Source organism: Tamlana sp. I1, assembly GCF_015355625.1.
Lineage (GTDB): Bacteria > Bacteroidota > Bacteroidia > Flavobacteriales > Flavobacteriaceae > Pseudotamlana.
The window spans coordinates 115,343-173,013 of sequence record NZ_JACLAF010000008.1 but is presented as its reverse complement, the minus strand read 5'-3'; the positions used below and the strand labels follow the sequence as shown (position 1 = coordinate 173,013).

At 35.4% G+C, this 57,671-nt stretch carries 55 protein-coding genes, 1 pseudogene and 1 riboswitch (1 of these 57 cut by a window edge); of the genes and pseudogenes, 24 read left to right on the top strand and 32 right to left on the bottom strand.

From position 1 onward, the window contains the following. Window positions 1–69: 69 nt before the first annotated feature. The 15 genes from H6X70_RS09030 to H6X70_RS08960 form a co-directional block, all read right to left on the bottom strand. Window positions 70–1,191 carry a diphosphomevalonate/mevalonate 3,5-bisphosphate decarboxylase family protein gene (locus H6X70_RS09030; RefSeq protein WP_194767348.1) on the bottom strand — a complete coding sequence of 374 codons (1,122 nt, stop codon included), beginning with the start codon at window positions 1,189–1,191 and terminating at the stop codon, window positions 70–72. 74 nt (window positions 1,192–1,265) lie between these two features. After that, window positions 1,266–1,814 (bottom strand): DUF1697 domain-containing protein, encoded by a 549-nt coding sequence (locus H6X70_RS09025; protein WP_194767347.1) that lies wholly within the window; start codon window positions 1,812–1,814, stop codon window positions 1,266–1,268. A 259-nt stretch (window positions 1,815–2,073) separates the two neighbouring features. Beyond that, window positions 2,074–2,319, bottom strand: coding sequence for a hypothetical protein (locus tag H6X70_RS09020; protein WP_194767346.1), 246 nt, complete (start codon window positions 2,317–2,319; stop codon window positions 2,074–2,076). 66 nt (window positions 2,320–2,385) lie between these two features. Continuing rightward, on the bottom strand, window positions 2,386–3,603 hold the full coding sequence (locus H6X70_RS09015; protein ID WP_194767345.1) for an NAD(P)/FAD-dependent oxidoreductase: 1,218 nt from the start codon (window positions 3,601–3,603) through the stop codon (window positions 2,386–2,388). Beyond that, window positions 3,600–4,286: a glycerophosphodiester phosphodiesterase gene (locus H6X70_RS09010; RefSeq protein ID WP_194767344.1), complete on the bottom strand. Its 687-nt coding sequence runs from the start codon at window positions 4,284–4,286 to the stop codon at window positions 3,600–3,602. Before H6X70_RS09010 ends, H6X70_RS09015 begins: the two co-directional genes overlap by 4 nt. Further along, a complete protein-coding gene (locus H6X70_RS09005) occupies window positions 4,283–5,152 on the bottom strand; it encodes an acyl-CoA thioesterase (protein WP_194767343.1) in 870 nt (289 codons plus the stop codon). Before H6X70_RS09005 ends, H6X70_RS09010 begins: the two co-directional genes overlap by 4 nt. Before the next feature lie 155 nt (window positions 5,153–5,307). Beyond that, on the bottom strand, window positions 5,308–6,249 hold the full coding sequence (locus H6X70_RS09000; RefSeq protein ID WP_317171464.1) for an aldo/keto reductase: 942 nt from the start codon (window positions 6,247–6,249) through the stop codon (window positions 5,308–5,310). 36 nt (window positions 6,250–6,285) lie between these two features. Next, the gene (locus tag H6X70_RS08995; protein ID WP_194767342.1) at window positions 6,286–6,801 is read right to left on the bottom strand and encodes a peptide-methionine (S)-S-oxide reductase; all 516 of its coding nucleotides are present in this window, start codon (window positions 6,799–6,801) and stop codon (window positions 6,286–6,288) included. A gap of 1 nt (window position 6,802) precedes the next feature. Continuing rightward, window positions 6,803–8,365, bottom strand: coding sequence for a protein adenylyltransferase SelO (locus H6X70_RS08990; protein ID WP_194767341.1), 1,563 nt, complete (start codon window positions 8,363–8,365; stop codon window positions 6,803–6,805). Beyond that, window positions 8,362–8,898 (bottom strand): peptide-methionine (S)-S-oxide reductase MsrA, encoded by a 537-nt coding sequence (gene msrA, locus H6X70_RS08985; protein ID WP_194767340.1) that lies wholly within the window; start codon window positions 8,896–8,898, stop codon window positions 8,362–8,364. The genes H6X70_RS08990 and msrA overlap by 4 nt, the downstream gene beginning before the upstream one ends. Then, window positions 8,895–9,347, bottom strand: coding sequence for a peptide-methionine (R)-S-oxide reductase MsrB (msrB, locus tag H6X70_RS08980; RefSeq protein WP_194767339.1), 453 nt, complete (start codon window positions 9,345–9,347; stop codon window positions 8,895–8,897). The genes msrA and msrB overlap by 4 nt, the downstream gene beginning before the upstream one ends. A gap of 240 nt (window positions 9,348–9,587) precedes the next feature. Further along, on the bottom strand, window positions 9,588–10,241 hold the full coding sequence (fsa, locus tag H6X70_RS08975; protein WP_067147140.1) for a fructose-6-phosphate aldolase: 654 nt from the start codon (window positions 10,239–10,241) through the stop codon (window positions 9,588–9,590). A gap of 2 nt (window positions 10,242–10,243) precedes the next feature. Continuing rightward, a complete protein-coding gene (locus tag H6X70_RS08970; protein ID WP_194767338.1) occupies window positions 10,244–12,289 on the bottom strand; it encodes a transketolase family protein in 2,046 nt (681 codons plus the stop codon). A gap of 563 nt (window positions 12,290–12,852) precedes the next feature. Further along, window positions 12,853–13,812: an OmpA family protein gene (locus H6X70_RS08965; protein ID WP_194767337.1), complete on the bottom strand. Its 960-nt coding sequence runs from the start codon at window positions 13,810–13,812 to the stop codon at window positions 12,853–12,855. A gap of 25 nt (window positions 13,813–13,837) precedes the next feature. Then, window positions 13,838–14,599, bottom strand: coding sequence for an exodeoxyribonuclease III (locus H6X70_RS08960; RefSeq protein WP_194767336.1), 762 nt, complete (start codon window positions 14,597–14,599; stop codon window positions 13,838–13,840). Between the two features lie 178 nt (window positions 14,600–14,777). Between H6X70_RS08960 and H6X70_RS08955 the strand changes: the two genes are divergently transcribed. Then, window positions 14,778–18,200, top strand: a complete 3,423-nt coding sequence (locus H6X70_RS08955) for a hypothetical protein (protein ID WP_194767335.1) — start codon at window positions 14,778–14,780, stop codon at window positions 18,198–18,200. A 73-nt stretch (window positions 18,201–18,273) separates the two neighbouring features. Here the strand turns inward: H6X70_RS08955 and H6X70_RS08950 are convergent, their stop codons facing one another. From H6X70_RS08950 to H6X70_RS08930, 5 genes are all read right to left on the bottom strand, one after another. Beyond that, a complete protein-coding gene (locus tag H6X70_RS08950; RefSeq protein WP_194767334.1) occupies window positions 18,274–19,017 on the bottom strand; it encodes a succinate dehydrogenase/fumarate reductase iron-sulfur subunit in 744 nt (247 codons plus the stop codon). Window positions 19,018–19,188: 171 nt separating this feature from the next. Continuing rightward, window positions 19,189–19,707 carry a lipocalin family protein gene (locus tag H6X70_RS08945; RefSeq protein ID WP_194767333.1) on the bottom strand — a complete coding sequence of 173 codons (519 nt, stop codon included), beginning with the start codon at window positions 19,705–19,707 and terminating at the stop codon, window positions 19,189–19,191. Window positions 19,708–19,745: 38 nt separating this feature from the next. Next, entirely contained in the window at window positions 19,746–21,758 is a 2,013-nt protein-coding gene (locus tag H6X70_RS08940; protein ID WP_068601353.1) for a fumarate reductase/succinate dehydrogenase flavoprotein subunit, read from the bottom strand. Between the two features lie 11 nt (window positions 21,759–21,769). Then, complete coding sequence (locus H6X70_RS08935) at window positions 21,770–22,450, bottom strand: succinate dehydrogenase cytochrome b subunit (RefSeq protein WP_194767332.1); 681 nt, start codon at window positions 22,448–22,450, stop codon at window positions 21,770–21,772. A 158-nt stretch (window positions 22,451–22,608) separates the two neighbouring features. Then, complete coding sequence (locus H6X70_RS08930) at window positions 22,609–24,459, bottom strand: zinc-dependent metalloprotease (protein WP_194767331.1); 1,851 nt, start codon at window positions 24,457–24,459, stop codon at window positions 22,609–22,611. Between the two features lie 110 nt (window positions 24,460–24,569). On the opposite strand from H6X70_RS08930, the gene H6X70_RS08925 reads away from it, so the two are divergent. Next, a complete protein-coding gene (locus H6X70_RS08925) occupies window positions 24,570–25,862 on the top strand; it encodes an aminopeptidase P family protein (RefSeq protein WP_194767330.1) in 1,293 nt (430 codons plus the stop codon). A 94-nt stretch (window positions 25,863–25,956) separates the two neighbouring features. Here the strand turns inward: H6X70_RS08925 and H6X70_RS08920 are convergent, their stop codons facing one another. Then, window positions 25,957–27,279: an aspartate kinase gene (locus H6X70_RS08920; protein ID WP_194767329.1), complete on the bottom strand. Its 1,323-nt coding sequence runs from the start codon at window positions 27,277–27,279 to the stop codon at window positions 25,957–25,959. Between the two features lie 110 nt (window positions 27,280–27,389). Here H6X70_RS08920 and H6X70_RS08915 point away from each other — a divergent pair, with 110 nt between their 5' ends. Further along, complete coding sequence (locus H6X70_RS08915) at window positions 27,390–28,046, top strand: hypothetical protein (RefSeq protein WP_194767328.1); 657 nt, start codon at window positions 27,390–27,392, stop codon at window positions 28,044–28,046. Between the two features lie 17 nt (window positions 28,047–28,063). Here the strand turns inward: H6X70_RS08915 and H6X70_RS08910 are convergent, their stop codons facing one another. Then, window positions 28,064–29,746 (bottom strand): FAD-dependent oxidoreductase, encoded by a 1,683-nt coding sequence (locus H6X70_RS08910; protein ID WP_194767327.1) that lies wholly within the window; start codon window positions 29,744–29,746, stop codon window positions 28,064–28,066. A gap of 354 nt (window positions 29,747–30,100) precedes the next feature. Between H6X70_RS08910 and H6X70_RS08905 the strand changes: the two genes are divergently transcribed. Together H6X70_RS08905 and H6X70_RS08900 are read left to right on the top strand one after the other, a co-directional pair. Continuing rightward, window positions 30,101–30,880, top strand: a complete 780-nt coding sequence (locus H6X70_RS08905; RefSeq protein WP_194767326.1) for an alpha/beta fold hydrolase — start codon at window positions 30,101–30,103, stop codon at window positions 30,878–30,880. Window positions 30,881–30,936: 56 nt separating this feature from the next. Beyond that, the gene (locus H6X70_RS08900; protein WP_194767325.1) at window positions 30,937–31,218 is read left to right on the top strand and encodes a hypothetical protein; all 282 of its coding nucleotides are present in this window, start codon (window positions 30,937–30,939) and stop codon (window positions 31,216–31,218) included. Between the two features lie 45 nt (window positions 31,219–31,263). Here H6X70_RS08900 and thiL read toward each other — a convergent pair whose 3' ends face one another. Beyond that, on the bottom strand, window positions 31,264–32,310 hold the full coding sequence (gene thiL / locus H6X70_RS08895) for a thiamine-phosphate kinase (RefSeq protein ID WP_194767324.1): 1,047 nt from the start codon (window positions 32,308–32,310) through the stop codon (window positions 31,264–31,266). 82 nt (window positions 32,311–32,392) lie between these two features. Between thiL and H6X70_RS08890 the strand changes: the two genes are divergently transcribed. The 17 genes from H6X70_RS08890 (at window position 32,393) to H6X70_RS08810 (ending at window position 46,839) form a co-directional block, all read left to right on the top strand. After that, window positions 32,393–33,748: a choice-of-anchor B family protein gene (locus H6X70_RS08890; protein WP_194767323.1), complete on the top strand. Its 1,356-nt coding sequence runs from the start codon at window positions 32,393–32,395 to the stop codon at window positions 33,746–33,748. Window positions 33,749–33,759: 11 nt separating this feature from the next. Beyond that, a complete protein-coding gene (locus H6X70_RS08885) occupies window positions 33,760–35,097 on the top strand; it encodes a hypothetical protein (RefSeq protein ID WP_194767322.1) in 1,338 nt (445 codons plus the stop codon). Window positions 35,098–35,105: 8 nt separating this feature from the next. After that, window positions 35,106–35,873: an MbnP family protein gene (locus H6X70_RS08880; protein WP_194767321.1), complete on the top strand. Its 768-nt coding sequence runs from the start codon at window positions 35,106–35,108 to the stop codon at window positions 35,871–35,873. Between the two features lie 6 nt (window positions 35,874–35,879). Then, window positions 35,880–36,944 (top strand): cytochrome-c peroxidase, encoded by a 1,065-nt coding sequence (locus H6X70_RS08875; protein WP_410529860.1) that lies wholly within the window; start codon window positions 35,880–35,882, stop codon window positions 36,942–36,944. Between the two features lie 198 nt (window positions 36,945–37,142). Further along, complete coding sequence (locus H6X70_RS08870; protein WP_194767320.1) at window positions 37,143–37,472, top strand: HesB/IscA family protein; 330 nt, start codon at window positions 37,143–37,145, stop codon at window positions 37,470–37,472. Window positions 37,473–37,505: 33 nt separating this feature from the next. Beyond that, the gene (locus H6X70_RS08865; RefSeq protein WP_194767319.1) at window positions 37,506–37,877 is read left to right on the top strand and encodes a four helix bundle protein; all 372 of its coding nucleotides are present in this window, start codon (window positions 37,506–37,508) and stop codon (window positions 37,875–37,877) included. 29 nt (window positions 37,878–37,906) lie between these two features. Then, window positions 37,907–39,355 (top strand): Fe-S cluster assembly protein SufB, encoded by a 1,449-nt coding sequence (gene sufB / locus H6X70_RS08860; protein ID WP_194767318.1) that lies wholly within the window; start codon window positions 37,907–37,909, stop codon window positions 39,353–39,355. Between the two features lie 53 nt (window positions 39,356–39,408). Next, a complete protein-coding gene (locus tag H6X70_RS08855) occupies window positions 39,409–39,819 on the top strand; it encodes a hypothetical protein (protein WP_194767317.1) in 411 nt (136 codons plus the stop codon). Window position 39,820: 1 nt separating this feature from the next. After that, window positions 39,821–40,573, top strand: coding sequence for a Fe-S cluster assembly ATPase SufC (gene sufC, locus H6X70_RS08850; protein ID WP_194767316.1), 753 nt, complete (start codon window positions 39,821–39,823; stop codon window positions 40,571–40,573). 38 nt (window positions 40,574–40,611) lie between these two features. Beyond that, a complete protein-coding gene (locus H6X70_RS08845) occupies window positions 40,612–41,001 on the top strand; it encodes a four helix bundle protein (protein WP_194767315.1) in 390 nt (129 codons plus the stop codon). A gap of 59 nt (window positions 41,002–41,060) precedes the next feature. Beyond that, entirely contained in the window at window positions 41,061–42,374 is a 1,314-nt protein-coding gene (sufD, locus tag H6X70_RS08840; RefSeq protein WP_194767406.1) for a Fe-S cluster assembly protein SufD, read from the top strand. Between the two features lie 89 nt (window positions 42,375–42,463). Beyond that, window positions 42,464–43,678 (top strand): aminotransferase class V-fold PLP-dependent enzyme, encoded by a 1,215-nt coding sequence (locus H6X70_RS08835; protein ID WP_194767405.1) that lies wholly within the window; start codon window positions 42,464–42,466, stop codon window positions 43,676–43,678. A 154-nt stretch (window positions 43,679–43,832) separates the two neighbouring features. Further along, the gene (locus tag H6X70_RS08830) at window positions 43,833–44,297 is read left to right on the top strand and encodes a hypothetical protein (protein ID WP_194767314.1); all 465 of its coding nucleotides are present in this window, start codon (window positions 43,833–43,835) and stop codon (window positions 44,295–44,297) included. A 39-nt stretch (window positions 44,298–44,336) separates the two neighbouring features. Then, a complete protein-coding gene (locus tag H6X70_RS08825; protein ID WP_194767313.1) occupies window positions 44,337–44,759 on the top strand; it encodes a SufE family protein in 423 nt (140 codons plus the stop codon). A gap of 75 nt (window positions 44,760–44,834) precedes the next feature. Continuing rightward, on the top strand, window positions 44,835–45,158 hold the full coding sequence (locus H6X70_RS08820; protein WP_194767312.1) for an SUF system Fe-S cluster assembly protein: 324 nt from the start codon (window positions 44,835–44,837) through the stop codon (window positions 45,156–45,158). 172 nt (window positions 45,159–45,330) lie between these two features. Further along, entirely contained in the window at window positions 45,331–45,837 is a 507-nt protein-coding gene (locus H6X70_RS08815) for a DUF2480 family protein (RefSeq protein ID WP_194767311.1), read from the top strand. A gap of 75 nt (window positions 45,838–45,912) precedes the next feature. Beyond that, window positions 45,913–46,839, top strand: coding sequence for a DUF3078 domain-containing protein (locus tag H6X70_RS08810; protein WP_194767310.1), 927 nt, complete (start codon window positions 45,913–45,915; stop codon window positions 46,837–46,839). 188 nt (window positions 46,840–47,027) lie between these two features. On the opposite strand, the gene H6X70_RS08805 is transcribed toward H6X70_RS08810, so the two are convergent. Both H6X70_RS08805 and hflX read right to left on the bottom strand, forming a co-directional pair. After that, complete coding sequence (locus tag H6X70_RS08805; protein ID WP_194767309.1) at window positions 47,028–49,280, bottom strand: transglycosylase domain-containing protein; 2,253 nt, start codon at window positions 49,278–49,280, stop codon at window positions 47,028–47,030. A 17-nt stretch (window positions 49,281–49,297) separates the two neighbouring features. Beyond that, window positions 49,298–50,509: a GTPase HflX gene (gene hflX, locus H6X70_RS08800; RefSeq protein ID WP_194767308.1), complete on the bottom strand. Its 1,212-nt coding sequence runs from the start codon at window positions 50,507–50,509 to the stop codon at window positions 49,298–49,300. A gap of 176 nt (window positions 50,510–50,685) precedes the next feature. On the opposite strand from hflX, the gene H6X70_RS08795 reads away from it, so the two are divergent. Then, the gene (locus H6X70_RS08795) at window positions 50,686–51,654 is read left to right on the top strand and encodes an endonuclease/exonuclease/phosphatase family protein (RefSeq protein WP_194767307.1); all 969 of its coding nucleotides are present in this window, start codon (window positions 50,686–50,688) and stop codon (window positions 51,652–51,654) included. A 159-nt stretch (window positions 51,655–51,813) separates the two neighbouring features. Here H6X70_RS08795 and H6X70_RS08790 read toward each other — a convergent pair whose 3' ends face one another. Beyond that, window positions 51,814–52,587 carry a hypothetical protein gene (locus H6X70_RS08790; protein WP_194767306.1) on the bottom strand — a complete coding sequence of 258 codons (774 nt, stop codon included), beginning with the start codon at window positions 52,585–52,587 and terminating at the stop codon, window positions 51,814–51,816. Window positions 52,588–52,685: 98 nt separating this feature from the next. Beyond that, on the bottom strand, window positions 52,686–52,844 hold the full coding sequence (locus H6X70_RS17060; protein WP_410529863.1) for a DNA-binding protein: 159 nt from the start codon (window positions 52,842–52,844) through the stop codon (window positions 52,686–52,688). A 120-nt stretch (window positions 52,845–52,964) separates the two neighbouring features. Here H6X70_RS17060 and H6X70_RS17055 point away from each other — a divergent pair. After that, a pseudogene (locus H6X70_RS17055) lies at window positions 52,965–53,057 on the top strand (hypothetical protein); the annotation flags it as partial. A gap of 19 nt (window positions 53,058–53,076) precedes the next feature. Here the strand turns inward: H6X70_RS17055 and nrdD are convergent. The 5 genes from nrdD to H6X70_RS08765 form a co-directional block, all read right to left on the bottom strand. After that, window positions 53,077–54,870 (bottom strand): anaerobic ribonucleoside-triphosphate reductase, encoded by a 1,794-nt coding sequence (gene nrdD, locus H6X70_RS08785; protein WP_194767305.1) that lies wholly within the window; start codon window positions 54,868–54,870, stop codon window positions 53,077–53,079. A 4-nt stretch (window positions 54,871–54,874) separates the two neighbouring features. After that, window positions 54,875–55,327 (bottom strand): anaerobic ribonucleoside-triphosphate reductase activating protein, encoded by a 453-nt coding sequence (nrdG, locus tag H6X70_RS08780; RefSeq protein ID WP_194767304.1) that lies wholly within the window; start codon window positions 55,325–55,327, stop codon window positions 54,875–54,877. A 117-nt stretch (window positions 55,328–55,444) separates the two neighbouring features. Then, window positions 55,445–55,634: riboswitch (cobalamin riboswitch) on the bottom strand. Between the two features lie 130 nt (window positions 55,635–55,764). Beyond that, complete coding sequence (locus H6X70_RS08775; RefSeq protein ID WP_194767303.1) at window positions 55,765–56,049, bottom strand: addiction module antidote protein; 285 nt, start codon at window positions 56,047–56,049, stop codon at window positions 55,765–55,767. 191 nt (window positions 56,050–56,240) lie between these two features. Then, window positions 56,241–56,618, bottom strand: a complete 378-nt coding sequence (locus tag H6X70_RS08770; protein WP_194767302.1) for a hypothetical protein — start codon at window positions 56,616–56,618, stop codon at window positions 56,241–56,243. 32 nt (window positions 56,619–56,650) lie between these two features. Next, a protein-coding gene (locus tag H6X70_RS08765; protein WP_194767301.1) for a DUF5689 domain-containing protein crosses the window boundary here: on the bottom strand, window positions 56,651–57,671 show its 3' portion. The gene runs 425 nt beyond the window's last position; 1,021 of the gene's 1,446 nt are visible here — the last part of the coding sequence; the start codon falls outside the window, past its right edge; it ends in the stop codon at window positions 56,651–56,653.

Genomic DNA, 57,671 nt, shown 5'->3' with positions numbered 1-57,671 from the left:
TGATTATTTCTTTACCTGAATCTACATTTGTAGTATTATAAATATCAAAACAAACTTAATTGCTAATTGTTATTTGTAAATTGATAATTCTTGAGCTCCAAAACCAATTTTATCGACGATGTACTGACCTTTCTGACAAAACGCAACTAATTCATCTTTAATGAAGTTCAAAACGAGATTGGTTTCATTTTCAGGATATAACACATGAACGTTTGCGCCTGCATCTAGTGTAAAACACACTTTAGAACCGGTTTCTTTTCTAAACGCCCATATTTTATTGATGATTTCTAAAGTATTAGGTTTCATTAAAATGAAATACGGCATACTGGTCATCATCATAGCATGAAGCGTTAAGGCTTCACTTTCCACCAGAGCAATAAACGCATCCAAATCACCCGATTTTAAAATTTCGGTAATCGTTTTTAAATTTTTATCGGCTTGCTTAAAACGTTCCTGTGCAAAAGGGTGTCCGTGCATCAAATTATGTCCAACCGTGCTACTCACCACTTTTTCACCTTTATCCACCAACAAAATGGTGTCTTGGTAATTTTTAAACACCTCATGGACTTGGTGTGGAAACTTTACTCCAAACAAATCTGAGCTGCCTTCAATTGCTTCACTTTTACCCCAAACTACCAAATCACCTTCCAGACTTCTGCATGCAGACCCAGAACCCAAACGGGCTAAAAATGAGGCTTTTTGAATGAAATAAGTTTCCGCTTGAGATTCCTCGACTACGCTCGGAATGACAGAACCACCTAGTAATGCCTTTTCAACACTCATTAAACACAAGGCCAAAGCACTCATTCCTGAAGCTGAAGACGCAATTCCTGAACTATGAGGAAAAGTATTAGACGTTTCAATTTTAAAATGATAGGCTTTTAAAAATGGTAAATACACCTCAACACGATTAAAAAAAGTTTCTATTTTAGATTTAAAACTCTCTTTTTTTTCACCATCCAAATACACCTCAAATGAAAACGCTTCCTTATCTGTTTTTTTTGAAAAACTTAAAGTCGTAGTCGTTTTACAGTTATTTAAAGTAAAACTAATAGATGGGTTTTCTGGGATTTGATCCTTCTTTTTACCCCAATATTTTACCAATGCAATGTTACTGGGTGACGACCATGTATAGCGGCCTTGTTGAATTGAATTGGTATAGGGTTTTGGAATAAAATTTTGCTCTGTCATTTCTTAAATTTCAACAAATAAAGCCTTTTACCCAACTTTAAATTGTTTAATACGATTGCAAAAATAAGAAATATCTATTGGTCTTTTTTATAAGCTTCAGACAAATCTAAAAGCTTGACCATGGTTTTATAATTTCGTGCTGTTGCAGTTGTTTTCAGCTTTCGTTCGAAAAAATTATTACTGCACTTTGCGCGCCCGTAACCAACACTACTATAGAAATAAATGCAGTTTTTAGTGATTACAAATTCTTCGTTGGGATAGCTTGTTTTTGAAAGTTCGTCAACAATTTCTGGATTTGGCACTGCATATAAAAATGTGAAATAACTGTTCTGTTTTTTTTCTTCGGAAAACGGACAACTATCAAAAATATCCCGAAGCATTTGGGGTGTTTTCACCAAAACAGGCACATCAAAACCAAAATGTGATTTAATAGCTTGATGTATTTTTAATTCTAATTTTTGAAGATTTTCTTCGGAAGATTGCAACAATACATTCCCACTTTGAATATAGGTTTGAACGCTTTCTAATCCACTACCAGAAAGCAACTCACGAAGTTCTGCCATAGGGATTTTCTTTTGTCCGCTTACATTAATGCCTCTTAAAAGCGCGATATAGGTTTTCATTTAAAAATCTTGTTTTTGGTTGAGAAAACTCAATATTCGTACTTCATCATCAACCACCACATAATGAAATGAATAATTGAATTTTTCAAACAGATGGATTCTAATGTTTTTGTAACGAACCTGTCTTGTTAAAGGATGTTTTTCCAAAAATGTTATTTGCTCACTGAGCTCCTTCAAAAACGAATCTTCAATGTTTTTCGTTTTAAAATAACAAACTGCTAAATCAATTTCCCTAAAAGCTTCTGGGGTAATAATCAATTTATAAACCATACTTTTTCTTAACAGCGTCCATTGATATGAAATTTATTTCATTCTTCTCCATCTTATCTAACATATCATCCATCATCGCCTTATAGGCTTCGGAAGGCTCACTAAAACGCACAGCTTGTTCTTCTAAAGTATATTCAATATAGTTTTTTAACGAGCGCTTTTCGAGTTTGGCTTGTTTTTCTAGAATTTCAATGGCTTTATCGTCTAATTCGATAAGTTTTTTTGTTTTTCCCATGATATAGATTATATATACTAAATATATAAAAAATATATCAATCCTAGCTTATTTTTAAATAGATCTTTAAAACGACTTCGCTATATCTCGAGCTGCAATAAAAGCCCCAGTCCAGGCATTTTGGAAATTAAAACCACCTGTAATAGCATCAATATTTAATACTTCGCCGGCAAAATATAGGTTTTTAATACGTTTACTTTCAAAGGTTTTAAAGTTGATTTCTTTAAGATTTACTCCGCCAGCCGTTACAAATTCTTCCTTAAACGTGCTTTTCCCTTCAACGTTAAAAATTGCTTTTGTTAACTGAGAAGCCAAAGCTTCTAATTGTGCTTTATTTAAATCGGCCCAACGGGTTTCTTCTACCATATTTGAAGCTAAAACCAATTTATGCCATAGGCGTTTTGGTAAATCAAATTGCGTGGATTTAAACACTGTTTTTTTAGCTAATTCTTTTTTTAAGGCTTTTAAAACCTCCAAACAATCCTCAAAAGATTGTTTTATAAAATTGATTTCTATTTGAAATTTATAATCGCGTTTAGCCAATTCTAAGGCTCCAAAAGCCGATAATTTTAAAATGGAAGGCGCACTCATGCCCCAATGCGTAATTAGCAACGGGCCTTCGCTCCATAAATCGGTGCCTAGAACTTTTACCTCTACATGCGATGCCACAACGCCAGGAATATCCTGAATGCGTTCGTCTTTAATATTAAATGTGAATAACGAAGGTACGGGTTGCGAAACGGTGTGTCCTAAGTTTTCTAAAAGCTTCCAGATTTTAGGATTACTGCCTGTTGCTATTAAAATTTTATTTGAAGAAAAAGAACCTTCAGAAGTTTCTATATGAAATTCATCATCCTGATTTTCAATAGATTTTACAGCATAATTATAAAAAACATCAACCTGATGCTTTTCAGCTTCACTTAAAAAACAATCAATTATAGTTTGGGATGAATTTGAAACCGGAAACATGCGGCCGTCGTCTTCAATTTTTAGCTCAACACCGCGTTCTTCAAACCATGCGATGGTATCGCCCGTCATAAATTGATGAAAAGGCCCTAATAATTCCTTTTCGCCACGCGGATAATTCTGCACCAATTCCGAAGGAGTAAATTCGGCATGCGTAACATTACAGCGACCGCCGCCAGAGACTTTTACTTTAGCTAAACCTGCTTTGGCACGTTCTAAAATCGCCACCTTCAAATCTGGGTTTTGCTCTGCAATATTTATAGCTGCAAAAAAACCAGCTGCTCCACCACCAACAATAATGACGTCTTTTTTTATCATATTCTATCTGGATAATCTGAAATAATCCCATCAACACCATACTCTATCATACGTTCAATAGGTTTCAAATTATTTACAGTATAGGCAATAACTTTGTACTCGCGTTGTAATTCTAATACATTTTCAGGGGTAAGCATGGTATAATTAGGATGAATAGACACCGCTTCAACACGTTTTGCAAATGCTACGGCTTCATCCAAATGCGTATTGGTAAGCACACCAATAGGAATATTTTTATTGATGTTATAGACTTCCTCTAATAAGTTAAATTGAAAACTCGACACGATAATATTATCATACGACCAGCCCTTTTTTTCAACAAAAAAATCGATAAGTCTACACGCTTCCTTTACGGTATCACGTCCTTTTAACTCAATATTCAACAAACATTTGTTGTCTATAAAAGCTAAAACCTGCGATAAGGTTGGGATTTGATAACGGCCTTTAACTTTAACTTTTTTCAAGTTATTAAGGGTATGTGCAGAAATTTCACCCTCACCATCGGTCACGCGGTTTAAAGTAAAATCGTGAAATACCACCAATTCTCCAGATGCACACCTGTGAATATCTATTTCAATACCATCCACACCAATATCCATTCCTTTTTTAATGGATTCTAATGTGTTTTCTGCTAAGTGGCCTTTGGCACCGCGATGCCCTATTTTTAAAATTTTGTTTGTCATTTTTTTTCAATTGGACGCATTAAACCTTCTTGAGCTACCGATGCGATTAATTCGCCGTTTCGTGTGTAAATATTTCCTCTAGCAAATCCTCTGGCGCTTGATGCACTAGGTGATTCCATAGAAAACAGCAACCAATCGTTAAAATCGAAATCTCTAAAAAACCACATAGAATGGTCTAAACTTGCTGTTTGCGTATTTCCCCAATGTGCTTTACTAGCATGCGGGTTAAGCGCAGAAACTAAAATGTTATAATCTGAAATATAAGTTAGAATTTGTTGTTTTGTTGCCAAATCTAAATTTTTAGCATCACCTTTTAGCTTAAACCAAACATCTGTAAACGGTGGTAAATCTTTTCGCTCTAACGGATTTACAATTTCGGTTGGTTTAAATTCTATGGGGCGATCTACTTCAAAAAAAGATTTTAATCCTTTTGGCAAATAATCACCAAATTGATGTAAAATATCGGTCCAACTTAATAATTCTTCAGGCTGTTTTAAACCTGATTTCATTTCTATTTGATGATTATAACCGGTTTCTTCTTTATGAAAAGATGCTGCTAAAATAAATATGGTGTTTTCATTTTGATAGGCCGTTACACGACGCACCGAAAAACTGCCTCCATCTCTAACTATAGCAACATTATAAGTAATTGGCGAATCTAGATTTCCTGCCTCTAAAAAATAGGCATGCATGGAATGTAAAATTCTTTGATTTGAAACGGTTCTGCGTGCAGCATTAATGGCCTGGGCTAAAACTTGCCCCCCGAAAACAATCGGGCTTCCTATAGTTTTACTTATACCATTGAAAACGTAGTCATTTACCTTTTCTAAAACCAAGAGTTTTAATAAATCGTCAACCGTAGTCATTGCTATTCCTTCTTTTTACGCTGTAAATCTATTAAATAATGCACGGCTACGAGAATATTTTATCAATTGTTTGATAAATTTAATTTTAAATTAACCCGTAATCGTTTTATTTTGATTAAAAATACAATAAATGTTGAAGGCTCTAAAAAAATAAGTTAATTCCAAGCCAGTTCACTACGCTCGTTCCAATAAAATTCGGGTTTGGTTTGAATAGACTTTAACACATTGATTTCTTCTTCGGATAAGTTAAAATCAAGTGCTTTTAAATTGGCTTTTAATTGCTGAACATTTGAAGCGCCGCTTAACACATAAGCAGGCTGCAAGACATCGATAACAAAACGCAAAGCAATAGCATCGGCACCAACTTTGTGTTTTTCAGATAATTGCTTCAATACTTTGTAAGCTGCTTGATATTTCGGGAAGTTTTCACTTTCAAAAACACGTCCGTTAGCCAGAGCTTCCTTAATAATTACCGTTTTTCCGCTTTTAATAAGCGTGCATAAAACTTCAAATGTAGATTGTTCAAACACATTAAAAGACACTTGAAAGCTATCAAATAAAAGATTGCCATTCACTTCAATTTTTAAAGCTTCAGAAATGACCTCTTTTTGATTTTCACCACTTGTAGTTATTCCAATATGTAACCCTGTAGTTTCTTTAATACGATGTAGTTCCGCTAAAACAGCTTGATTTTCTAAAATACCACTATCAAATGTTGCCGAATGTACTTGGTAATATTTTAAGTTAGGAAGCATGTGTTTAGAAACCTCCCATTGCTCCAATAATTTCCCTAAAGAATGCTCTTTAATTTCATGCTTCCCCGCGTAGTCAAGCTGCCAATTTGCGACATAGGTATACCCCCATTTGGTTCCTAAAACAACATCGTTATGATTATTTTTCAGATTCCATTCCTGCAGAAAAGCTTCACCTTTTCCATACGATGGTGCCGTATCAAAATATCTAACACCCAATTTATAGGCTTCATTTAAAACCGAAAATGTCGTGTTTTTAAAGGCTGTTTCCGATTTATCAATATCGTGATTTGTTCTAATATTTATATATTCTGGTCTGCCCAAAGCTGCTAAGCCTAACCCTATTTTTGTGACTGATGTTTTGATAATACTAAAGGATTTTTAAGATTTTAAATGATTTAATTGAGCCGTTTTCGTATAGTCTGAAAACCGCTGTAATAAAAGCTCTAATTTCGGATTTATAAATTGTTTGCAAAAGGGTTTCTGCGGATTTGTGTAATAGTAATTTTGAATGGCTGCTCGCGAAGCTTCAAAAACCTTAAACGTAAGCACCTGTGTGATTAGTTTGTTTTCAAATTGCTTTTGAAAACCTTCTAAAATTTTTAAAACCTGCTGATACTGTTCTTCTGAAAACACATAAACAGCCGAACGATATGTGTTTCGCCTACTATGATTTGAGGTGCTTTTATGCGTATGTAAATGAATTTCAATTAATGTTTGAAGCGGAATGACCTCATCATTAAAATGCACAATCACCGCTTCGGAAAATGAGGCATTAACATCTACAGAAGCCACATAACCTTGTTCTACTTTTTCAACCCCAATAAGTGATTGAAACACGGCTTCGGTGCACCAATGGCAACCTCCGCCCAAAGCTATTTTCTGTAAAATTTTCATTTTAAGAGCTACAAGACAACATGGAACAGCCTACTTTATTACGTGCCCATTCTGGACGTTTGGCAAACCATTTTTCGTTTTCGGGTTGCTCGGCATAAGGTTCCTTTAAAAGCTGAAATAATTCGTCAATTAATTTATAATCACCTTTATCGGCATCATCAATAGCTAATTGTGCCATGTAATTTCGTAATACGTATTTCGGATTCACGCCATTCATTTTTTCTTTCCTTTCGGAAGCAGAAACAGACTCCAATTTTAAACGCTCGACATAACTTTCAAACCATTGATTCCATCGGGATTTAATAGCTTCAGAAATAGAATCAGGCGTATAAAAGGCTTCTGAAATTACGTTGAAACCTTCATCAGCTTTTTCAGCATTAAAATTGGCTAACAATCGGAAGAAAATCGTCATATCGGTTTCCGTGAGGTGCAACACATCTTCTAAATCTTGAATCAATGCAAGATCGGAATTAGACTCTTCTAACAATCCTAATTTTGAGCGCATCATCTTTAAGGACTCCCCTTCAAAATTCGTTTGGTACGTGTTTAATATCGCTTCTAGAGCCGGAACATCTTCAATTAACGGATAAAGCGCATTAGCTAATTGCAATAAATTCCAAAGTCCCATGTTGGGTTGATTACCAAAACGGTAACGTTTATGTTGTCTGTCGGTGGTGTTAGGGGTCCACCCAAAATCGAAGCCCTCTAACCAGCCGTAAGGCCCGTAATCTATGGTTAGCCCTAGAATAGACATGTTATCAGTATTCATTACGCCGTGCACAAAACCAACACGCTGCCAGTGAATTATCATGTCAAGCGTACGCCGAGTCACTTCATTAAAAAATGCTAAATAAGTATCTTTCGACGGATTTCCTAAATGAGAAAAATGATGCTTTATAGTATAATCGACTAAAATTTTAAGTGTTTTATGGTCTTGTCTTGCAGCGAATATTTGATAGTTTCCAAAACGTAAAAAAGACTCGGCGGTGCGACAAACTATAGCGCCTTTTTCGTATTCGGGATTGCCATTATACAACACATCGCGCAACACTTGATCGCCAGATAAGGCCAAAGACAAAGCGCGGGTTGTTGGCACTCCCAAATGAAACATGGCTTCACTACATAAATACTCACGAATAGACGAGCGTAATACCGCCAAACCATCGGCCGTTCTTGAATAAGGTGTTTCCCCTGATCCTTTTAATTGTAACGCCCAGTTTTTATTATCATGCGTTACTTCGCATAAATTTATAGCACGACCATCACCCAATTGCCCAGCCCAATTTCCAAACTGATAGCCGCCATAACACATAGCATAAGGTGTTGTGTTTGGCAAAACGTCATTCCCAGTAAATACCTTTAAAAAAGCTTCCGATTTACTGTCTTCTTTTGAAAGTCCGAGATTGGCAAGCATTTCAGGAGACACATGAAGCATTTCCGGCAGTGCTGTTTTTTTAGGTGTCACATAGGAAAAACAGGCTTTTTCAACCTGTCTTCTGCTGTTTTCCAGAATAGGGTCTGCAGGTAATTCTTTGGTGAATTTGTCGTTTATATTTAGTTTCATGCTTTTAATTTATCCGAATGTAATTTTCGGAGTTTCATCAGTTTTGGTGTGATTACAAAACTACAATAACCCTGCGTGGGATGTGTGCGGTAATAATTTTGATGTTCAGCTTCAGCTTCATAAAAAACATCTAGAGGTGAAATTTCAGTCACAATAGGATTTTCGTAATAGGTGCTTATTTCGGCAATCACATTTTTCGCAATTTGCTCTTGTTTATCATCGTGAAAATAAATCACCGAACGGTATTGCGTTCCACGATCGGCTCCTTGCTGATTTAAAGTGGTAGGATCGTGGGTGGTCATAAAAATGATTAAAATATCTTGATACGAAATCACATCAGCATCAAAAGTAATTTGAATCACTTCGGCGTGTCCTGTTAATCCGGAACAAATCTCCCGATAGGTAGGATGCCCAGGCACAGTTCCTCCCGAATAACCTGAAACCACTTTTTCTACCCCTTTTACTTCCTGAAAAACCGCTTCGGTACACCAAAAACAGCCGCCACCTAAAGTTGCTACTTGTATATTGCTCATACTTTTTCTTTTTCTAAAACCATAGACTCCGAATTGATGCAATAACGCAATCCGCTAGGTTCTGGTCCGTCAGGAAAAACATGTCCTAAGTGTGCATCGCACACATTACACATCACCTCCACGCGCACCATTCCATAAGTGGTGTCTTTTTCGTATTTAATGGCATTCTCGGCAATAGGCTGTGTAAAACTTGGCCAACCGGTTCCTGAACTAAATTTTATAGTAGAATCGAACAGGGGTACATCGCAACACACACAATTATATTTGCCCTCATCGTACGCGGTACACAAATCGCCACTATGCGCACGCTCAGTGCCTTTTTGCCTTGTAATTCTATATTGTTCTGGCGTTAGTTGTTCTAGCCATTCGGCTTCGCTTTTTTCAACGCGTTTATTAGGAACGGGATTACCATTCACTGCAAAATGCATAATATCTTTCCATGTTAACATATAAGTGCTCGTTTCATTAGAATTTATTAGTTTCAAAGGTGATAATAGTCGTAAATAAGGCTAAAAACTTTCTTTAAGACGCCAAAACCACATTTCAAATAGACTATAAATTTACAAACAAAAACTGTGAATCTGTTATTCTGTCAATGGCGGTCATAAAAATCTTAAAAAGAAAAAGCTTCCCTTTTCAAGAACATATCCTGAAAAGAGAAGCTTTAAAAAATTTATACTTTTAAAGGACTAGTTTCCTTTTTTGTAATCTTCTAAGAATTTCGCTAAACCGATATCGGTTAAAGGGTGTTTTAATAAGCCTTTAATAGACGATAATGGTCCTGTCATTACATCAGATCCTAATTTTGCACAATCAATAACGTGCATTGTGTGACGTACTGAAGCTGCTAAAATTTGAGTTTCGAAACCGTAGTTATCGTAAATCTGTCTGATTTCTGCAATAAGGTTTAAACCGTCTGTAGAAATATCATCTAATCTTCCAATAAAAGGAGACACATAAGTAGCACCTGCTTTTGCAGCCAATAAAGCTTGGCCAGCAGAGAATACTAAAGTTACGTTCGTTCTAATCCCTTTATCTGAAAAATATTTACAAGCTTTAATACCATCGGCAATTAAAGGAAGTTTTACCACGATTTGTGGGTGTAAAGCAGCAAGGGCTTCACCTTCTTTTACCATACCTTCAAAATCGGTTGAAATGACCTCGGCACTTACATCACCATCAACAATATCACAGATTTTTGTATAGTGTGCTAAAATATTTTCAGCACCTGTAATACCTTCTTTCGCCATTAAAGACGGGTTTGTTGTTACCCCATCTAAAACACCTAAAGCCTGTGCTTCAGCGATATCATCAAGGTTTGCTGTATCAATAAAAAATTTCATAATTATGCAGTTTTATATGCTGTTTTTAAATATTCTAATACTTCGTTACTTACTTTTTCGCCGGTGAATCCGAATTTCTCGTCCAATACACCTGCAGGAGCAGAGTAACCGAAATGATCGACTCCAAACACTTTTCCGTTAGCACCAACAAGACCTTCTAAGTTCACCGGTAAACCAGCTGTCAAACCAAATAATGGTTTGTCTTGTGGGATAACGCTGTTTTGATATGCTTTAGATTGTAATCTGAAAACACCTTCAGAAATTACAGAAGCGATGTTTACTTTTAATCCTTTTTCAGCTTCTAAAATTTCAGCAGCAGCGATTAAAGTTGCCACCTCAGAACCGTTTGCGATAAGCACCACATCTGGGTTTTCAACTTCTTTCACTAAATACCCACCTTTTTCGGCAGCTAAAGCCTCTTGGTATCTTGATGCGCCTTGAGGAGCCACATCTTTAATACCTTGTCTAGAAAGTATTAAACCTGTAGGTGTATTTTTATTTTCTAGCGCCATTTTCCAAGCCACGTTTGTTTCTGCTGAATCGGCAGGACGTAAAGCTAAGAAACTTGGGTTTCCGCTGTGGTTTTTTAATTTTTCAAGTAAACGAATTTGCGCTTCTTGCTCGATTGGTTGGTGTGTTGGACCATCTTCACCTACTCTAAAGGCATCGTGAGTCCATACATATTTAACACCCAATTCTTGAATACCACTTAAACGAATGGCTGGTTTCATATAATCTGAAAACACGAAGAATGTTGCTACAACTGGAATGATACCACCGTGTAAAGCCAATCCGTTTGCGATACAAGCCATAGTTAACTCAGCAACACCAGCTTGTAAAAAGGCTCCTGAAAAATCACCTTTTTTCATCGCGTGAGTTTTCTTTAAGAAACCATCCGTTTTATCTGAATTTGATAAATCAGCAGAAGACACAATCATGTTTTCTACATTTTCAGCAAGGTATCCTAAAACCGCTGAAGACGCTGCTCTAGTTGCTAAACCTTCTTTTTGAGGAATGTTAAAATCTAATTCTGGTAATTCTCCAGAGAAGAAGAAGTCTAATTTCTCTGCTAATACAGGATTAGCTTCTCTCCACGTATTAATTTCTGCTTTCTTTTCAGCAGCTTTGGCTGTTTTTTCAGCAATGATATTTTTATAGAAATCGGCTACTTCAGGATAAATCTCAAATGGATTATTAACGTCTGCACCTAAATTTTCTAATGTTTTTTCGTAATCGGCTCCAGTAGCTCCAATTGGCTGACCGTGTAATTCGCAATAACCTTCAAACATACCACCATCGGCAGTTACACAACCTTTACCCATAATGGTTTTACCAATAATTAAGGTTGGTTTTTCAGTTTCAGCATTAGCATCTTTTAAAGCTTTTCTAATTTCATCGTGGTTATGCCCGTCGATAGTAACAACTTTCCATCCCCAAGACTCGTATTTCATAGCCGTATCTTCGGTAGTCACCTCATCGGTAGATGTTGATAACTGGATATCGTTAGAATCGAAAAACATGATAAAGTTGCTTAACCCTAAGTGTCCAGCAATACGCCCTGCACCTTGAGAAACTTCTTCTTGAATACCACCATCAGAAATAAACCCATAAACTTTATGGTTCATCCAATCGCCAAATTTAGCTTGTAAAAACTTCGCACCAATAGCAGCTCCCACACCCATCGTGTGTCCTTGCCCTAATGGTCCAGAGGTGTTTTCAATACCACGTTTTACATCAACTTCTGGGTGACCAGGTGTGATAGAACCCCATTGTCTGAAATTAGCAACATCATCTTTAGCATAGTTACCTAATAGGTAATACTGTGCATACATTAAAGTAGACAAGTGACCGGCATCCATAAAGAAACGGTCTCTAAACGGCCACTCCATATCTGTAGGGTCATAATTAAAAAATTCCGAGTATAAAATGTGCATAAAATCTGCACCACCCATAGGGCCACCTGGGTGACCTGATTTCGCTTTTTCTACCATAGCAACAGCTAATGCTCTAATATTATCTGCTGCTTGCTGATCATTTTGTTTGTTCATTTTCTAATTATAATTTGTATTTAATAGCCTGTATTCTTCAGTACTTAACTTTAAAATAAATGTATTCTAATTGCAAATAGATTTTTCAGAATCAATTTAATAAGTTGATAACCTTTGCAAATATATAATAATTATTTTACAAGTGTAAAAAAAACACTTACTAGTTTTTAAAATCATTAATCGCTTTATGATTTAATTTTTGCAAATATATAACCTTTAATTAGTTGAGTTTGTAAAATCTAGAGAAATTACTAAAAAATAACGAAAGCGTTTAAGTTGATTTTAGTTGTGAGAGTTGATCGTGTTAAAATGATTGTATTAGAAAAAGAGAGCTTCATTATAATTTATATAAATTTTACAATCTAGCTGAAACTACACAGTTATCAAAATAATTTACAAGGCTTAACTCTTTAAAACAACTCCGAATCTATTTATTTACCGATACCCACCTCAAAGCGTTCTTCTGAAATCCTTCTCATTTTCGCTGAGAAAACATCCTAAAAGCATAAAAAAGGCTGTCTTTTCAGACAGCCTTAAACTTTTATATTTTAATCAAACAAGTTTTACTTCTCGTTTAACAACTTAGATAGTTCATCTAATTTCGGAGTTAAAATCACTTCTATACGTCTGTTAGTCGCACGACCACTAGGCGATTCGTTAGAAGCTATAGGTGCAAATTCACCACGACCTGCAGCCGTTAAATTCTCAGGATTAATGGCTTTATTCTCTCTTAGAATATTCACAATTGATGTTGCACGTTTTGTAGACAAATCCCAGTTACTCGTTAATGGACCATTACCTTTATAGGGTACATTATCGGTATGTCCTTCAATTAAAACAGCAATATCTGGATTCACACCCAAAACATTTCCAAGTTGCTCAACAGCACGACGCCCTTCAGTGCCTACCGCCCAACTTCCTGAATTAAATAACAGTTTATTTTCCATAGACACATAAACCTTTCCTTCCTTTTGCTCTACAGTTAAACCCTTGCCTTCAAAATCGGTTAAGGCTTTTGATATGGCATCTTTTAAGGTACTCATTGCAGCGTCTTTAGCCGCGATAACACTCTCTAATTCTGCAACACGATTCGAGCGATCTTCAAGTTCTTTTTTAAGTTTTGCCAAACGAGTGATTTCAGCTGATAAAGCGCGCTCTTTAGCTTCAAGATCTGCTAATAATTCTCTGTTCTTTTTAGAATTCGATGCAATGGCAGCCGAACTATTTTTCTCTAATGCACTATATGACGATTTTAAAGTTTCAAGATTGGCATAGGTTGCATTGTAATCGGCTTGCAGCTTGTTGCGTTCGGCAATGGCTTTTTCATAAGCTTTTCTAGAATCCTTTAAAGCATTTTCAACTTCAACTTTTGCTGTGAGAAGCGATTCGTTTTCATCTGACAATTTGCGATTTTCCTTTTTTAATTCGGCATATTTAGCCTCTAAATCCTTGTATATTTTGGGAGATACACAAGAAGCTAAAAGGGTAATTGTAAAAATGGTTAAGACACTTTTTTTAATCATGGTGTTTAAAGTTATCATTTAGTTATTAATCTTCTATTTCTAGCAGTATCGGACAATGGTCGCTATGTACTGCTTCCGTTAAAATAACGGCTCTTTTAATTCTTTCTTGTAAAGGTTGCGAAACCATCGCATAATCCAATCGCCAGCCTTTATTGTTGGCACGTGCATTCGCTCTGTACGACCACCAACTGTACTGTTGCAATTCTGGGTTTATATACCTAAACGAATCTATAAATCCGCTATCTATAAACCTTCCCAACCATTCACGCTCTACAGGTAAAAACCCTGAAACGCCCTTCATTTTTGGGTTATGAATATCAATTTCTTCATGACAAATATTATAATCGCCACAAATAATTAAATTAGGAATACTTAGTTTTAACGTGTTTATATAATCTTGAAAAAGATCCATATATTCCAATTTATGATCCAATCGCGCATCGTTAGTTCCCGAAGGCAAATACAAACTCATTACCGAAACATCATCAAAATCTACACGCAAATTTCGACCTTCGAAGTCCATCGAAGCAATTCCTGTGCCATACTCGATATGATTAGGCTCTTTTTTGCTTAAAATAGCAACACCGCTATAGCCTTTTTTTTGTGCTGAATACCAATAATTATATACATATCCTGCTTTTTCAAAAAGACTTAAATCCAACTGTTCCTTTAATGCTTTTATTTCCTGAAGACAAATAACATCGGGGTTTGCACTTATTAACCAATCGATAAAACCTTTATTCATAGCGGCTCTAACGCCATTTACATTGTAAGATATAATTTTCATTATTTGTGTTTTTGAATTAAAAATGGAAGACTTCAAGTAAAATGAAGGGTAACATTTTATAAAACGCGTTAATTTCAGCTAAAATAAATAATACGTTACTTTTACACTATTATTTTACGGTTGATTTAGCTTAGGCTATTCACAAAATAATTTAAGGGATTTACAGTTTAAGTATCCAATGAAGTGTTTCACGTATATTCTTTTGTTTTTCATCGGTTTTTGTGGGTTTTCACAAAGCAAAACCTCGAACTATAGAACTAAAAAAGTTGCTGTAACGGACACTATTTATATAGAGAATGTAAGCATAAATTCAAGTGGTTTTTCAATCTACAGAAAAGACCAAACCCCAATTGACTCGACACTTTACAAAGTAGATTTTGCCAAAGCCATTTTAACATTTAATACGCCTATTGATACAGACACGATACTTATTAAGTATTTAAAATACCCAGAGTTTCTAACCAAAACTTACAAACAACTGGATGAAGCCATTATTGTAAACAATAATAACCAAAACCAAAGTCTTTACAAATTTACTCAGTCTAACAGCTCTAAACAATTTATTCCTTTTGATGGACTAAGTTCTTCCGGAAGTATTTCACGTGGCATTACCGTAGGAAACAACCAAAATGCGGTTTTAAGAAGCGAATTAGATCTTCAAATTACAGGAAAACTAAACGATAAAGTGTCGCTTCGCGCTTCCATTCAAGACGCCAATATCCCTTTACAAGAAAGCGGTTATTCCCAGCGTTTAGATGAATTCGACCAAGTTTTTATAGAGCTTTTTACCGACCGATGGAACATTCGCGCTGGAGATATAGACCTTATTAATACCAACTCTTATTTTTCAAAATTCTCTAAACGTGTACAAGGTTTAAATTTTAATGTAAACTTAGGAAACGACAACCATGAAACCAATCTGTTTGCTGCAGGCGCCATTGTTCGCGGACAATTTACACGCAGTCAATTTACCGCCCAAGAAGGCAACCAAGGCCCTTATAAATTACAAGGCCCTAATGGCGAATTGTATGTGCTTATTGTTTCTGGAAGCGAAACCCTGTTTGTAAATGGTGTCGCTTTAAAACGCGGTGAAGACCAAGATTATATTATCGATTATAATGCCGGCGAGATCATTTTTAACTCAACATTTCCCATCACTTCCGAAATGCGTGTTATTGTCGATTATCAATTTAGCGAACGCAACTACACACGTTTTGTAGGTTATGGCGGAGCAACTTATGAAAGTAAAAAACTAAATATTGGTGTTTCGGTATATTCTGAAAATGATGCAAAAAATCAACCACTGCAACAAAATCTTTCTGAAGATCAAGTTGCTATTTTAGAGCAGGCTGGAAACGATCAAACAAAAATGGTTTCACCTTCGGGCACAAGAACCGAATACAATCAAAACCGAATTTTATACAAAAAAGAAATCCTAAACGGCGAAGAAATCTACGTGTTTTCAAACGATGCTAGCGATGAGTTATACAGTGTAACCTTCTCCCTTGTTGGCGAAAACCAAGGCGCATACCGATTAAGCAGTATAAACGCCATTAATAATATTTATGAATATGTTGGTCCCGGCCAGGGCTTTTATGCGCCAATTACACAACTTGTAGCACCAAAAAAATTACAACTTGCCGTGGTAAACGGCGTGTATAAACCAAGCCAAAAAACCACGATTAGTTTTGAAGGCTCGGGCAGTAAATATGATGAAAATTTGTTTTCAACCATTGATGACGACGAAAACGATGGCTTCGCGGGCAAAATAACCCTTGAACAAGCGCTGATTAAAAGTGACAACAACTGGAATTTAAATGTGTTTTTAGACACCGATTACATCAGTTCAAACTACCGAAATATTGAAGGACTTTACAATCCAGAATTTAACCGCGATTGGAACCTCGACCAAACCAACCTAAGCGGTATTGGTTACAATTTAGGAAACCAAACATTATTGAATACAGGTGCGCGAATTGCTCATAACAAAAAAGGATTTGCAGATTACACCTACGAGCACTTAAATTTCTCTGATGGTTTTAATGGAAATCGTCATTTAACAAACATAAATTTACAACTAAATAAATTCAATATCACTTCATTTTCAAGCTTTTTAAAAACTACTTCAACCATAAACAACTCCTCGTTTTCTAGGTCGTATAACCGTGTAACTTATAGTCTAAACAAAAGTTGGGTTGGCGCAAAATTCGCCTTTGAAAACAACGAACAAAGAGAGGTCGCGACACAAACCCTCACGGCTTTAAGTCAGAAATATAAAGCTTACGAAGCCTTTTACGGTATTGGCGATAGCACCAAAATTTTTGCTCAAGTAGGTTATATAAATCGGGTTAACGATAGTATTAGAAATAACAGTCTGGAAAAAGTAAACACCTCGAACACCGTGTATCTCGACTCTAGAATTATTCAAAACAAAAACACCAATTTATCATTATACGCCAATTATAGAAACCTAAAAAGTGAAGATGCTACTATTAAAGATGAGCAATCTATAAATTCCCGATTGCAATTCAGTCAGAAATTATTCAAGCAACTTATTTTTTGGAATACCATTTTTGAAACCAATTCGGGTACTTTACCGCTTCAAGATTTCACTTACGTGGAAGTAGAACCCGGACAAGGTGCTTACACGTGGATTGATTACAATGAAAATGGCATTCAAGAGCTTGAAGAATTTGAACTGGCGCAGTTTCAAGATCAAGGCACCTACATTCGGGTGCTTTTACCAAACCGTATTTTTGTGAAGACTCACCAAAACCGACTGAGCCAAACCCTAACCATTAACCCTTCGCAATGGTCGGTTTCCGAAAAAAAATCAAAACGGTTTTGGTCACACTTTTATAACCAAACCAGTTATTTAGTAGACCGAAAAATGCAACGTAACAACTCTGGTTTTAATCTAAATCCTTTTGAAAACAGTGAAGATGACCTATTAGGTTTACAGCTTAATTTTAGAAATGTTTTCTTTTTTAACCGCGGAAAACAACGTTACACAACGTCTTACACCTATCTTGAAAACACAAGTAGAAATATACTTTCCATTGGTTTTATTGAAAATAGTTTGAGCAGTCATCAAATAAATTTCAATCATAAAATTGTTGAAAGTTGGCTTATCAATATGCTCGCTTCATTTAACACCAATGAAAGTAAAAGTGAAAATTTCACAAGCAAAAATTACAATTTAAATGAATCGATTTTAAATCCTAAGCTATCCTATTTATTTAATGATAATTCCAGTTTCGATATCTTTTATCAAACAACGAAGAAAAACAATACCATTGGCGACGAAGAAACGCTAAATCAAAATAAATACGGTGCTTCATTTACATTGGGAAGCAGTGAAAAAAGTGCCGTGAATGGCGAATTTAATTATATTTCTAATCGTTTTACAGGAAACGCCAACACACCAGTAGCATATCAAATATTAGAAGGCTTACAGCCTGGGAAAAACTTTACGTGGACTTTATTAGCCCAACGAAAACTCACTAAATTTTTAGATTTAAATCTAAGCTACTTCGGAAGAAAAACAGAAACCAGTAAAACCATCCATTCAGGGTCTGTACAATTGAAAGCTTATTTTTAATTTCAAATCACCCATAAAAAAAAGCCCATATCATTCGATACGGGCTTTTAAAATATATGATTTTAATAGATGCTTATTTAAGCGCAGCTTTCATAAGTTCTCTATTCATTCTAGCGATATTATCTAATGAAATGCCTTTAGGACATTCCACTTCACAAGCACCAGTGTTGGTACAGTTACCAAAACCTTCAAGATCCATTTGGGCTACCATGTTTTTAACACGTTCGGCAGCTTCAACCTGACCTTGTGGTAATAATGCATATTGCGATACTTTAGCACCTACGAATAACATCGCAGATGAGTTTTTACAAGTCGCCACACAAGCACCACAACCAATACAAGTTGCAGCATCCATAGCCTCATCGGCTGCGATTTTAGATATCGGTAATGAGTTAGCATCTTGCGTATTACCCGAAGTATTTACAGAAATATACCCTCCAGCGTGTTGAATACGCTCAAAAGCCATTCTATCAACAATTAAATCTTTAATTACAGGGAAAGCTGCTGCTCTCCAAGGCTCGATAGTAATGGTATCACCATCTTTAAACATTCTCATGTGTAACTGGCAAGTAGTAACTCCTCTATCAGGACCGTGTGCTTCACCGTTAATATATAAAGAACACATACCACATATTCCTTCACGACAATCATGATCGAAAGCTACTGGCTCTTCACCAGAGTTTACCAATTGTTCGTTTAAAACATCCATCATTTCAAGGAAAGACATATGTTCTGAAATATCAGTTACTTTATAATCGACCATTTGACCCTTTGCATTTGAGTCTTTTTGTCTCCAAATTTTAAGTGTTAAATTCATTTTTATTCTCTTTTAAAAAAAGCTCATTACCTAGCTTTAATATTGTGATAATAATTCAATTTTTTAGAATAAGAAAAAAGAAAATAGTAAACAGATTATTAATCTCAATCCATTTTTAAAACCTATAGTCGTTCTTTAAAATTCTTCATTTTTACTTTCTATTTTTTGAAATTATTTTTCAAGTATTACTATTAAAGAAGCATTTACATAAACCAATTTCCCTTCAGAGTTTCTTGTTAACAAATCAATACTCTCACTTGTTCCTGTAATTTTATTTCCATCAATATTAAATATTGATTTTTCAATAACACCATCAGAATCATATGACAAAGTTAAAACATCACCTTCAACAGTAAATGTTCCAGAACGATCTGACACATAACATTCTATTTGCTGTGTTTCCATGTTATTAGAATCTCGTTCAAGCTCTAAAAAGGTATATTTAACAACAGAAGTATTATCTTCATTTAATGTGATAGAAAAATTCTGATGACAACTACTTTCCAATGCCTGATTTTCAGACGCAATGCCATCATTATTTATATCTGTGGAAGGCACAGTGTTGTATGATTCTAGTTCATAGGTGCCGAAAATTGAATTTTTATCACTATCTAATTTTTCTTCATTTGAAGAACAAGAATTTAATAAAAATACAGATAAGATACTAATAGTTAATATTTTGAAATTCATTTATATGTTTTTTTGTTTTAATGATTGAAACAATCATCTTATTTGTATGAACGTTGTTTCAGTTCAATGTCTTTAAATTCTAATTCTTCTTTGTGTAATACCGCATCTGCAGGCTCTCCTTTATACTCCCAAGCAGCAACGTATGCATAATTTACATCGTCACGTTTTGCTTCTCCTTCTTGCTCGCCATCAAGCTCAACAGACTCTTCTCTAAAGTGACCACCACAAGATTCAGCTCTGTTTAAAGCATCTTTAGCAAATAACTCTCCTAATTCAAGGAAATCTGCTACACGTCCAGCTTTTTCTAACTCAGGATTTAACTCGTTGGCACTTCCTGGAACTTTAACTTCTTTCCAGAATTCCTCACGAATCGCTTTAATTTCAGCCATAGCTTCAGTCAAGCCTTGAGCATTTCTAGACATCCCTACTTTATCCCACATTACTTTTCCAAGTTTTTTGTGGAAGTAGTCTACAGATTTTGTTCCCTTGTTGTTTATGAAGAAATCGATACGATCTTTTACTTCTTTTTCAACAGCATCAAATTCTGGAGTATTTGTTGGGATTTTTCCTGTTCTAATATCGTGCGATAAATAATCACCAATCGTATAAGGTAATACGAAATAACCATCGGCTAAACCTTGCATTAAAGCCGAAGCTCCAAGTCTGTTTGCACCGTGATCAGAGAAGTTAGCTTCACCAATACAATATAAACCTTCAACCGTTGTCATTAAGTTATAATCAACCCAAACACCACCCATGGTGTAGTGTGTTGCAGGATAAATCATCATCGGCGTTTTGTATGGATTTTGATCGACGATCTTCTCATACATTTGGAATAAGTTTCCGTATTTAGCCTCTACAATCGCTTGTCCTAATTCGTAGATTTTCTCTGCAGAAGGATTTGCAATGTTATGAATTTTTGCTTGTTCTTTACCGTAACGCTCGATTGCTGAAGCGAAATCTAAATAAACCGCTTCACCAGTAGCGTTAACACCAAATCCAGCATCACATCGCTCTTTAGCGGCTCTCGATGCTACATCACGAGGTACTAAGTTACCAAAGGCAGGGTAACGTCTTTCTAAGTAATAATCACGATCTGCTTCAGCAATTTCAGTAGGTTTTAATTTCCCTTGCTGAATCGCTTTAGCGTCTTCGATTTTTGCAGGTACCCAAATACGACCATCATTACGTAAAGACTCCGACATCAAGGTTAATTTAGACTGGTAGTCTCCCGAACGTGGAATACAAGTTGGGTGAATTTGTGTATAACAAGGGTTTGCGAAATACGCCCCTTTTTTATGAATTTTCCATGCTGCAGTAGCATTAGAACCCATCGCATTTGTTGAAAGGAAATAAACGTTACCGTAACCACCTGTTGCAATAACAACAGCGTGTGCCGAGTGACGCTCAATTTCACCAGTAATTAAATTACGAGCGATAATTCCTCTAGCTTTTCCGTCAATTTTAACAACGTCAAGCATTTCATGACGGTTAAACATTTCAATTTTACCACGAGCAATTTGTCTGTTCATCGCAGAGTAAGCTCCTAGTAATAATTGTTGTCCAGTTTGTCCTTTTGCGTAGAACGTTCTTGATACAAGAACCCCTCCAAATGAACGGTTATCTAATAATCCACCATAATCACGTGCAAAAGGAACTCCTTGTGCCACACATTGGTCGATAATATTTCCTGAAACCTCAGCCAAACGGTAAACGTTAGCCTCACGAGATCGGTAATCACCTCCTTTTACAGTATCGTAAAACAATCTGTAATTAGAATCGCCATCACCTTGATAATTTTTTGCTGCATTAATTCCCCCTTGTGCTGCAATAGAGTGCGCACGACGTGGAGAATCTTGGTAAGCAAATGCTTTTACATTATATCCTAATTCGGCTAATGTTGCAGATGCCGAACCTCCTGCTAAACCTGTTCCAACAACAATAATATCAATATTACGCTTGTTTGCAGGGTTTACTAAATTAATATGATTTTTATAATCTGTCCATTTATCTTTAAGTGGACCTTTTGGTATTTTTGAATCTAAAGCCATTCTATTGAAGATTAATGGTTAAAAAAATGATGGTAAAGTGCAATAAAAATAAACCCTAAAGGAATAATTATTGAATAGGCTTTACCAATAGTTTGTAAGGTCTTTTTTCTTCCTGCTGTACCTCCCATAGATTGGAAAGCCGAAGTGAATCCGTGTAATAAGTGTAATGCTAGAAACACAAAAGCAACAACATAAGCGCCAACACGAATTGGGTTTACGAATTTATGAACCAATTCTTCATAATAACGATACCCTTCTACACCTGCCATGGTACCAGACCAATCGCCTTTAATAAATTTCGCGTTGATTTCAGGAAACCAAAAATCAATAAAGTGTAAAATGATGAAAGCTAAGATAGCAACCCCACTCCAAATCATGTTTCTGCTTACCCAAGAAGAGTTTGCAGCGCCATTATTTTTAGCATAAGCTACACCATTTGCTTTTTTGTTTTTAATTTCTAATATGAATCCCATTACGAAATGAAAAATCACACCAAAAAGTAAAACAGGTTGTAAAGCAAATTGTATTAATGGGTTTGTCCCCATAAAGTGAGACACCTCGTTAAAAAGTTCTGGACTGATTACCGATAAAATATTAATAGCAAAATGCTGAAGTAAGAAAAACATGAGGAAGAATGCAGAAAGCGCCATGGCTACCTTCCTTCCTATCGAAGATTTAAAAAATCCGCTCATTAGTTAAGTTATTTTTAAGATTCTAGCAAAGGTAGTTCAGAACCGAATTATAGACAAATAACATTTGTCATGTTTTTGTTATTTAGAATCATTATAATTAACTACGTATTTTTACTTAGAAGTAAACTAAATATCTAAGTAAATTAACTTACAAAGCCCTATTCTAAGATGATTTTTTTTGTTAAGGCACCGCTTTTTGCTGAAATTTGGATAAAATAAACACCTTTTGAAAATGAAGTTAAATCGATTACAACGGGATTACTTAGATTAGAAACTTTATTTTCAAACATTATTCTGCCACTAACATCAGAAACAACTACGTATTCTAAATCAATTAATCCCCCCGACTGAATATAAAGCAATCCATTTGTTGGATTTGGATACAATTTAAGCTTGTGATTTGCAGAAAAATCTTCAGTACTTAACTGACAATTATAATGCGTCATAGGCGATTTACCCGAAAAACAACTAGAAGTTGGTACACTAGACTCACTTTTGCTTTGAACAATTTCAGCGGCTGTAATATTTTCAACAGTCAACACTCTTTTTTGAGCGCCCAAAGATATAGAATAATGCATCACATCATCAATTTCCTGGATAACATGTCCCAATTGATGGGCATGACCTAGTTCATGCAAAGCCACACTTTGAAAATCGACCCGAAAACCAGGTAAACCATCCCCAAAATACCAATTGGTTTCATCATCAAAAACCATATCTATCTCGGTCGGAAAAGCCTGAATATTATCTAAACTAGTGCCACACGCTGAAAAAGAATAACTAGTTTGCCCAATGGTTCCATCTGGTAATTCTGCGCCATTATCAAACCGAATCACATTGACACCATCAAACTCTGCCTTATCAATTGAAGTCACAGCACCTATTGTAAAGTTCACTCCTGTTTCACATCGCCAGGTCCCTAAAGCTGATAGATACGCTGCTTTTGCTCCTGCATGCTCAACATCGGCATCAAAACTAGTTTCCATTTGCCATTTATAGCCGCCACTCCCATCGTTATTTACATGACGTGTTGCAAAGGCATAATCTTTAGTTACGCCAGAAACTTCAATATCAAAAACAACATTAAGCAAGGCGTAAGTTATAGCTAAATCGGCAGTAGAGTCTATAATATTCGAATTAGAATCGGTAACACGAATATTACCATTTCCTGCATTATCAGGCACCTCAACAGTAATAGAAGTGGGTGTCCAATTTAAAATTTGAGTTTCTAGAGCATCAATATAATCAGGTACTCCCATTTTATCCTGTCCCCCAGAATCGGCATTTCTAAAACTCACTTTACCTTGAGTGTTTCCAAAATTACCTGTAGCCCCATTAGGAATAGAGATTGTAATTGTTGATTTCGTTCCTGCAGATACCGTGGTAGGTGCAAAAGTAATTTCAGTAGGCACCAAAACACTTTTTGACTGACTTATTTTTGAAATCGCATCAACAACATTAAAATTCTTAACTGCGATAAAAGCTGATTTTGTATAGTTTGAAATTTGTTTATAAAACGCACTAGAGATACCTTCCTGTGAATAAAATGGGTTTGAAACCACATCATTATGCAAGTTATATTTATAAAAACCTTGCAAACCACTATAAACTTTATAGTGTTTAATTTGATTTCCGCTTTTACTAGACTCTGAATGTTCAACTAAAGTAAAAACACCTAAATCATCACGTTTAAGTTGCAAACTATGAGTAACCATTTGATAATCGAAGCCAATAGTTCCGCCTTGGGTTACAATATCAATTAAAGAAGTGGTTTCACCTTTAAAAACCTTGTAAACAGCCACAGTGTTTGCTGTATAAATATTACCATCCGAACCCCAAAATGATTTTTTAGAAACCACTTTTCCTTCAACCACAACATTAGATTTCTCAACTTGTTGTTCTAACGGAATTTCTCGTAATAAAACTTGTGCATGAGAACTTAGAGATAGTATCAAACTAAAAAAGACAACAGTAAAAAAAGCTTTATAACAAGTAAGATTAATTACCATCTTCTTAATTTTTAGTTAAATAATGAGTAGAACCTTCCCAAATATAGCAAATAAACTCCTGAAATCGAACAGAATCAGTACTTTTATCTTCCTTTTAAAATTCTTAAAAAATGAAATACAGCCCAATTAATAGCAAGCTATTTATTAAAAACCGTGAAAACTTTAAAGCACAAATGCAACCTAAAAGTTTAGCCGTTTTTAATTCTAACGATATTTACCCCATAAGCGCAGACAGTACGCTACCTTTCGAACAACACCGCGATATTTTTTACTTAAGCGGCGTAGATCAAGAAGAAAGTATTTTAGTTTTATTTCCAGATTGCCCAAAAGAAAAGCATCGCGAAATTTTATTTTTAAAAGAAACAAATGAACATATTGCTATTTGGGAAGGCGAAAAACTAACCAAAGAAAAAGCTTTTGAAACCAGCGGCATAAAAACTGTGTATTGGCTGCAAGACATGGAAAAAATCATGTTTGAAATCATGACCCAATGCGACACCGTTTACATCAATACCAACGAACACTACAGAGCTAATGTTGATGTTGAAACCCGAGAGGACCGCTACACCAAATGGCTAAAAGACAAATACCCTGCGCACCGTGTTGCTAAAAGCAATCCTATTTTACAACGCTTACGCTCGGTTAAAAACCCTATTGAAATCGATTTAATCCAACAAGCTTGTAATATCACAGAAAAAGGCTTTCGCCGAATTTTAAATTTTGTAAAACCAGGTGTTTGGGAACATGAAATTGAAGCCGAATTTATGCATGAGTTTTTAAGAAACCGTTCTAAAAAATTCGCCTACACTCCTATTGTTGCATCAGGAAATAACGCTAATGTTTTACATTATGTTGAAAACAACCAACAGTGCCAAGCGGGCGAACTCATTTTAATGGATATTGGCGCCGAATACGCCAATTACTCAAGCGACATGACCCGTAGTGTTCCCGTTTCAGGAAAATTTACCGACCGCCAAAAAGCAGTTTACAATGCGGTTTTAAGAGTGAAAAATGAAGCTACAAAAATGCTTATTCCTGGTACCGATTGGACACAATACCACATTGAAGTTGGCAAACTTATGACTAGCGAATTACTTGGTCTTGGCTTACTAGACAAAGCCGATGTGCAAAACGAAAACCCAGAATGGCCCGCTTATAAAAAATACTTTATGCACGGCACCTCACACCACATGGGATTAGACACACATGATTACGGTATTTTAACCGACCCCATGGAAGCCAATATGGTCTTTACTGTCGAGCCTGGAATATACATTCCGAATGAAGGTTTTGGTATCCGTTTAGAAGACGATCTTGTTATTCAAGAAAATGGAGCACCCTTCAATTTAATGCAAAACATCCCTATTGAAGTTGAAGAAATTGAGGATATTATGAATTCATAAATCACCCTTCCGTTTTCACGGAATAAGATATATAAAACAAAAAAAGGGACGTTAAAATTAACGTCCCTTATGCTTTCAAAATCTTTAGATTAATCTAAGGAGTGACTAATTCAAATAAATAATCGTTTAGTTTTTGAAGCGTATTAATTTTATCTTCAGAATCAATTAATAATGAAATATTATTTTGACTTCCACCATATGAAATCATTCTAATTTTTACATCTTGTAAAATCTGGAAAAGTTTAAAAGTATCGTCGTGATTTACAACCTCATGCCCTACTAAACAAACAATACTCTGGTTTTTATCCACTTCAATAATGGCAATTTTCTCTAATTCAGCTAAAATTGCTTCTAAGTTCTTGTCGTCATCAATCGTTAATGAAACCGCTACTTCCGAAGTGGTAATCATATCGATAGATGTTTTATAAGTTTCGAAAATTTCAAACACTTTCTTTAAGAAACCATGTGCTTGCAACATTCTAGCCGACTTAATTTTTATAGCCGTAATACCATCTTTTGCCGCAATAGCCTTAATTCCGTCGCCAGAAGTTAAATTTGAAATTAATGTACCGTGTGCAGAAGGCTCCATCGTGTTTTTTAAACGTACCGGAATATTATCTACACGAACAGGCGTTACTGTTTGTGGGTGTAAAATTTTTGCTCCGAAATAAGCCAACTCTGCCGCTTCATCAAAAGATAAATTTGAAATAGGGTGCGTACCTTCAACATGTCTTGGGTCGTTATTATGCATCCCGTCGATATCGGTCCAGATTTGAACTTCTTCAGCAATAAAAGCTGCTCCAATTATAGTGGCCGTATAATCGCTACCACCACGTTGTAAATTTGAAATCTCACCTTCAGCATCTAAACAAATAAAACCTTGAGTGATGTATATTTGAGAATCTGGCGTATTGTCAAAAACACGTTTAAAATTTTCTTTAATATAGTTGATATCTGGTTCTTTATTTTCATCAATACGCATAAAATCTAATGCTGGCAATAACGCCGAACTTACGCCTTCTTGATTTAAATAAGCATTAAACATATAAGTAGAAAGTAATTCGCCTTGAGCAACAATTTGATTTTCTAAGGTTTCTAAAAAAGACTTACTCGTACAATCTCCTAAAAAAGCAAACACCTCTGAAACATAAGCTTTCACAGCAGTATTTAAAGCAGTATCATTTAAAAGTTCATCAATAGTAACTTTATATTTTTCATGAAGTTGGTTTACTTTTTCAACAGCATCTTGCGCTTTCCCTGCTTTAATATCTTGAGCAATTGCAACCAACTGATTTGTTGTTCCAGACATGGCCGAAAGCACAACAACCTTTTTAGCGCCATCGTTAATAATTTTTTTAACGTTGGACATATTTTCAACAGACCCTACAGAAGTCCCACCAAATTTTAATACTTTCATTGTCATTAATTTAAAGCGCGAAATTAGAATTCATTTGCATAACCACGATGTTTATTTAAAAAAAAGTTTATTTTTACACATATTGTTAAATAATTAACATTTGAAACTTTATGAAAACGGTATCCAATTGCGTTGAAGACATTTTAATTACACAACCTTATTTAGAGGAAGCCTTATCTAGAAACATCATTAATTTTAGTGCGCTTGCCATCGAATTGGTGGAACCAATAAGCAAAATGCTTAAAAAAGATGTAAAACCTGGTGCGATTATGATGGCACTTCGTCGCTACAATCCGCCAGCAACTTTATCGAATTCGGTAAAAATGAAAAGAGCCATTCAAAATTTAGGCGATATTACAGTACGTTCCAATCTTACCGATTTTACCGTAAAAAATTCGGATACATTAATTGATAACCATTCGAAAATCCTTGAACGCATCAAAATAGAATCAAAACCTTTTTACACCTTTACAAGAGGGATTCATGAAAGCAACCTGATTATTTCCAGCAGTTTAAATGAATTTATAAAAAAAGAATTAGAAAACGAAACACTGCTTGCTGTTCAAGAAGGCTTATCGGCCATCAGTATTAATTTACCACAAGACAACTCGAAAATTGCAGGCTTGTACTACCACTTTTTTAAACGTTTAGCTTGGGATGGCGTAGTGATGTATGAAGTAATTTCAACCACCAACGAATTTACCATTTTAGTTGAAGACGAATATGTAGACAAAGCATTTACGGCTATAAAACGCGTAAAATCTTAAAAAGGTTTTTAAGCTGATCAAACAACAACTTCTGGAACCTCAATTTGATCACTAAACATCGACCATAGCTTAAAACCACCTGCAAGGTTTGAAATTCTTTCTACCCCATTGTTTCTTAAAATACGTTCTGCTAAATAACCTCTTAGCCCTTTCTGACAAAAAATAATTATATTTTTATTTTTACTTTTAATTAAATCCATATGATTTCTTAAATCGTCCAATGGATAATTTAAGGCTCCAGGGATAGTACCTCGCTCATACTCATTTTCAGAGCGCACATCGAGTAGTAAATAATCTTCTTGAGAATCAGCATTTAATAATTCATAAAAAGCTTCAACCGTAATCTGTTCACTTTTTCCATTTATGATATTCTCAGCAACAAAACTGGATACAACAACAGGATCCTTGGCAGGTGAAAATGGTGGTGCATAAGCCAAATCTAATTGCGATAAATCGGTGATTTTAAGATTCGCATAAATAGCAGTACTTAATACATCAACACGCTTATCAACCCCAACTTCTCCAAATAATTCGGCACCTAAAATACGTTCGGTTTCAGGGTCAAAATAAATTTCAGTAATCAAATCTTTTTGTCCAGGATAGTAACCAGGCGTTGCTCCTGATACAGTTAACACCGTTTTAAAAGGAATTCCTTGAACTTCTAAAGCCGTCGCATTCATCCCTGTTCTAGCTAAAGTATAATCAAACACTTTTATAATAGCCGTTTTATAAGCTCCTTTAAATGAAATAGCGCCTCCCAAAGCATTTACTCCTGCAGCACGCCCGCCTTTATTAGAATGTGTCCCTAGCGGAAAATAATCAAAAGCATTGGTTTGTAAATTTTTTAGCGACACGTTATCGCCTGAAGCAAATACATCTTTAATAGAAGTTTCCATAAATTCATTCACTTTTAAAGCCCCATTTTCAATAGATTCTGCGCCTTCAGCCAATAATAAATCTGTATTGGGTTTTATACCTACACTTAAAATCACGAAATCGGTTGGAATACGGTTTCCGTCTTTTGTAATTACAGATTCAATGGTGCCGTCTTTATCAATATCAAATTTAGAAACCAAAGTACTGGTTAAAACCTCAACACCTTCAGACGTTAAAATGCGTTCCAAAAAATCGCCAAATTTCTTTTGCCACATAGTTAAAACATGTGAAGCCCCTTCAATTAAAGTCACTTTTTTTCCTGCTTCAATTAAATTTTCAGCCACTTCAACACCTATCAATCCAGCACCAACAACGGTTATATGTTTAGACGCTGTTGCCAAGCCTAATTTTACGATTTTATCGAAATCAGCCATAGAACGACAAGTCGACCAATTACGCGCTAATTTTATATTTGCAATGGGCGGCACCACCGGTCTCGCTCCCGTAGCGAATATCAGTTTGTCATAGTTATAAGAACCTAAGTTAGAAAACACCATTTTACCCTTAGTGTTTATGTTGATTACTTCTTCATTCAATCGAACGTCGATATTAAAACGGTTTTGAAGCAATTCGGGCTTAACCACCATCAACTTATCCCTACTATCAATAACACCAGAAAACGCATAAGGCATTCCGCAAGTCGCGTAACTTACATGCGCACCCTTTTCAAACAAAATAATTTCAGCCTGTTCGTTTTCTCTTCTAGCTTTAGCAGCAGCAGAAGGACCTGCAGATAAGCCTCCTATAACGATGATTTTTTCCATTTTAATTGTAAATTATATTCAAATTTCAACTAAACGCTTAAATTAGAGTGTAACTTTTATCACAAACTCAACCCTGATTAGACTTAAACAAGCATGTATCCCTACCACAATAAAATAAAGCAACGCATTAACAACAATGAATTAGTTGGCTACGAATATGTTGATAAATACAAACAAATTAGCCCCTGTTTATTGTTACATTTTTCAACCGAACCGAAAATTCGTCCTATAAGAGCACATCGCTTTGAAGAATACGAAGCACTTTTAAATAATCTTTCACAATGAAGTTAAAACCAAAAAAACGCTTCCATATTTTCCATCGTAAAATTTATCTTTGCAACAGATAAACAATTTATGACTCTCGAATACAAAGGAACACTTATTAATTATAGCGATTCAGGAAAAGGAAATGCCATAGTTTTACTTCATGGATTTTTAGAAAACATAAGCATTTGGAAGCCTTTTATTGAAACTTTTTCAAAAAAAAACAGACTAATTTGCATCGATTTATTGGGGCATGGCAAAACGGGCTGCCTGGGTTATGTACACAGCATGGAACTTATGGCCGAAGCTGTTGAGGCTGTTTTAAAACACTTAAGAATTCGGCGTTCCACCATGATCGGACATTCAATGGGCGGTTATGTGGCGCTCGCTTTCGCGGAAAAAAATCCTGATGCGCTAAAAGGATTGTGCTTATTAAATTCGACAGCAGTCTCAGACACACCAGAAAAACAAATCAATAGAGACCGCGCCATTGTAGCCGTTAAACAAAACCACAAAACTTTTATTAAGATTGGTATTAGCAATTTATTTCGACCTAAAAACCGAATTATTTTTAAAACACAAATAAAAGAGCTCACAAAAGAAGCCTTACAAACACCTCTTCAAGGAATTGTTGCGGCTTTGGAAGGCATGAAAATTAGAGATAACCGAGAAGCGTTATTGCATTTTACACCGTTTAAGAAAATGATGATTATAAGTAAAAACGATCCTGTTTTAGACTACAAGTCACTTTTAGAGCAAGCGGAAGGTACCGAGGTGAAAATCATTGAATTACCCGACGGACACATGAGTTTTATCGAAAATGAAAGTGAAGTACTACATGAAATCATGTATTTCATCGAAAATAAATAGCTTTTTGTCGCGTTATTTATTTTTATTATTACATTTAGTGCAACCCTAAATGTAAAATGATGAGACCAAGCACAAATAAGCTGGCTTTAATTCCGAAAATGTATTGCCATTTTTTTGGACATGACTATGTGGTTAGTAAAAAAGTAACCTCACATGTAAAAGAATACACCTGCAAACATTGCAAGCATGAATTAACCACAAACAGCAACGGCAAACTAACAGAATTAACCCCAAAATTTAGAGAAATAAACGCCCTTTTAGAGCGCATTTACAACTCGAAATCAGAGCGTTTAAAAAGCAAAACCATTAGTAGTTTACCTATTTACGAACAAGTTTAAAAACTACAGCAAGACACAACTCACTTCCCTTATTCATAATCTTGCTTATTCATTAAAGTTTTTCCAACCTTGTGCCTTAATCGGAATTCTTGTATCTGCTCTTGTTACCAAGTGCAAACCTTCCGAAGCATCCTTCATATGCCCAATAATTGTTAAATTTGGATTAGCCTTAATTTTAGGATAATCAGCCTGAGAAATAGTGAATAACAATTCATAATCTTCTCCACCATTTAACGCCACTGTTGTACTATCAATATTAAATTCTTCGCAAGTAGAAATCACTTGAGGGTCTAACGGAATTTTGTCTTCATACAAATCGCAGCCTACTTCGCTTTGTTTGCAAATATGAATAATTTCAGAAGACAAACCATCGCTAACATCAATCATAGCCGTAGGTTTCACATCCAATTCTTCTAATAATTTTACCACATCTTTACGAGCTTCAGGTTTTAATTGACGCTCGATAATATAACTATACGGTTCTAAATCGGGTTGATTATTAGGGTTTACTTTATAAACTTCTTTTTCACGTTCTAAAACCTGCAAGCCCATATAAGCAGCGCCTAAATCGCCCGTTACAACCAACAAATCGCTTGGTTTTGCTCCGTTTCTATACACTTCCAAGCCAGATTCTACTTCGCCAATGGCTGTTACCGAAATTAACAAACCTGTGGTAGACGATGTGGTATCGCCTCCAATAACATCGACATTATATATATGTGCTGCCGTTTCAATACCAGCATATAATTCTTCTAAAGCTTCTAATGGAAAACGATTTGATACCGCAATGGATACGGTTACTTGTGTCGCCTTTGCATTCATAGCAAAAACATCCGATAAATTCACAACAATCGACTTATAACCCAAATGCTTTAATGGCATATAACTTAAATCGAAATGCACACCTTCAACCAATAAATCTGTGGTCACGACAATGCGTTTTTTATTAAATTCTAAAACAGCTGCATCATCACCAATACCTTTAACTGTTGATTTATGCGTAATTTTAAAATTTTTAGTCAAATGATCTATGAGTCCGAATTCACCTAAATCACTTAATTTTGTACGTTGTTGATTTTTATCTTCTATCATGCTGCAAAAATAAGAAGCTTTTTTGTTTTTACTATCTTTATACTAAAACATAAGCTATTTTAGTTATTTAAATAAATATACATTGAAACATCTCCTAACAACAATCACACTAGTAATATGCTGCTTTTTTGCAATTACAATACAATCCTGTAAATCGGATTCCGATGATGAAATTGTAGTTATCATCGATTCAGACAATGACGGCATTCCAGACGATGTTGACAATTGTCCTGAAACACCAAATGCAGATCAAGAAGACAGTGATGGCGATGGCATTGGCGACGCTTGCGATACAGACTACCCCTTTACACCTCTAGCATTTTGCACAGATGGTTTAGCTGATATTTTTCCATGCAAAGACTACGATTTAATGGGCCATGTATCCCTTGAAACATTAGGCGGATCTGGTGCTTCCGGAACCGATTGCTGGGGCTGGGTCGACCCGAGTAACCAAAAAGAATACGCCTTATTTTGTGCCTCTAACGGTGTGGCTTTTGTAGATATTAGCACCCCAAACGCGCCCGTTTTAGTTGGAAAACTGCCTACTGCAACCATAAATAGCTCTTGGCGCGATATAAAAGTTTACAAAAACCACGCTTATATTGTTGCTGATAACGCTCAAGATCATGGCATGCAAATTTTCGACTTAACACGACTTAGAAACGTAGCAAATCCGCCCGAAATTTTTACAGCAGATAGCCGATACACCAATTTTGGAAGCGCCCACAACATAGTTATTAATGAAGATTCTGGATTCGCTTATGCTGTAGGTACAAGCCGATCGGGTACCTATAGTGGCGGCCCTCTATTTATTGACATTAATGACCCGATAAACCCCATAGATGCAGGCGGATTTCCAGGCTATTCTCACGATGCACAAGCCGTAACATATAATGGTCCAGATACCGAACACGCTAACAAAGAAATCCTAATTGGCAGTAATGAGACTGAAATCGTTATTGTAGATGTTACTGATAAAGCAAACCCAATTGAGCTTTCAAAAATTAGCTACAATAGTGTTGGCTACACGCACCAAGGCTGGTTTACCGAAGACATGACCTATTTTATTTTAGGCGACGAACTGGATGAAGTAAATATTGGAATAAACACCAAAACTTTAGTTTTTGATTTCACCGATTTAGACAACCCCAAACACCACACGAATTATTTTGGCCCTTCTACTGCAATCGACCATAATGGCTATGTAAAAAACAACACCTATTACCAAGCAAGTTATACCGCAGGATTTCGAGCATTAGACATATCTGATATTGAAAATAAAAACATTTCTGAAAGTGCTTATTTCGATACGTATCCTGAAAATAACAATACAGAATTTAATGGCGCCTGGAGTGTTTACCCTTATTTACCTAGCGGAAACATAATAATTAGCGACATTAATCGCGGTTTATTTGTGATACGAAAAAGTGATTTGTAATAGATTTTCTTATGAATTACTGCAGAATCATCATCGGGATTTTAACCGTATTTATTTTCAATTGTTCATCAAAAGAAGATTCACCTGAAACTCCAAAAACTCCCAAAATTGAAATTGCTTTTTCAAAAACATTTGGAGGTTCTTTAAATGAAAGTTTTAAATCGATTATAAAAACTACCGATGGTGGTTATGCGGCTTTAGGACATGCACAAAGCATGGACGGTGATCTCACAGACAAACCCGACAACTCCTTTGATTATTGGCTTTTAAAATTCGACCAAAACGACCAACTTCAATGGCAAAAATCCTTTGGTGGTTCGCTTGACGACCGAGGAACAGACCTTATTGCAACCAACGATGGTGGTCTTGCTGTTTTTGGATACAGCCAAAGTAGCGACCGCGATGTTTCGGAAAATAATGGCGCCACCGATTTTTGGATTTGCAAACTCAATGCTTCAGGAACAATTACTTGGAAAAAATCCTTTGGTTTTAGTGGGGCTGATAACGGCAGAGGACTCATTCAAACACAAGATGAGGGCTACCTTTTAATTGGTGATTTAGACGTTACGGCTTCTGGCGGGCAAGGCATTAGTAAAATGGCCATGGCAAAACTTCATGCAGGAGGCGATTATTGGGCCATTAAACTAAATGCTTTAGGCGAAAAAGAATGGAGCCATTATTACGGCGGCACGTTTACCGATACGCCTTACGATGTAATTCAAACCGAAGACAAAGGCTATATTATAGTAGGATCTTCGGATAGTAATGATGTTGATATTAAAAACAATAAAGGCAGCTATGATTTTTGGGTAGTTAAAATCTCTGAACACGGCGAACTCCTTTGGGAAAAATCTTTTGGCGGCTCTGGTATAGACGAAGCCCATGCGATTACAAATTCAGGCGACGGCAACTATATTATTATTGGCGATACTAGAAGTAGTGATTTAGACGTTTCTAACAACAATGGCGCTGCCGATTTATGGGTGATTAAAATTTCCCCAACAGGAAATCTCATTTGGGGGCAAAATTTTGGAGGCACAAGTTTTGATGCTGGGCGCTCAATTTCGAAAACCGAAGCTGGCGATTTTATTATCGCTGGAAGTTCACGGAGTTCGAATGGCGATGTTTCTGAAAATAAAGGACAAAATGATGCCTGGGTTTTAAAAATTGATAGCGCTGCCAAGATTATTTGGCAAAAAACAGTAGGCGGACAGGATATCGATTTTGCTTACGACGCCATAGAACTTAACGATAAAAGTATAATTGTTGCAGGCGAAACTAATAGTGCAGACGGTGATATCCCGTCGAACAAAGGGTTTTCGGACGGCTTACTTATCAAATTAAAATAATATATATAATGAATAAACTTATTGCGATTTCATCGGTATTTTTTCTGTGTTTACTGTCTTGTCATAAAGACAAAGACGATGATGTTTTCCCTGCCCTGGTCACCTTAAAATTCAATCATTCTTGGGATGACACACCAATAACAGCATCCAATTTTAATACTATTGAATTCACCAATGCTCACGGCGAGGAACTGAGTATTACCAAGCTGCGTTATCTTATTTCAAAAATTACATTTCAAAAAGAAAATGGCGAAACTTATACGCTAGACGGCTATAATTTAGTTGATATTACCAACGGAAAAAACCTAAGTTTTACACCAAAATACGCCATTCCTGTTGGCACTTATAGCCGTGTGTTTTTCACCTTCGGATTTGACAATGAAGACAATTATAACAACTACCAAGACTTAAACTCAGAATCTTGGAACGTCCCAGAAATGCTAGGTGGCGGCTACCATTTTATGCAATTAGAAGGTAAATTTATAGACAATACGAGCACCGAAACCGGTTATGCCTACCACACCATTAGAGCGGTTGATAACACAGGCCCCGAGTTGGTTTTTGAAGACACTTTTTTTGAAGTTGATTTAGGCGAAATCAATCTTTCAAAAAGCACAACGTTTAATATAAATATGAATGTTTCCGAATGGTTTAAAAACCCAAACACTTGGGATTTAAACCAATTAAACAACATGCTTATGCCTAATTATGATGCCCAAATTTTAATGTACGAAAACGGACAATCAGTTTTTAGTTTAGAATCAATAGACCAATAAAACAGCTTGAAAAAGTGGATAGTATACGGTGCTTTGTTTTTCATTTTCATGAGTTTTTCTTGCTCTAATGAAAATGCAGAAAACTATGTGCCTACGCCAAGTCCTTTAAACATTCCTCCACTTTTTGAAACCCTTATTTTATCACCCATCATTCCAGCAGATAATCCGCAAACCGAGGAAGGCATTTCGCTTGGAAAAAAATTATTTTTCGACCCGATTTTATCAGGAAATAACACACAAGCCTGCGCAGATTGCCATGCGCCAGAACATGCATTTACAGATCCTGATAGATTCAGCACAGGCATTGATGGTATTTCAGGCAGCCGAAATGCTATGCCGCTTTTTAATTTAGCCTGGAATTACGATGAAAAATTCTTCTGGGATGGTAATACCTTCAGCCTAGAACATCAGGCATTCGTACCGGTTTCAGACCCTATCGAAATGCACAGTAATTGGCAAGAGGTTTCAAACAAATTACAACAGCATTCAGAATACCCAAGCTTATTTGAAAAAGCCTTCGGAACCAGCAAAATCGACTCCAATTTAGTGGTAAAAGCCATCGCTCAATTTGAACGTACTTTAATTTCATCTAACTCAAAATTCGATAAATTTCTATTAGGCGAAGCCGAATTAACACCTGAAGAACAAAACGGTTTTAATGTGTTTATGGACGAAAATCGCGGCGATTGTTTTCACTGTCATGGCAGCGATAAAAACCCGTTATGGACCGACAATATTTTTCATAATAACGGTTTAGACGAAACCTTTACGGACCTTGGTTTGGGCGCCGTTACTGGCGATCCCGCCGACAACGGCAAATTCAAATCACCATCATTACGAAACTTAGCCTTTACCGCACCCTATATGCACGATGGGCGTTTTGCAACGCTTGAAGAAGTCATCAATCATTATAGCGAAGGCTTAAAAAATTCTTCAACCATCGATCCTTTAATGAAAAAAGTGCATCTTGGCGGTGTTGGTTTAACCGATCAGGACAAAGCCGATTTAAAAAGTTTTCTACTTTCCCTATCTGATTATGAATTTATTAATAATTCTGCTTTTAATAATTAATAATAAAAATCTATCAAACTATCTATTAATATAATGTTAGGTTACATGGTATTCGCTGACTTATATTGTATATTTGCACTCTATTTTAGAATCCGTCTTAATAAAACAATCGCAAGTATTTGAAAAGGTTGGTTTTATTGAAACGGTTACATGTGCAAATAAATTAAGTTTCACATGAATAAAATATAATAAAGAATTATGATAAAAGTTTCTGAAACAGCTAAGAAAAAAGTGATTGAGCTCATGACCGATGATGGTTATGATGTCGCTAAAGATTACGTACGTGTTGGCGTAAAAAGCGGTGGTTGTTCTGGCTTGTCTTACGATTTAAAATTTGACAAAGAACAACAAGATGAAGATAAAGTTTTTGAAGATAATGGCGTTAAAATTATTGTCGACAAAAAAAGCTTTTTGTATTTAATTGGCACCACACTAGAATATTCTGGAGGGTTAAATGGAACAGGATTCGTATTTAACAATCCAAATGCCAACCGAACTTGTGGTTGTGGCGAATCGTTTTCATTGTAGTTAAAAGTGAAAAGTTTTAAAGTAGTAAAGTAGGTGGCGAAATTTAATTCTTTTGAAGAAATCCTTTCATGGCAGAAAGCAAGAGCATTAAATAAAGACATTTATCAAATAACAATTAATAACACCTCTTTTTCTAAAGATTTTGGATTAAGAGATCAAATAAGAAGATCAAGTATTTCAATTTCTTCAAATATAGCTGAAGGTTTTGAAAGAGAAACAACAAAAGAGTTCATACGTTTTTTATACATAGCCAAAGCATCAGCTGGAGAGTTTCGCTCTCAATTATATTTAGCTTTTGATTTAGAATATATAAATGACATTGAATTTAATAAATTAACATTAGAAGTAAATGAAGTATCAAAGTTAATTAGTGGCTTAATAAAATACTTAAGTTCAACTTTATAACTTTATACTTTTCAACATGACAACAACATATGAGCAAGTATACCGAGGATGATTTACGCGAAGAGCTAAAAACCAAAGAATACGAATACGGATTTTATACCGATTTAAAGTCTGATACATTTCCTATTGGTTTAAATGAGGATATTGTGCGCGCTATTTCTAAAAAGAAAAATGAGCCACAATGGATGACCGATTGGAGGCTTGATGCTTTTAGAGCTTGGGAACAAATGATTGAGCCGGAATGGGCAAACGTACATTATAAAAAACCCGATTTTCAAGCCATTGCTTACTATTCGGCACCTACATCTGTAGATCCTAATAAAACATTAGACGATGTAGATCCTGATTTATTGGCCATGTACAAAAAATTAGGTATTTCTGTCGATGAGCAGAAAAAAATGAACAATATTGCTATGGATATTGTTGTCGATTCGGTTTCGGTTGCAACAACATTCAAGAAAACATTGGGTGAAAAAGGTATTATTTTCATGAGTATTTCTGAAGCCATTCAGGAGCACCCAGAACTTGTGAAAAAATATCTAGGAACGGTAGTACCACAAAAAGACAACTTTTATGCCGCTTTAAACTCTGCAGTATTTAGTGATGGTTCTTTTTGCTACATTCCTAAAGGCGTAAAATGTCCAATGGAATTATCGACCTATTTCCGAATTAACCAAGCAGGAACAGGACAGTTTGAACGTACTCTAGTCATTGCTGATGAAGGCAGTTACGTAAGTTACTTAGAAGGTTGTACCGCACCAAGTCGTGACGAAAATCAATTACACGCAGCAGTTGTCGAGCTTATCGCTTTAGACGATGCTGAAATAAAATATTCAACGGTACAAAACTGGTTTCCAGGGAATGCCGAAGGAAAAGGTGGAGTTTACAACTTTGTAACCAAGCGTGGTTTATGCGAAAAAAACGCAAAAATCTCTTGGACACAAGTAGAAACCGGTTCGGCAGTAACTTGGAAATATCCATCATGTATTTTAAAAGGTGATAACTCTGTGGGTGAGTTTTATTCAATCGCAGTAACTAACAATTACCAACAAGCCGATACAGGAACAAAAATGATTCACTTGGGAAAAAACACCAAGTCGACTATTATATCAAAAGGAATTTCAGCAGGAAAATCGCAAAACAGTTACCGTGGTTTAGTTCAAATTAATTCAAGAGCAGAAAACGCTCGTAACTTTTCACAATGTGATAGTTTATTAATGGGTAACGAATGTGGCGCGCATACTTTCCCGTACATTGAAGCAAAAAACAAAACGGCAAAAATCGAACATGAAGCTACAACCAGTAAAATTGGTGAAGATCAAATTTTCTACTGTAACCAACGTGGTATCGATACCGAAAAAGCCATTGCTTTAATTGTAAACGGATTTAGTAAAGAGGTTTTAAATAAACTTCCAATGGAGTTTGCTGTGGAAGCCCAAAAATTATTAGAAATTAGTTTAGAAGGAAGCGTTGGATAATATTTCCACGAAAGTGGAAATCTCATCAAAAGAAACCTAAAACATAAATTGAAGTGAAGAAACTATTTTTTATCACATTACTCCTAACGGTATTTGTAAGTTGTAAAAACGATTCTAAATCTGATGTAAAAGATGCAGAAAACGAAATATCAAAAACTTATAGTGATGACGAGTTAACCACCATAAAAGGTGATTTTGTGTATTTTGATGGCGCTGCGGTTTTACAATCGCACAATAAAATTTACGGGGTGTTAATGACTAGCAAAGCAAAGGAATTAAACACACTTGCCGAGAAATACAAAACAGAACCAACAGATCTGGTTCAAATTGAAATAAAAGGAAAAGTTACAAATCAAAAAGATGATGTAATTCTTTGGGATAATAAAGTTGAAATTGTTGAAATAATCAACGTAAAACCTGCTCCAAAAGAAGATAACAAAGTTGTAAAATTAGGAAACCAATAGTATGTTAAAAATTGAGAATTTACACGCAAGTGTCGAGGATAAAAATATTTTAAAAGGTATTAACCTTGAAGTAAAACCAGGCGAAGTTCATGCCATTATGGGACCAAATGGTTCTGGAAAAAGTACCCTATCTTCAGTAATCGCTGGAAAAGAAGAGTACGAAGTAACCGATGGTAAAATCTATTTTGAAGGTGAAGACATTGAAGAATTAGCTGCCGAAGAGCGCGCTCACAAAGGCATCTTTTTATCGTTTCAATACCCTGTAGAAATCCCTGGAGTTTCGGTTACAAACTTTATCAAAACAGCCATTAACGAATCGAGAAAAGCAAAAGGTTTAGAGGATATGCCAGCTAAGGACATGCTAAAACTTATTCGCGAGAAATCTGAAATGCTAGAAATCGATCGTAAATTTTTATCACGTTCATTAAACGAAGGTTTTTCGGGTGGTGAGAAAAAACGTAATGAAATTTTCCAAATGGCGATGCTTGAACCTAAATTGGCTATTCTTGATGAAACCGATTCTGGTCTAGATATCGATGCCCTACGTATCGTTGCAAACGGTGTAAACAAATTAAAAAGTAAAGACAATGCCGTAGTGGTAATTACACACTACCAACGTTTATTAGATTATATCGTTCCAGATTTTGTACACGTATTACACAATGGTCGTATTGTAAAATCGGGCGGTAAAGAACTGGCTCATGAGCTTGAAGAAAAAGGTTACGACTGGATTAAAGAAGAAGCGAACGCGTAAGGAAGTTGAAAAGGTTTAAAGTTTAATGTTTCAAGTTCATGGCGACTATCACTAAATTTGAAGATTTAGAAACTTGGCAAGAAGCCAGAAGACTATTTAATCAAATTAAAGATATTGCCAATGAAACAGCTTTAAAAAATGATTTCAGATTAAAAGACCAAATAAAAGCTTCATCTGGATCTGTAATGGATAATATTGCCGAAGGTTTTGAAAGAGATGGAAACTTAGAATTTCGTCAATTTCTTTCAATAGCAAAAGGTTCAGCCGGAGAAACAAGGTCACAATTATATAGAGTTTTTGATTCAGAATATATTTCAGAAGAAAAATTCAAAACATTAGTTTCAGAATATGAACAATTAAGCATGCGTTTATCTGCTTTCATTTCATATTTGAACAAAAAAGATTTTAAAGGAAGCAAGTTTAAATAAAGGGGTTGAGTAAACAACTTGGAACTTTTTAAACATTAAACTTGAAACGATTTATAACAATGGATTTAAAAGACAAATTAGTATCATCATTTTTAGCATTTGAAAACAAGGTCGATGTTGACACTTTCGTTCATAATGTGAGATCTGAAGCTATAAAAATATTTGAAGAAAAAGGCTTTCCTACTAAAAAGGAAGAAGCTTGGAAATACACCTCTTTAAATAAATTATTAAAAGAAGATTATAGCGTTTTCCCAAAGCAAGAAAATGCAATAGATTATAAAGATGTTAAAAAATATTTCATCCACGAAATCGACACTTACCATGTGGTTTTCATCGATGGAAAATATTCTTCACATTTATCGAACACCACACACGATGGTATCGATGTGTGCTTAATGTCTTCTGCTTTAACAAATCCGAAATACCGCTTAATTATTGAAAACCATTTCAATAAAGCAGCTACAACCGATAGTTTACCATCGTTAAACACGGCGTTTTCACAAGAAGGGGTTTATGTACACATTCCTAAAAATAAAATTGCCGACAAACCGATTCAGTTTATCAATTTTTCAACAGGAAACGAATCGGCAACCTTACTTCAACCTCGTAATTTAATTGTTGCTGAAGAGAATGCGCATGTTCAAATTATCGAGCGTCACCAAAGTTTAACAGAAAACCCTGTTTTAACCAATAGTGTAACCGAAATTTTCACTAAAAAACGTGCTATTGTCGATTATTACAAAATTCAAAATGATGCCGAAAACGCCTCATTAATCGATAATACCTTCATTAAGCAGCAACGTGAAAGTATTGCTTCGGTACATACATTTGCCTTTGGCGGGAAATTAATTAGAAACAACCTTAATTTCTTCCAAGAAGGAGAACGCATCGATTCTATATTAAAAGGTGTAACTATTCTTGGCGATAAACAACATGTAGATCACAATACATTAGTACACCATATCGAACCAAATTGCGAAAGTCACCAAGATTATAAAGGTATTTTTGGCGATAGTTCAACAGGCGTTTTCAACGGAAAAATTATTGTTGAAAAAGAAGCCCAAAAAACAAATGCTTTCCAAGCGAACAACAATATTTTAATAAGCGATAAAGCATCTATAAACACCAAACCACAATTGGAAATTTTTGCAGACGATGTAAAATGTTCTCACGGTTGTACCATTGGTCAGTTAGATGAAAGTGCCTTATTTTACATGCAATCGCGTGGTATTCCTAAAAAAGAAGCCAAAGCCCTTTTAATGTATGCATTTAGTAATAATGTATTAAGCTCGGTAAAAATTCCTGAGTTAAAACAACGCATTACTAAAATTATCGCTAACAAATTGGGTGTTAATATCGGATTCGATTTATAATAATTTGTAGCTAATCCCGCTATCCGCTATATCTTTTTTGAGAAAAACAAAAAAGGATGCCGCTACTATCGGGGCTAAACCTTACCGCCATGTTCAATGTAGAAGACATAAGAAAAGACTTCCCGATACTTTCTCGCAAAGTAAACGGAAAACCTTTAGTGTATTTTGACAATGCCGCAACATCGCAAACCCCAAAACAGGTTATCGATGCTATTGTAGATTATTACTCAAATTACAACGCGAATATACATCGTGGTGTACATACGCTAAGTCAGGAAGCTACCGATTTGTACGAACAGGCACGTTACAAAATTCAAGCGCATTTTAACGCCAAGTTTTCCCATGAAATTATTTTCACTTCAGGAACAACACACGGCATTAATTTAGTAGCAAACGGCTTTTCAACACTACTTAAAAAAGGTGATGATATTATCGTTTCAGCACTAGAGCACCATTCAAACATTGTGCCTTGGCAAATGCTTTGCGAACGCACGGGTGCGAATTTAAAAGTCATTCCAATGAACCAAGAAGGGGAATTGGTTATGGCAGAATTTGATAAATTACTTTCAGAAAACACAAAACTAGTTTTTGTAAATCACGTTTCAAACGCATTAGGCACCGTAAATCCTATAGAATATATTATTGAAAAAGCACACCAAGTAGGTGCTGCTGTTTTAATTGACGGCGCACAATCGAGTCCGCATATAAAACCAGATGTTCAAAAATTAGATGTCGATTTTTATGTGGTTTCTGCGCATAAAATGTGTGGCCCAACAGGCGTTGGCATGCTTTACGGAAAAGAAGCCTGGTTAAAAAAATTACCGCCTTATCAAGGTGGTGGCGAAATGATTGCCGAGGTCACTTTTGAAAAAACAACCTATGCCGATTTGCCTCATAAATTTGAAGCTGGCACACCAAATATCGCGGGAGGCATCGTTTTTGGAGCGGCTCTAGATTACATGAACAGCATTGGTTTTGATGCCATTGCATCTTATGAACACGAGCTTCTAGAATACGCCACAGAGAGATTATTAGAAATCGACGGTTTAAAAATCTACGGAACATCAAAAGAGAAAACATCAGTAATTTCTTTTAATTTAGAAGGCATTCATCCTTACGATGTAGGTACTATTTTAGATAAGTTGGGAATTGCTGTAAGAACAGGACACCACTGCGCACAGCCTATTATGGATTATTATAAAATTCCTGGAACGGTTAGAGCTTCGCTTGCATTTTACAACACCAAGACTGAAATTGATCTTTTAGTAGAAGGCGTTAAAAAAGCAAAAATGATGTTGTCTTAACAACAAGTATTTTAGATGCTTCAGTCGTACCTCCTTCTGCATGACAAAACAAAATAGAACTTGTCATTCAGAATATAGCGCAGCAGAATGAAGCATCTTTTAAAACACATCTAAAGATTCCTCTTCTGGCCGGAATAATAAAAGCAATCCGTTTATGAAAATACTATGCATTTTACTACTGTGTGTTTTTAGCCTAAAATCTTGTGGTACCGCAAAACCTTCAAAAGCATCTAAAAACATAGAACAACAAGAATTTACCGAAAAGACCATTGTTTTTGAGTATGTAGCTTCATCCCGTAATGCTTTCAGTAAAATAAAAATTTCCAAAAACTCAATTTCAGTTTCAAAAAAACGCGGAAAATCAGAGGCTTCAAAACCACTAAAAGCTTCAGATTGGGAACAGTTATTAACCCTTTCTAAAAGCATTCCTCTGGAAACGCTTTCAGAACTTGAAGTTCCAAGTAAAAAATTTCTTTTTGACGGGGCTTCAAAAGCCATTTTAAAAATAACTTCAAACGGAAAAACTTACGAATCGGCACCTTTCGATCATGGAAATCCGCCCAAAGAAATAGAAGCATTCGTTAAAGAACTGCTATCAATTTCCGAAAACATTGAATAGCAACATTTCTTATTGTATTTTTGCATAAAATTAGTGATTGTGAGTATAGAAGAAATCCAAAACGAAATAATAGACGAATTCTCAATGTTTGAAGACTGGGAAGAGCGTTACCAATATATGATTGATTTAGGGAAAGATTTACCCTTAATTGACGACCAATACAAAACCGATAGCAATATTATTAAAGGTTGCCAAAGTAAAGTTTGGGTGCATGCCGAAATGCAAGGTGACAAACTCGTGTTTACGGCAGATAGCGACGCTATTATTACCAAAGGCATTATTGCTATTTTGGTTCGTGCGTTCTCTAACCAACATCCAAAAGATATTATTAATTCGGAAACTGGTTTTATAGACGAAATCGGACTTAAAGAACATTTATCGCCAACACGAGCAAATGGCTTGGTTAGCATGATAAAACAATTAAAAATGTATGCCATTGCATACCAAACACAGTTAAATTAGTTTAATCGTTTTTCGTTTAACTGTTTTTATAAACAATTAAACGCATTAACAAATTAACGCATCAACATTAATACCATGAGTGAAGCAATAGATACCGCAGAATTAGGGGAAAAAATAGTAAATGTTTTAAAAAGCATTTACGATCCGGAAATCCCTGTAGATATTTACGAATTAGGTTTAATCTACGATGTTTTTGTAAATGAAGACAACGATGTTAAAATATTAATGACTTTAACAACGCCAAACTGTCCTGTAGCAGAAACATTGCCTTTAGAAGTTGAAGAGAAAGTAAAATCTCTTGACGAAGTAAAAGGTGCCGAAGTTGAAATTACTTTCGATCCGCCTTGGACTCAAGACTTAATGAGCGAAGAAGCCAAATTGGAATTGGGGATGCTTTAGAGATGGTTTTTGGTTGATTGTTATTAGTTATTGGTTTATAGTTTTTAGTCAATAGTCAATAGTCAATAGTCAATAGTCAATAGTCAATAGTCAATAGTCAAAATTAACAATTAGCTAGTACGACTTCTTCTAATAAAATTACTTAACGGCATATTAAATTTACATACTTTTTATGGCTGATGAAATCATCAATCGCGTTGCAAACAGCAAATTAATCACGATAAATCTTGAGGATTATTATCCTAAAGGAAACCGTGTATTATTTGATATTAAAGACTGGCTTTACGAAGGTTTTGTGCTTCGTGAAAAAGACTTTAGAGACCAAGTGGCCAACTACGATTGGAGTCAATACCAAGACAGCTATGTGGCTTTAACCTGTAGCAGCGATGCTATTATTCCAGGCTGGGCTTATATGCTGCTTAGTATTCAATTGCAACCTGTTGCTAAAAAGATTATTGTTGGCAGTTTAGACCATCTTGAAACGTCTATATACCAAGACGTGATTAATCAATTGGATGTTTCAGAATTTGAAGGAAAACCTATTATAATTAAAGGCTGTTCCAACAAACCTGTGCCACAAAATGCATACATCATGTTGGCTAACAAATTGCAGCCTGTAGTAAAATCTATTATGTATGGCGAAGCTTGCTCGTCTGTTCCCCTATATAAAAACAAATAAAAGGGCCTTCAACAACATACTTTAAAAACACTTAAAAATTACTTTATAATTAATCCCTTATTAAAACTGAAAACAATGAAAAAAACGCTATTAATTTGTGCCTTATTTATGGGTCTTGTTTCTGTAAATGCACAAACTAAAGAAGAATTAGAAACTTTAAAAGCAGCTAAAGAAGATTCTATTAGCGCACTACAATCGGAAGTTGATGCCCTTAAAAAACAAATTGATAAATTCCCAGGATGGAACTATGGTGCTTTTGGTACTATTGGTGCTAATTTATCTGAATTTAGCAACTGGTACGCCCAAGGAACGCCAAACAATTCTGCAGGTAACGTAACCATTACAGTTAATCCTTATGCAAAATTAAACAGAGAAAAATATTTCTGGTATAATACAGCAAACATCAACCTGAGCTGGGTAAAATTCGATGATAAAGACGACCCAAATGACGATGATGATTTTAGACAAGCTACCGATGTTTTTACCATCACATCACTTTACGGTTATAGAATTAGCAAGACCCTTGCTGCCTCTACTTTAGGTGAATATAGAACAACCTTGTTAAACAACTTTAACGATCCTGGATATTTAGATTTAGGTATTGGTTTTACATGGACTCCAATTTCAGATTTAGTGGTGGTTGTACACCCTTTAAACTACAATATTGTATTTAGTAACGAGAAAACCATTTTCGATTCTTCATTAGGTGCTAAACTTGTAGCAAACTATGCTAAATCGTTCGGAAAACTAAAATTAAACTCTAACTTATCGATGTTTCAATCTTACAAAAGCTCCAATTTATCTAACTGGACTTGGACAAATGCTTTTGGATACGAGGTTTGGAAAGGAATTGGTTTAGGTTTTGAGTTTGGTTTAAGAGACAATAAACAAGAAGCATTAAACTACGCTATTAACACAGAAGGCGATACAAATGCTACTTTTGACAACGTTGATAACGACTTACAATCGTACTGGACCTTTGGTTTAAGTTATGCCTTTTAATTAGAAAGCATCTAAGTTACAGAGTATCAAAGCTGCAAAGTTTTATGGATAGACAAAAAATATCTATAGAACTTTGCAGCTTTTTTTCCTTTAGGGTTATTCAGAGTTACAAAACTGCAGAGGACAGTATCTCAATAGAAGAAAAAATATTAAGTTTAAGAAACTATGTTACTTTGATTCTTTGAAACCTAATCCCCTTTAAACTTTTTCTTTTTATGCTTACTTTTAAACAAGCGTTTTAAAAAGCCATCACGTTTTTCTGGTTCGCAATTTAAGTCGGAAGTAACCTGCTCGGAAGGACTTTCAAAACGAGCTTTCGTAATAGTATGAAAAGTAGTATCAGCGTTTAATTTTTTATAAAATTCACCAAAAATTGGCAATGCCGAATTAGCGCCTTGTCCCATCCCTGTGGTTTTAAAACCAATGCTGTGGTTATCGTTTCCAACCCAAGTTACGGTAACTAACTGCGGTGTAATCCCTATAAACCAACCATCTTTATTATCTTGGGTCGTACCAGTTTTTCCAGCAATGGCATTTTTTAAATGATAAGAACTTCGTAAGCGTTTTGCTGTACCTTCGTTAACGGTAGATTGCATCATTTCTAATAAAACTTGTCGTGTGTACGCACTAAAAGCTTCATTTTTGGCAATTTCTGGCTCGAAAGTAGCGATTGTGTTGCCATTTCTATCTTCAATTTTAGTGATAAAATATGGTTTTGCTGGATGACTATTATTTACATAACTGGTGTAGGCCTGTGTGAGGTCTTTTAAAGTCATTTGAGCAACACCCAAGGCTAATGAAGGCTCGTTAGGCAACTCCTTTGAAATCCCCATTTTTTCAGCTTGAGTAATCACGTTATGAATTCCAACTTTATTTAACACTTTTACAGCAATGGTATTTACCGAATGGCTTAAAGCTTTTTCTAAAGAATAGTTCTCGTAAACATCATCTTCATTACTGCCAGAGTTACTTGGCGTCCAATTTTTATAATTGGTATAAGTGACTTCAGCTAAAGAAAAATAAGTACAGGGATCCATACCATTTTCTATGGCTGCTGTATAGACGATAGGTTTAAAAGTAGATCCTACTTGGCGTTCACTTTGTGAGACATGATCGTATTTAAAAAACCTAAAATCTATGCCTCCAATATAAGCACGAACAGCTCCTGTACTTGGTTCGACAGACAATAATCCGGTGTTTAAAAGTTTTAAATAATGACTAATACTATCGCGAACATTTAAGTTTTTAATGGTGTCGCCTGTCCAGCTAAACAGTTCCACTGGGCGTTTAACATTTAAAGAATCTTGAATTTGCGACTCACTTAACCCTTGTGCTTTATAAGATTTATAAATCGGTAATTTTTTAATTTCGGCGTCTATCAGTTTGTCGTTTTTTAGCCATGGAGCCGATTTCCCATAAGAAGCTTCAAAATCATGCTGTAATTTAGACATATGCGATTTCATGGCCTCTTCTGCCAATTGCTGCATTTTATAATCTAAAGTTGTGTACACTTTCAAGCCGTCCTTATACAAATCGTAACGTGTACCTTCCGGCGTTTTAATGCTATCTAAAATAGCCGATAATTCCTCTTTAACCTTTTCTCTAAAATAGGGCGCTATGCCCAAATCATGATTAAACGAACGGTAATGTAAAACCAGATCCTTGTTCGTAATTACATCTAAAGAATCTTGCGGCAAATAGCCATATTTTTCCATTTGAGATAAAACCATATCGCGTCGTTCTTGGCAACGCTCTAAATGCAATCTCGGATTAAAATAACTGTTCGCTTTTAAAGTTCCAACAAGGGTTGCAGCCTCTGAAATACTAAGTTCTTGTGTTGGTTTATTGAAAAATTTTCGGGAGGCACTTTCGATCCCATAAGTATTATCAGAAAACGGAACCGTATTAAGATAAAGGGTTAAAATTTCGTTTTTGCTATAAATTTCTTCAAGACGTTTGGCAATAATACTTTCTTTAAATTTATTGATAACAATGCCAAACAAGACATAATCGTCTCTTCCAAACAGGTTTTTTGCCAACTGAAGCGTTATGGTGCTTCCGCCACCAGACGATTTTTTTTGAAGCAAAATACTTTTAATAAACACACGCATTAAACTTACGTTGTCAATACCATCGTGTTTAAAAAAACGCACGTCTTCGGTCGCGACCAAAGCATCAATAAGATGCTGCGGAAAGTCTTCAAAAGTTAAAGGCTGCCTGTCGTAAATATAATATTTACCAACTAAAACACCATCTTTATCTAAAACCTCGGTCGATTCCTCTTGAATAATGGAGCTCAAATCTTCAGTAGATGGTACTTTTCCAAAAACACCAAAATAAATGCTAAAATAGAGGCCTACAAGAAACAGCAAAACGGCTGTTCCTAAAACTAGTAACCCTTTAATCCATTTGTTCTGAAGTATTTTTTTTATCCAATTCATAAGAACAAATTTACAAACTATAATTCGTCTTCGTAATCTGGATAAAGAAACTGGTTGTATGGAAAACGCGTTACATGAATTTCTCGAACTTCATCATACACACGTTTTTTAAAATCTTCTAAGTTTTGCTTATTTAATGCAGAAATAAACAAAGCATTGTTTCCTACTTTGCTCATCCAAGTACTTTTCCACTCCTCTAAAGTATAGTGTCTTTCGGTACGTTCGGTTTCTAAATCGTCATCATCAATAGGTTCGGCTTGATAAGCATCAATCTTATTAAACACCATGATGGTAGGCTTATCACCGCTTTTAATTTCACCTAAAATCTTTTCAACCGAAGCAATATGCTCTTCAAAATTAGGGTGTGAAATATCAACCACATGCAGCAATAAATCCGCTTCGCGAACTTCGTCTAAGGTACTTTTAAAACTATCAACCAATTGGGTTGGTAACTTGCGAATAAACCCAACCGTATCACTTAATAAAAACGGTAAATTTTGAATCACCACTTTTCTAACCGTGGTATCTAAAGTTGCAAAAAGTTTGTTTTCGGCAAAAACATCACTTTTGCTTATCACGTTCATTAAGGTTGATTTCCCAACGTTGGTGTAACCTACAAGCGCAACACGCACCATTTTTCCGCGGTTACCACGCTGTACTGCCATTTGTCTATCAATGGTTTTAATACGCTCCTTTAATAGGGCAATTTTATCACGAACAATACGTCTATCGGTTTCTATTTCGGTTTCTCCAGGTCCGCGCATACCAATACCCCCTTTTTGGCGTTCAAGGTGGGTCCACATACCACGTAATCGAGGTAGTAAATATTCGCATTGTGCCAATTCCACCTGCGTTCTAGCATAACTGGTTTGGGCACGTTGGGCGAAAATATCTAAAATTAAATTGGTTCTATCTAAAACTTTAACCTCGAGAATTTTACTAATATTACGTTCTTGAGCCGCAGATAATTCGTCATCAAAAATGGCTGTGGTAATATCATGATCTTTTATATATTGGCGCACATCTTCCATTTTCCCTGTACCTATAAAGGTTTTAGGATTGGGCATGTCCATTTTTTGAGTAAACCGTTTTACGGCATATCCGCCAGCAGTGAAGGTTAAAAACTCCAATTCATCTAAATATTCTTTAGATTTAGCTTCATCTTGTTCTTTTGTAATAACCCCTATTAAAACAGCGCGTTCTAAAGCAACATCTTTCTTTTCTATCATATAAATAATATATTACTACAAAGTTACATAATTGCAAGCATTATAAATGAAAAAGTATTTTATTACCACAATAAAATATTCCGTTGTTTTTGCCTTCTGAAAACACCATTTGCAAAACATAATCCCAAAAATTAAGAATGCCTGCATTTTTGAATAATTAATCCTATTTTTGAATTATGACAGACCCTTTTGAAGATATTCCCGTTCGCGACGACATGCAAGCGATTGCTTTTTATAATCTTGAAAATTTATTCGATTTACGAAAAGCCCGATATACGCATGATGAAGATTTTTTGCCCACTGCCGAAAGACGATGGACACCAAAACGTTATGAAAACAAACTTAGAAAATTGGGTTATGCCATTTCAAATTTAGGCCGTCGTGAAACAGGTAAAAACCCTGCTATAATTGGTGTTGCCGAAATTGAAAACGAGAAAGTGCTCACCGATTTAATTCATTCGAAACACTTAGAAAACTACAATTACAGCTATGTACATTACGACTCGTTAGACGAACGCGGTATAGATGTGGCGCTGCTATACGACCAAAATGCTTTTGAAGTTACCGCTTCTGAACCTTTTAGATTCGAGCTCCTTCATGATGATGGGCGACCAGATTTTACAAGAGACATTTTATTAGTTACAGGACTTTTAGATGGTGAAGAAATTCATGTTATTGTTAACCATTGGCCCTCTAGACGCGAAGGCGAAGTACTCTCGGAACCCAAACGCCTTATGGCTGCGAGTAAGGTTAACGAGATTATTTCTAATTTGCGAGCTGCCAATGAAAACGCCAAAGTTATAGTTATGGGCGATTTTAATGAAGACTCGAACAACCCTGGCATTCAAGAATTGGTTAAAACATCTGGTTTATATAATCTTATGGAAACCCTGCGCTCTTACGACCGTGGCTCTACATATTACAATCGTCAATGGGATTTATTTGATCAAATATTAATTTCGACCAACTTTTTTAAAGCTTCCGAAAATGCTTATGAATTTAGTACCGTTAATATTTTTGATGAAGATTTTTTAAAAACATTCAGCGGCCCATACAAAGGCAAGCCGTTTAGAACCTACGTGGGCACAAAATATAACGGCGGTTACAGTGACCACTTCCCCGTTTATGCGATTTTTAAGAAGTGATTGGTAATCGTAACAATTATTCCGAAATGCCACCTTTTTTCATGGCATTATTGATTACGATTTCTACCCACATAATATTCAACGTAATTTGTAATTCTTTCGCTATAAAATTCAACCAATTCTGTCGAATCACCCTTAGCTAAATACGGCTCATTTTGTTCAATATTCTGATTTTTTAACAGGTCGTTTTTCGATATCATAAATCATCTCAGACACATCAACTTGAAACCAAAGATTAAACATTTTGTAGTTACGTTTTTGAGGCCATTCTTTTTTATTATCATGCCACTCTTCTAATTCCATTTTAAAAAACTTATCAAATTTCTTTCTAAGAAATTTTTCAACATCCTCAGTGTCTTCATCAATTAAATAAATATTAGTTTGTTTTAACTCATCTTCAAAATCATCTTCAGGATTCAAATCAGAAAACCAATCTAAAAAAGGTTGTTTGGGCTTTATAATAATAGCACTTCGGTTAATATAATTCTCTTCAAATTCCTCTTGTATATCCAAATCGTCATCTTCCATTTGATTGAACATGCTCGCTAAATAGGTATCCTTTTCTTGAGTCACCACACGCAACACAGGATTCTTGCCTGTTTTGTCATCTACAAATTCATAATCAACTATAAAATTAGTATACGCTTTATACTTTTTAATTTTATGAGCTACCATTTTTTTCAATAAAGACAAGTCTGTGCCTTCTTGTTCAACCGTTTTCATAGCTTTGTCGAGTTCGTCCTCTGGCATAACAGCCTGTATATTAGCCATATTCCAAGCGTTTATTGCAAACTCAAAAACATCTTCATAGTATTCAACATCTGTAAACTCCTTCGCAAAAGGCGTAATAAACTGCTCTAATAATTCAGAATATTTTACACCTGTATTTTGAACGAATTCGTTTCCAAATAAATTAATCACTTTATTACTCATATTTTTATTGTTTAAAGCTTAAGGTTTAATCAAAAATAAAATATTAAGGGTTAATTATACAGAAATAGAAAGGTTTTATTATTCATTAATTACGACACCTATAAATTCAAGATGTACGGCAGAGAATTGACTCTAACAGAAGTTGGATGCACTTGAATTTGACCTCCAATTGCTTTTAATACTTTCATAATTGTTGCAAACTGAGGTTTAGCGCCATCAGATAATGCTTTATATAAACTAGGCCTGCTTAAACCTATACAATTTTAAAATGTCTTCAAATTTTACTTCTAAAAATCATAAAGTTAATATCCTTTAATGAACTTATCCAAACATACTCCATTTTCAACCTGATTTTTTAAAAACACTCAATAAGCCCTTACAAAGGCAAGCCGTTTAGAACCTATGTGGGCACAAAATATAACGGCGGTTATAGTGACCACTTCCCAGTTTATGCGATTTTTAAGAAGTGATCACTTTATAATTATAACTTTATGCTACAACTTTAGATGGTTCTTTATGGTAATGCCTTAAGCCATGTTCCTTTTGGCGTGGTGTGCTAAAATTAGAAACACGCTTTAAATACCCAATAACTCGGGTGCCGTGATCGACGTTTTTGGAACCGCATTGATTACATTGTTGCTGTGTTTTTTTGTCTATATGCTCACAAACATTACAAATGGTTATTTTAATATTAAAACAGAAGTAATTACAACCTGCCATAGAAGTAGCTTCAATAAGTTTTAAAAATCCAGATTTATTGGGAGCTTCTTCCAAATTTAAATGTAGTGCCGAGCCGCCATCTAAATACTGAATGATTTCTTTTCCGTGTAAAATAATTTTATCCAGATGATTTATAGATTGATCTTCAACAGGATAAAAATACGAATTGTAACAATCTCTCGGTACAAACAAACCATCTTCGGCGTCCCACATAGCATTCTTTACTCCTAAATTTTCAGCAGGAACAAATTCAGTATTAAACATATACCCATAGGTTTTCTTAGCTTCTTTGTTAGCATCAAAAATAATTTTCAACTGTTTTTTCACAAACTCTTTATATACAGTACTGTTTTCTGCTTTTATACCTAAGCTTTCAGCAGCTTCAACCATACCATTTATTCCAATAGTTAAAAATTGTTTATCTAATGAAATTAAGCCCGCATCGTAAACGGGTAATAAATGCGCTTGTTTGTAGTCTTCAATTAAAACTCTGTAGGCTACTTGATATTTTTGAATTTTAGAAATTTCTTCTTTAAGATTTTTATTTTGCTGAATTAAACGATTCATATTAAGGGTAATCACATTAATCGACCCCGTTGAAACACCGCCTGCACCAAGTGAATAACTAAAGGTATTATCGCTAATTTCGTTACGTAATCGGCAACAAGACGCTAAACTGTCGGCACTTTCAGATTGATAAATAAAAAACGAATTGCCCTCACTTAACTCGGTTGCGCACATGTCTGCAAACTCTGCATCAACAGGCTTTCCGTTTTTCACAAGCATGGCAGCCGTTACAACTGGAAATGTAAGCACAGCCTTTTCGCGCTCATTATTAAACCAAGACATAAAATAATTTTGCAGTTTTTTTAATCCTGCCCAAGAAGCAGGCGTCCTGTCTGGAAAAACAAAATCTTTAAACATGCTGTTAAAATATTCAACATCATATAAAGAAATATTCCAAAACACCGATTGATAACCTCTAGCTGCTGCGGGTTGGTTTATGGCATAAACTACGTGTTGTAAGTGATTGTCGATGGTTTGTTTTTTGGTCTCCAAGTAATTAACACCATAATCTTTAGTTGCGAAATAATCAAAATACAGCAAGAATTCAACAGTTGCCAAAGCTCCAGCGAATTGGGAACTTACCGCAAAAACTAAATTTACAAATTCACCACAAAAGCTCTCTAAGTGCTTAGGCCCTTTGCTTTCTCCGCCTAAATTCGTCATACCATCCAATAAAAAAGGGTACATACTAATAGAGGCACAATAAGGTTTTAGAGAAGTTTCATCGTGTATATATATTTCATGACTTTCAATTTGCCTGACATATTCGTTAGATAAGTCTTCACCAAAAAGTTCGGCGATCTTATTTTTTAAAAGCTGACGATTCACTTGAATATTAATATCCTTATTAAGTTCAAACTCCATGGTTGCCACGTTTTTTGAAGACACATTGGCATTGGCATCCATTTTTGAACCATCGGCAGCATTGCTAGCTCCGATGTAGTTATTAATAAAATTAATTTTTTGATCAATTTGTTCTTGGCTTAATCTAATCATGAGTTTATGGGGTTTTAATGAATAAATGATTCAGTTGGGTATTGGATTGTACTTCTATAAATTTCTGATTGGTTGTAGAACTATCAAGACCACCTAATTCTGCCTGCCAACTCCCTGTTTTCAACCAGGTTAAGTTTTTCAAAACAGTAGGATTTATGGCGTCTTCTCCTGTATAAAGGCACGTTTTATAGCCTTTATTTCGAGCCATTTTTAAATAATATGCAAGCCTTTCGGGGTGCCATTCGCCGCCCATAAATAAGACACAGGTTGCTAACCCTTTGTATTTATTTAAAATTTCTAAATAAATAGCTTCAGTTAATTTTTTACCAGTTTTGGCTTTCCATAGAAATGGCGAATGGCAACCTTCACATTGTAATTGGCAACCACTAATACTAAAACACACACTTATTTCTCCAGGCACTTCCTGCAAGGCCATGTGTATATTGTGATAATACATAGTACGATAGTATTACCGATAAAACCAAGTTCTATCGAAACATTAATAAATAGTCAAATTGGTACAGATATCCTTTATTTGGATGATGTTGTGCCAGCAACTTTTTTCCCGAAAGTTGGACATGATTTAGAAAGAGGCAGGTCTTCTGACTTACTCTAGTAATTACGTCTTCCCATTTGATTTTTTCAAATAGTGACCAAAGAATGTAACACCTTTTAAGAGCTTACAGCTGCGGGAACAGTTCAGGATTTACACCCAATTCCCTTTTAATCCTAATTAGTACGACGCCTAATTTTAGAACCAAATTCTATGCTAAAAGTAGTGAAAATAAAAACTGAAATTTTTAAGATTAATTTTATGTTTTCAACAAGATATTAACCGCAATAATAAAATGTTGGTAAACAATAATAAACACAATGACTTTGTGTAGCAATGCTTCAGACAGAAGTTGGATGCACTTGAATTTGACCTCCAATTGCTTTTAATACTTTCATAATTGTTGCAAACTGAGGTTTAGCGCCATCAGATAATGCTTTATATAAACTAGGCCTGCTTAAACCTGTTTCTTCCGCTATTTTTGTCATTCCAATAGCTTTAGCAATATGCCCAATGGCATTTATGATATCTGCATTATTTCCTTCTTCTAAAACGGTATTAAGATATTCTGCAATCATTTCTTTACTATCCAAATAATCTGCTATTTCAAATCTTGAAGCTCCCATTTTTATGTGTTTATTTTTTTAGCCCTATGTCAAATTCATTTGTTTTCTCAATAAAGAACATAAAAACTGTATCTACTTAGATACAAATTTAAGAATAAAATTTGGATTATTTAAAATGATATTGAAGTTGAAAACAGGAAATATCTATCAAAAAACAGCGACTCTATAAAAAATGAGCTAGACAAAATAAACTAAATAGCCTTAGACAATACAAAAGCCAAACCTAAAATAACCATAGGCAAAAACCAAAGCACCCAAATATTGTAGCCTAATTTTCTGTTTTTAAGCATTTTGGCATTTAATATTTTGCGTTTTCTACCGCCGTACTGCATCCAGTTTTTAAAATATATGAAGATAACAACCAATGTGAATAATATCCATGCCTTGGTTGCCGACATGGTTGCCACGTTCATTTGCTTAAAAAATCCAGCAAAAAACACCCCTAAAAGCAATAGCAAACTACATTGTAAAAAAGTGACGTAAAAAGTCGCGATACGGTTGGCTTTTTTACCTTTTTTGGTTTTGTAATATTGAAAAAAATGAAAGAATAAGCTATCGAATATGGTCATTTTGGTCTTTAAATAATCCTCAAAGGTAAAAACTATTCTACATAATCAATGCGAATATCGTCCAATTCGTAAACCCCATCAAAAGATTCTTGTCCGCTGCCCGTATATTTAAAAGCAATATGCATGGTTCCGGTAGCACAAGATAAATCTACAGTTCTAGAATTAAACCAAGGCACAAAAGAATCGGAGTCCTTTACCACATAAGCTGCTGATAATACGCCCCAGGTTGCCTCAGTGACCCCACCTTCTGTTCCATCCCAATCCAAACTATACAACACTTCCATAAAACTAGAATCGGTCAAACTATTTGAGGTTTTAAAACGAAGTGTTTCACCATCCTGAGCATCTAAATTAATCGCTGGTGTAATTAACCAACCTATATTACTCGTGTCTCCAGAACTCGCACTTTGAAACCGTGCCGATCTCCCCAAAGAGGCATTAGAAGATGTTGAAGAATAGCCTTCCCAAGCTTGGGTTCCTGCTTCCATATAATTCGTCCATCCTTCAATTTCTATGGGTTTGTTATTTTTTTGAGCTTCAAAATCTTCAGTTAATAAATTTCCAGTTCCAAAAGCTGAAGCAATACCACAATTTAGCTCTAAGGGATCACAACGTGTAGGACTTTCAAAAACCACATTTTTAGAGCTATTTACTGCTAAAACATTAAAATCGTCGCCATAATCTCTACAAAAAATGCCGGTTACCTGGCCTTTTCCCTGCGGTACGACTAGCGATTTAAAATCGGCATAAGTACTCGTTTGCAACATCATGGAAACGCCAGAATCACAGCTTTCTAAAACCCGAAAACCATCAAATTCATCAAAAGATTCGCTAGCAAAAGTGGCGCCCATTTCAAATCGGTTTAACTGCATGTTTTCTAACTGAATTAGTGTATTCTCATCGCTTTCAGTTAAATCTTCTATTCGAACTATTTTAGGTGAAATCGTTTCTATATCACTGGTTCTTATGATGATGTTTTTATATTCTGAAGCTTGAATTTGTTCAACCGAAACTCCATTTCCTTTACCTATACTTATTACACCACTGGTTTCG

Coding starts and splice junctions, on each gene's coding strand:
- H6X70_RS08770 (WP_194767302.1), bottom strand. CDS start 56,618: ATGACCATATTCGATAGCTTATTCTTTCATTTTTTTCAATATTACAAA.
- H6X70_RS08935 (WP_194767332.1), bottom strand. CDS start 22,450: ATGAGCGGATTTTTTAAATCTTCGATAGGAAGGAAGGTAGCCATGGCG.
- H6X70_RS09025 (WP_194767347.1), bottom strand. CDS start 1,814: ATGAAAACCTATATCGCGCTTTTAAGAGGCATTAATGTAAGCGGACAA.
- H6X70_RS08900 (WP_194767325.1), top strand. CDS start 30,937: ATGATGAGACCAAGCACAAATAAGCTGGCTTTAATTCCGAAAATGTAT.
- H6X70_RS08880 (WP_194767321.1), top strand. CDS start 35,106: ATGAATAAACTTATTGCGATTTCATCGGTATTTTTTCTGTGTTTACTG.
- nrdD (WP_194767305.1), bottom strand. CDS start 54,870: ATGATTAGATTAAGCCAAGAACAAATTGATCAAAAAATTAATTTTATT.
- H6X70_RS08960 (WP_194767336.1), bottom strand. CDS start 14,599: ATGAAAATTATATCTTACAATGTAAATGGCGTTAGAGCCGCTATGAAT.
- H6X70_RS08970 (WP_194767338.1), bottom strand. CDS start 12,289: ATGAACAAACAAAATGATCAGCAAGCAGCAGATAATATTAGAGCATTA.
- H6X70_RS08810 (WP_194767310.1), top strand. CDS start 45,913: ATGAAAAAAACGCTATTAATTTGTGCCTTATTTATGGGTCTTGTTTCT.
- H6X70_RS09015 (WP_194767345.1), bottom strand. CDS start 3,603: ATGATAAAAAAAGACGTCATTATTGTTGGTGGTGGAGCAGCTGGTTTT.
- H6X70_RS09005 (WP_194767343.1), bottom strand. CDS start 5,152: ATGACTACGGTTGACGATTTATTAAAACTCTTGGTTTTAGAAAAGGTA.
- fsa (WP_067147140.1), bottom strand. CDS start 10,241: ATGAAATTTTTTATTGATACAGCAAACCTTGATGATATCGCTGAAGCA.
- sufC (WP_194767316.1), top strand. CDS start 39,821: ATGTTAAAAATTGAGAATTTACACGCAAGTGTCGAGGATAAAAATATT.
- H6X70_RS08820 (WP_194767312.1), top strand. CDS start 44,835: ATGAGTGAAGCAATAGATACCGCAGAATTAGGGGAAAAAATAGTAAAT.
- H6X70_RS08905 (WP_194767326.1), top strand. CDS start 30,101: ATGACTCTCGAATACAAAGGAACACTTATTAATTATAGCGATTCAGGA.
- H6X70_RS08790 (WP_194767306.1), bottom strand. CDS start 52,587: ATGAGTAATAAAGTGATTAATTTATTTGGAAACGAATTCGTTCAAAAT.
- H6X70_RS08930 (WP_194767331.1), bottom strand. CDS start 24,459: ATGGTAATTAATCTTACTTGTTATAAAGCTTTTTTTACTGTTGTCTTT.
- msrA (WP_194767340.1), bottom strand. CDS start 8,898: ATGAGCAATATACAAGTAGCAACTTTAGGTGGCGGCTGTTTTTGGTGT.
- H6X70_RS08775 (WP_194767303.1), bottom strand. CDS start 56,049: ATGGGAGCTTCAAGATTTGAAATAGCAGATTATTTGGATAGTAAAGAA.
- hflX (WP_194767308.1), bottom strand. CDS start 50,509: ATGATAGAAAAGAAAGATGTTGCTTTAGAACGCGCTGTTTTAATAGGG.
- H6X70_RS08885 (WP_194767322.1), top strand. CDS start 33,760: ATGAATTACTGCAGAATCATCATCGGGATTTTAACCGTATTTATTTTC.
- H6X70_RS08920 (WP_194767329.1), bottom strand. CDS start 27,279: ATGAAAGTATTAAAATTTGGTGGGACTTCTGTAGGGTCTGTTGAAAAT.
- H6X70_RS09020 (WP_194767346.1), bottom strand. CDS start 2,319: ATGGGAAAAACAAAAAAACTTATCGAATTAGACGATAAAGCCATTGAA.
- msrB (WP_194767339.1), bottom strand. CDS start 9,347: ATGTTAACATGGAAAGATATTATGCATTTTGCAGTGAATGGTAATCCC.
- H6X70_RS09010 (WP_194767344.1), bottom strand. CDS start 4,286: ATGACAAACAAAATTTTAAAAATAGGGCATCGCGGTGCCAAAGGCCAC.
- sufD (WP_194767406.1), top strand. CDS start 41,061: ATGGATTTAAAAGACAAATTAGTATCATCATTTTTAGCATTTGAAAAC.
- H6X70_RS08910 (WP_194767327.1), bottom strand. CDS start 29,746: ATGGAAAAAATCATCGTTATAGGAGGCTTATCTGCAGGTCCTTCTGCT.
- H6X70_RS08965 (WP_194767337.1), bottom strand. CDS start 13,812: ATGATTAAAAAAAGTGTCTTAACCATTTTTACAATTACCCTTTTAGCT.
- H6X70_RS08995 (WP_194767342.1), bottom strand. CDS start 6,801: ATGAAAATTTTACAGAAAATAGCTTTGGGCGGAGGTTGCCATTGGTGC.
- H6X70_RS08815 (WP_194767311.1), top strand. CDS start 45,331: ATGGCTGATGAAATCATCAATCGCGTTGCAAACAGCAAATTAATCACG.
- H6X70_RS08950 (WP_194767334.1), bottom strand. CDS start 19,017: ATGAATTTAACACTTAAAATTTGGAGACAAAAAGACTCAAATGCAAAG.
- H6X70_RS08795 (WP_194767307.1), top strand. CDS start 50,686: ATGACAGACCCTTTTGAAGATATTCCCGTTCGCGACGACATGCAAGCG.
- H6X70_RS08940 (WP_068601353.1), bottom strand. CDS start 21,758: ATGGCTTTAGATTCAAAAATACCAAAAGGTCCACTTAAAGATAAATGG.
- H6X70_RS08830 (WP_194767314.1), top strand. CDS start 43,833: ATGAAAATACTATGCATTTTACTACTGTGTGTTTTTAGCCTAAAATCT.
- H6X70_RS08955 (WP_194767335.1), top strand. CDS start 14,778: ATGAAGTGTTTCACGTATATTCTTTTGTTTTTCATCGGTTTTTGTGGG.
- H6X70_RS08835 (WP_194767405.1), top strand. CDS start 42,464: ATGTTCAATGTAGAAGACATAAGAAAAGACTTCCCGATACTTTCTCGC.
- H6X70_RS08925 (WP_194767330.1), top strand. CDS start 24,570: ATGAAATACAGCCCAATTAATAGCAAGCTATTTATTAAAAACCGTGAA.
- H6X70_RS08805 (WP_194767309.1), bottom strand. CDS start 49,280: ATGAATTGGATAAAAAAAATACTTCAGAACAAATGGATTAAAGGGTTA.
- sufB (WP_194767318.1), top strand. CDS start 37,907: ATGAGCAAGTATACCGAGGATGATTTACGCGAAGAGCTAAAAACCAAA.
- H6X70_RS08945 (WP_194767333.1), bottom strand. CDS start 19,707: ATGAATTTCAAAATATTAACTATTAGTATCTTATCTGTATTTTTATTA.
- nrdG (WP_194767304.1), bottom strand. CDS start 55,327: ATGTATTATCACAATATACACATGGCCTTGCAGGAAGTGCCTGGAGAA.
- thiL (WP_194767324.1), bottom strand. CDS start 32,310: ATGATAGAAGATAAAAATCAACAACGTACAAAATTAAGTGATTTAGGT.
- H6X70_RS09030 (WP_194767348.1), bottom strand. CDS start 1,191: ATGACAGAGCAAAATTTTATTCCAAAACCCTATACCAATTCAATTCAA.
- H6X70_RS08870 (WP_194767320.1), top strand. CDS start 37,143: ATGATAAAAGTTTCTGAAACAGCTAAGAAAAAAGTGATTGAGCTCATG.
- H6X70_RS08990 (WP_194767341.1), bottom strand. CDS start 8,365: ATGAAACTAAATATAAACGACAAATTCACCAAAGAATTACCTGCAGAC.
- H6X70_RS08845 (WP_194767315.1), top strand. CDS start 40,612: ATGGCGACTATCACTAAATTTGAAGATTTAGAAACTTGGCAAGAAGCC.
- H6X70_RS08915 (WP_194767328.1), top strand. CDS start 27,390: ATGAAAACGGTATCCAATTGCGTTGAAGACATTTTAATTACACAACCT.